The 57,671-nt window shown below is 70.7% G+C and carries 45 protein-coding genes, 3 tRNA genes and 2 pseudogenes (2 of these 50 running past the window's edge); 27 read left to right on the forward strand and 23 right to left on the reverse strand.

Annotated elements, in window-relative coordinates:
- The 3 genes in view from IE124_RS02465 to IE124_RS02475 are tightly spaced (at most 37 nt apart) and all read left to right on the forward strand, a layout consistent with a single transcriptional unit that may run on beyond the window.
- A protein-coding gene (locus IE124_RS02465; RefSeq protein ID WP_189504745.1) for a ferredoxin reductase family protein crosses the window boundary here: on the forward strand, positions 1 to 128 show its 3' portion. Its footprint begins 1,207 nt before the window's first position; only the last 128 of its 1,335 coding nucleotides appear in the window; the start codon falls outside the window, past its left edge; its stop codon occupies positions 126 to 128.
- On the forward strand, positions 121 to 384 hold the full coding sequence (locus tag IE124_RS02470; protein WP_189504277.1) for a hypothetical protein: 264 nt from the start codon (positions 121 to 123) through the stop codon (positions 382 to 384). Before IE124_RS02465 ends, IE124_RS02470 begins: the two co-directional genes overlap by 8 nt.
- Positions 385 to 421: 37 nt before the next feature.
- The gene (locus IE124_RS02475) at positions 422 to 1,207 is read left to right on the forward strand and encodes a TSUP family transporter (protein ID WP_189504279.1); all 786 of its coding nucleotides are present in this window, start codon (positions 422 to 424) and stop codon (positions 1,205 to 1,207) included.
- A 9-nt stretch (positions 1,208 to 1,216) separates the two neighbouring features.
- Here the strand turns inward: IE124_RS02475 and IE124_RS02480 are convergent, their stop codons facing one another.
- The 3 genes from IE124_RS02480 to IE124_RS02490 all read right to left on the reverse strand — a co-directional run bounded on the left by IE124_RS02480 (position 1,217) and on the right by IE124_RS02490 (position 3,809).
- On the reverse strand, positions 1,217 to 1,837 hold the full coding sequence (locus IE124_RS02480; RefSeq protein ID WP_189504281.1) for a class F sortase: 621 nt from the start codon (positions 1,835 to 1,837) through the stop codon (positions 1,217 to 1,219).
- A 110-nt stretch (positions 1,838 to 1,947) separates the two neighbouring features.
- Positions 1,948 to 2,487 carry a GVDTG sorting domain-containing protein gene (locus IE124_RS02485; protein ID WP_189504747.1) on the reverse strand — a complete coding sequence of 180 codons (540 nt, stop codon included), beginning with the start codon at positions 2,485 to 2,487 and terminating at the stop codon, positions 1,948 to 1,950.
- Positions 2,488 to 3,029: 542 nt separating this feature from the next.
- Complete coding sequence (locus tag IE124_RS02490; protein WP_189504283.1) at positions 3,030 to 3,809, reverse strand: aminotransferase class IV; 780 nt, start codon at positions 3,807 to 3,809, stop codon at positions 3,030 to 3,032.
- 93 nt (positions 3,810 to 3,902) lie between these two features.
- Here IE124_RS02490 and IE124_RS02495 point away from each other — a divergent pair, with 93 nt between their 5' ends.
- From IE124_RS02495 to IE124_RS02515, 5 genes are read left to right on the forward strand one after another with little or no spacing between them, the layout of a single operon-like run.
- A complete protein-coding gene (locus IE124_RS02495) occupies positions 3,903 to 4,526 on the forward strand; it encodes an NADPH-dependent FMN reductase (protein WP_189504285.1) in 624 nt (207 codons plus the stop codon).
- A gap of 12 nt (positions 4,527 to 4,538) precedes the next feature.
- The gene (locus IE124_RS02500; protein ID WP_189504287.1) at positions 4,539 to 6,272 is read left to right on the forward strand and encodes an ABC transporter ATP-binding protein; all 1,734 of its coding nucleotides are present in this window, start codon (positions 4,539 to 4,541) and stop codon (positions 6,270 to 6,272) included.
- Entirely contained in the window at positions 6,269 to 8,179 is a 1,911-nt protein-coding gene (locus tag IE124_RS02505; RefSeq protein WP_189504289.1) for an ABC transporter ATP-binding protein, read from the forward strand. Before IE124_RS02500 ends, IE124_RS02505 begins: the two co-directional genes overlap by 4 nt.
- A 20-nt stretch (positions 8,180 to 8,199) precedes the next feature.
- Complete coding sequence (cutA, locus tag IE124_RS02510) at positions 8,200 to 8,526, forward strand: divalent-cation tolerance protein CutA (RefSeq protein WP_150270468.1); 327 nt, start codon at positions 8,200 to 8,202, stop codon at positions 8,524 to 8,526.
- A 17-nt stretch (positions 8,527 to 8,543) separates the two neighbouring features.
- Positions 8,544 to 8,918, forward strand: a complete 375-nt coding sequence (locus tag IE124_RS02515; RefSeq protein WP_189504749.1) for a gamma-glutamylcyclotransferase family protein — start codon at positions 8,544 to 8,546, stop codon at positions 8,916 to 8,918.
- A gap of 119 nt (positions 8,919 to 9,037) precedes the next feature.
- Here the strand turns inward: IE124_RS02515 and IE124_RS02520 are convergent, their stop codons facing one another.
- From IE124_RS02520 to IE124_RS02530, 3 genes are read right to left on the reverse strand one after another with little or no spacing between them, the layout of a single operon-like run.
- Positions 9,038 to 11,122: a molybdopterin oxidoreductase family protein gene (locus IE124_RS02520; protein WP_189504291.1), complete on the reverse strand. Its 2,085-nt coding sequence runs from the start codon at positions 11,120 to 11,122 to the stop codon at positions 9,038 to 9,040.
- A 45-nt stretch (positions 11,123 to 11,167) separates the two neighbouring features.
- Positions 11,168 to 11,884 (reverse strand): SanA/YdcF family protein, encoded by a 717-nt coding sequence (locus IE124_RS02525; RefSeq protein WP_189504293.1) that lies wholly within the window; start codon positions 11,882 to 11,884, stop codon positions 11,168 to 11,170.
- A 37-nt stretch (positions 11,885 to 11,921) separates the two neighbouring features.
- Positions 11,922 to 12,644, reverse strand: coding sequence for an aquaporin (locus tag IE124_RS02530; RefSeq protein WP_189504295.1), 723 nt, complete (start codon positions 12,642 to 12,644; stop codon positions 11,922 to 11,924).
- Positions 12,645 to 12,723: 79 nt separating this feature from the next.
- Between IE124_RS02530 and IE124_RS02535 the strand changes: the two genes are divergently transcribed.
- Positions 12,724 to 13,410 (forward strand): hypothetical protein, encoded by a 687-nt coding sequence (locus tag IE124_RS02535; RefSeq protein ID WP_189504297.1) that lies wholly within the window; start codon positions 12,724 to 12,726, stop codon positions 13,408 to 13,410.
- Positions 13,411 to 13,431: 21 nt separating this feature from the next.
- Here IE124_RS02535 and IE124_RS02540 read toward each other — a convergent pair whose 3' ends face one another.
- On the reverse strand, positions 13,432 to 14,265 hold the full coding sequence (locus IE124_RS02540) for a class II glutamine amidotransferase (protein WP_189504299.1): 834 nt from the start codon (positions 14,263 to 14,265) through the stop codon (positions 13,432 to 13,434).
- 379 nt (positions 14,266 to 14,644) lie between these two features.
- On the opposite strand from IE124_RS02540, the gene IE124_RS02545 reads away from it, so the two are divergent.
- The 5 genes and pseudogenes from IE124_RS02545 to IE124_RS02565 form a co-directional block, all read left to right on the forward strand.
- A complete protein-coding gene (locus IE124_RS02545) occupies positions 14,645 to 15,544 on the forward strand; it encodes a sirohydrochlorin chelatase (protein ID WP_189504751.1) in 900 nt (299 codons plus the stop codon).
- Between the two features lie 35 nt (positions 15,545 to 15,579).
- A complete protein-coding gene (locus IE124_RS02550) occupies positions 15,580 to 16,917 on the forward strand; it encodes a deoxyguanosinetriphosphate triphosphohydrolase (protein WP_229832037.1) in 1,338 nt (445 codons plus the stop codon).
- A gap of 164 nt (positions 16,918 to 17,081) precedes the next feature.
- Positions 17,082 to 18,344: an NAD(P)/FAD-dependent oxidoreductase gene (locus IE124_RS02555; protein ID WP_189504301.1), complete on the forward strand. Its 1,263-nt coding sequence runs from the start codon at positions 17,082 to 17,084 to the stop codon at positions 18,342 to 18,344.
- 26 nt (positions 18,345 to 18,370) lie between these two features.
- Positions 18,371 to 20,263, forward strand: a complete 1,893-nt coding sequence (dnaG, locus tag IE124_RS02560) for a DNA primase (protein WP_189504303.1) — start codon at positions 18,371 to 18,373, stop codon at positions 20,261 to 20,263.
- 149 nt (positions 20,264 to 20,412) lie between these two features.
- Positions 20,413 to 21,390, forward strand: a pseudogene (locus IE124_RS02565) (RNA polymerase sigma factor); the annotation flags it as partial.
- A gap of 21 nt (positions 21,391 to 21,411) precedes the next feature.
- Here the strand turns inward: IE124_RS02565 and IE124_RS02570 are convergent.
- The 5 genes from IE124_RS02570 to IE124_RS02590 all read right to left on the reverse strand — a co-directional run bounded on the left by IE124_RS02570 (position 21,412) and on the right by IE124_RS02590 (position 28,310).
- Entirely contained in the window at positions 21,412 to 22,710 is a 1,299-nt protein-coding gene (locus IE124_RS02570) for a TerD family protein (RefSeq protein ID WP_229832042.1), read from the reverse strand.
- A 44-nt stretch (positions 22,711 to 22,754) separates the two neighbouring features.
- On the reverse strand, positions 22,755 to 24,686 hold the full coding sequence (locus IE124_RS02575) for an ABC transporter ATP-binding protein (protein ID WP_189504307.1): 1,932 nt from the start codon (positions 24,684 to 24,686) through the stop codon (positions 22,755 to 22,757).
- Positions 24,686 to 26,419 carry an ABC transporter ATP-binding protein gene (locus IE124_RS02580; RefSeq protein ID WP_189504309.1) on the reverse strand — a complete coding sequence of 578 codons (1,734 nt, stop codon included), beginning with the start codon at positions 26,417 to 26,419 and terminating at the stop codon, positions 24,686 to 24,688. Before IE124_RS02580 ends, IE124_RS02575 begins: the two co-directional genes overlap by 1 nt.
- 102 nt (positions 26,420 to 26,521) lie before the next feature.
- Positions 26,522 to 27,961 carry an FGGY family carbohydrate kinase gene (locus tag IE124_RS02585; protein ID WP_189504311.1) on the reverse strand — a complete coding sequence of 480 codons (1,440 nt, stop codon included), beginning with the start codon at positions 27,959 to 27,961 and terminating at the stop codon, positions 26,522 to 26,524.
- 37 nt (positions 27,962 to 27,998) lie between these two features.
- A complete protein-coding gene (locus IE124_RS02590) occupies positions 27,999 to 28,310 on the reverse strand; it encodes a YtxH domain-containing protein (RefSeq protein ID WP_189504313.1) in 312 nt (103 codons plus the stop codon).
- 136 nt (positions 28,311 to 28,446) lie between these two features.
- Between IE124_RS02590 and IE124_RS02595 the strand changes: the two genes are divergently transcribed.
- The 3 genes from IE124_RS02595 (at position 28,447) to IE124_RS02605 (ending at position 28,836) form a co-directional block, all read left to right on the forward strand.
- A tRNA-Asn gene (locus IE124_RS02595) sits at positions 28,447 to 28,519 on the forward strand.
- Between the two features lie 5 nt (positions 28,520 to 28,524).
- Positions 28,525 to 28,597, forward strand: a tRNA-Asn gene (locus IE124_RS02600).
- 165 nt (positions 28,598 to 28,762) lie between these two features.
- Positions 28,763 to 28,836 (forward strand) — tRNA-Ile (locus tag IE124_RS02605).
- Positions 28,837 to 29,527: 691 nt separating this feature from the next.
- On the opposite strand, the gene IE124_RS02610 is transcribed toward IE124_RS02605, so the two are convergent.
- Together IE124_RS02610 and IE124_RS02615 are read right to left on the reverse strand one after the other, a co-directional pair.
- The gene (locus IE124_RS02610) at positions 29,528 to 29,974 is read right to left on the reverse strand and encodes a hypothetical protein (RefSeq protein ID WP_189504315.1); all 447 of its coding nucleotides are present in this window, start codon (positions 29,972 to 29,974) and stop codon (positions 29,528 to 29,530) included.
- A 1-nt stretch (position 29,975) separates the two neighbouring features.
- The gene (locus tag IE124_RS02615; protein WP_189504317.1) at positions 29,976 to 30,464 is read right to left on the reverse strand and encodes a chymotrypsin family serine protease; all 489 of its coding nucleotides are present in this window, start codon (positions 30,462 to 30,464) and stop codon (positions 29,976 to 29,978) included.
- 1,077 nt (positions 30,465 to 31,541) lie between these two features.
- Between IE124_RS02615 and IE124_RS02620 the strand changes: the two genes are divergently transcribed.
- Complete coding sequence (locus IE124_RS02620) at positions 31,542 to 31,844, forward strand: thioredoxin domain-containing protein (protein WP_229832045.1); 303 nt, start codon at positions 31,542 to 31,544, stop codon at positions 31,842 to 31,844.
- Positions 31,845 to 32,104: 260 nt separating this feature from the next.
- Here IE124_RS02620 and IE124_RS02625 read toward each other — a convergent pair whose 3' ends face one another.
- From IE124_RS02625 to IE124_RS02635, 3 genes are all read right to left on the reverse strand, one after another.
- Positions 32,105 to 32,401 carry a putative quinol monooxygenase gene (locus IE124_RS02625; protein WP_189504320.1) on the reverse strand — a complete coding sequence of 99 codons (297 nt, stop codon included), beginning with the start codon at positions 32,399 to 32,401 and terminating at the stop codon, positions 32,105 to 32,107.
- A 106-nt stretch (positions 32,402 to 32,507) separates the two neighbouring features.
- Positions 32,508 to 35,063, reverse strand: a complete 2,556-nt coding sequence (locus tag IE124_RS02630; protein WP_229832049.1) for a glycoside hydrolase family 32 protein — start codon at positions 35,061 to 35,063, stop codon at positions 32,508 to 32,510.
- A gap of 237 nt (positions 35,064 to 35,300) precedes the next feature.
- Positions 35,301 to 36,284, reverse strand: coding sequence for a carbohydrate kinase family protein (locus IE124_RS02635; RefSeq protein ID WP_189504324.1), 984 nt, complete (start codon positions 36,282 to 36,284; stop codon positions 35,301 to 35,303).
- A 240-nt stretch (positions 36,285 to 36,524) separates the two neighbouring features.
- Between IE124_RS02635 and IE124_RS02640 the strand changes: the two genes are divergently transcribed.
- The 5 genes and pseudogenes from IE124_RS02640 to IE124_RS34610 all read left to right on the forward strand — a co-directional run.
- Positions 36,525 to 37,538, forward strand: a complete 1,014-nt coding sequence (locus IE124_RS02640) for a sugar ABC transporter substrate-binding protein (RefSeq protein ID WP_189504327.1) — start codon at positions 36,525 to 36,527, stop codon at positions 37,536 to 37,538.
- Positions 37,539 to 37,832: 294 nt separating this feature from the next.
- A complete protein-coding gene (locus tag IE124_RS02645; RefSeq protein WP_189504329.1) occupies positions 37,833 to 38,828 on the forward strand; it encodes an ABC transporter permease in 996 nt (331 codons plus the stop codon).
- On the forward strand, positions 38,825 to 39,658 hold the full coding sequence (locus IE124_RS02650) for an ATP-binding cassette domain-containing protein (RefSeq protein ID WP_189504331.1): 834 nt from the start codon (positions 38,825 to 38,827) through the stop codon (positions 39,656 to 39,658). The genes IE124_RS02645 and IE124_RS02650 overlap by 4 nt, the downstream gene beginning before the upstream one ends.
- Positions 39,659 to 39,768: 110 nt before the next feature.
- Complete coding sequence (locus IE124_RS02655; RefSeq protein ID WP_189504333.1) at positions 39,769 to 40,812, forward strand: LacI family DNA-binding transcriptional regulator; 1,044 nt, start codon at positions 39,769 to 39,771, stop codon at positions 40,810 to 40,812.
- Positions 40,813 to 41,155: 343 nt separating this feature from the next.
- Positions 41,156 to 41,296, forward strand: a pseudogene (locus IE124_RS34610) (Uma2 family endonuclease); the annotation flags it as partial.
- Positions 41,297 to 41,334: 38 nt separating this feature from the next.
- Here IE124_RS34610 and IE124_RS02665 read toward each other — a convergent pair.
- Positions 41,335 to 42,261, reverse strand: a complete 927-nt coding sequence (locus IE124_RS02665) for a hypothetical protein (RefSeq protein ID WP_189504797.1) — start codon at positions 42,259 to 42,261, stop codon at positions 41,335 to 41,337.
- Positions 42,262 to 42,571: 310 nt separating this feature from the next.
- Between IE124_RS02665 and IE124_RS02670 the strand changes: the two genes are divergently transcribed.
- Together IE124_RS02670 and IE124_RS02675 are read left to right on the forward strand one after the other, a co-directional pair.
- A complete protein-coding gene (locus tag IE124_RS02670; RefSeq protein WP_189504335.1) occupies positions 42,572 to 43,438 on the forward strand; it encodes a PhzF family phenazine biosynthesis protein in 867 nt (288 codons plus the stop codon).
- Between the two features lie 79 nt (positions 43,439 to 43,517).
- Positions 43,518 to 43,673: a hypothetical protein gene (locus IE124_RS02675; protein WP_189504336.1), complete on the forward strand. Its 156-nt coding sequence runs from the start codon at positions 43,518 to 43,520 to the stop codon at positions 43,671 to 43,673.
- 97 nt (positions 43,674 to 43,770) lie between these two features.
- On the opposite strand, the gene IE124_RS02680 is transcribed toward IE124_RS02675, so the two are convergent.
- On the reverse strand, positions 43,771 to 44,247 hold the full coding sequence (locus IE124_RS02680) for an MmpS family transport accessory protein (RefSeq protein WP_229832050.1): 477 nt from the start codon (positions 44,245 to 44,247) through the stop codon (positions 43,771 to 43,773).
- A 1,317-nt stretch (positions 44,248 to 45,564) separates the two neighbouring features.
- On the opposite strand from IE124_RS02680, the gene IE124_RS02685 reads away from it, so the two are divergent.
- Together IE124_RS02685 and IE124_RS02690 are read left to right on the forward strand one after the other, a co-directional pair.
- Positions 45,565 to 53,217, forward strand: a complete 7,653-nt coding sequence (locus IE124_RS02685; protein WP_229832092.1) for a golvesin C-terminal-like domain-containing protein — start codon at positions 45,565 to 45,567, stop codon at positions 53,215 to 53,217.
- A 100-nt stretch (positions 53,218 to 53,317) separates the two neighbouring features.
- Positions 53,318 to 53,791, forward strand: coding sequence for a hypothetical protein (locus IE124_RS02690; RefSeq protein ID WP_189504338.1), 474 nt, complete (start codon positions 53,318 to 53,320; stop codon positions 53,789 to 53,791).
- A 150-nt stretch (positions 53,792 to 53,941) separates the two neighbouring features.
- Here IE124_RS02690 and IE124_RS02695 read toward each other — a convergent pair whose 3' ends face one another.
- From IE124_RS02695 to IE124_RS02710, 4 genes are all read right to left on the reverse strand, one after another.
- The gene (locus IE124_RS02695; RefSeq protein ID WP_229832051.1) at positions 53,942 to 55,489 is read right to left on the reverse strand and encodes a peptidoglycan recognition protein family protein; all 1,548 of its coding nucleotides are present in this window, start codon (positions 55,487 to 55,489) and stop codon (positions 53,942 to 53,944) included.
- Between the two features lie 305 nt (positions 55,490 to 55,794).
- On the reverse strand, positions 55,795 to 56,469 hold the full coding sequence (locus IE124_RS02700) for a GAP family protein (RefSeq protein ID WP_189504342.1): 675 nt from the start codon (positions 56,467 to 56,469) through the stop codon (positions 55,795 to 55,797).
- 19 nt (positions 56,470 to 56,488) lie between these two features.
- The gene (locus IE124_RS02705) at positions 56,489 to 56,905 is read right to left on the reverse strand and encodes an SHOCT domain-containing protein (protein WP_189504344.1); all 417 of its coding nucleotides are present in this window, start codon (positions 56,903 to 56,905) and stop codon (positions 56,489 to 56,491) included.
- A gap of 118 nt (positions 56,906 to 57,023) precedes the next feature.
- Positions 57,024 to 57,671: the 3' portion of a DUF2252 domain-containing protein gene (locus IE124_RS02710; RefSeq protein WP_189504346.1), read on the reverse strand. Its footprint extends 789 nt past the window's final position; only the last 648 of its 1,437 coding nucleotides appear in the window; its start codon lies beyond the right edge, outside the window; the stop codon is at positions 57,024 to 57,026.

Genomic DNA, 57,671 nt, shown 5'->3' on the forward strand with positions numbered 1-57,671 from the left:
CGGACCTCGCCGCCCATGACGTGTACCTGTGCGGCCCGCCCGCGATGGCCCGGGCCGCGACCGACTCCCTGGGCCGGGCCGGGGTGCCCGCCTCCCGTATCCACAGCGAGGACTTCGACCATGGCTAGACACCGCGCCCGCACGGCGACCGGCGCACGAGCCCGCACGACGCTCGGCGGACGCCGAACGGCGGCCGACGGCGGACGCCGCACGACGGCCGCCGGCGAAGAGCAGGCCCGGCGCCGCCTCGCCGCCGCCCTCCTGGGCGTCGGGGCGCTCGCCGCGACCCTGCTCACCGCCGCCGTCGCCCCATCCGCCCCGCCCGCGCCCGACCGCGAACCGGGGGCCGCAAGCTCAGAGCTTGCTCAACGATCACAGGATTGATGGACGGGGCAACGATCGTCTCCCTAGGCTCTCGGCCATGCCCGAGATCACGCTGACCACCCTCGTCCTGCTCTGCCTCGCCGCGCTCGTCGCGGGGTGGATCGACGCCGTGGTGGGCGGAGGGGGACTGCTGCTGCTCCCCGCCTTCCTGCTCGGGCTGCCCCACGTCCCGGCCGCGCACATCCTCGGCACCAACAAGGCCGTCGCGATCGTGGGCACCACCGGGGCCGCCGTCACCTACGTCCGCAAGGCGCCCGTCGAGCTCCGGACGGCACTACGGATCGGGCTCGCCGCCCTCGTGGGCTCCATGGCCGGGGCCTTCTTCGCCTCCGGGATCAGCAACGACGTCCTGCGCCCGGTGGTCATGGTGGTGCTGCTCGCCGTGGCGGCCTTCGTGATGCTGCGGCCCTCCTTCGGCGCCAAGCCCGAAGGGGAGGACCGGGCGCCGCTGACCCGGGCCCGGATCGTGACCGCGATCGTGGTCGTCGGCGGCGGCATCGGCTTCTACGACGGTCTGTTCGGGCCGGGCACCGGCACCTTCCTCGTCCTCGCGCTGACCGCCGTGCTCCACCTGGACCTGGTGACCGCCTCGGCCAACGCGAAGATCGTCAACGTCTGCACCAATGCTGGCGCGCTCGCCATGTTCGCCTACCAGGGCAGCGTGTACTGGCAGCTGGCGGCCGTCATGGCCGTCTTCAACCTCGTGGGCGCCATGATCGGGGCGCGGATGGCGCTCAGCAAGGGGGCCGAGTTCGTCCGCGGGGTGCTGCTGGTCGTGGTCTTCTCGCTGGTCGCGAAGCTCGCCTTCGACCAGTGGGCGTGACGGACTCCGCTACCGCACCCCGATGAGGTGGCCGAAGGCGACCACGTTCCCCTGGTAGCCGTTCTCCTTCTTCGAGAAGCCGCCGCCGCAGGTGATGACCCGGATCTCGGAGCGGTCCGTCTCCCCGTACACCTTCTTGTCCGGGAAGTCCTTGTTCGCGTACACCTCGACCGCGTCCACCGTGAAGACGGCGGTACGGCCGTCCTGCCGGTCCACCTCGATCCGGTGGCCCTTCTTCAGGGCGCCCAGCGTGTAGAAGACGGCCGGCCCCTGGGCGTTGTCGACGTGGCCCGCGACGATCGCCGTGCCCTTGGCGCCGGGCGTGATGCCGTCCGCGTACCAGCCGGCGAGGTTCCGGTCGCCGGCGGGCGGCACGTCGAGCGAGCCGTCCGCCGCCAGGCCGAGCCCCGTCATCGGGGTGTCCACGTCGGTCTCGGGGATCCGGAGCCGTACGGGGGCGGAGGGCGGCAGCGGGTCGGCGGCGGCGTCGGTGTGCACGCTCGGCCCGGCCGCGAACGCCTGGGCTGCGGACGGTACGGGTGGGGTGACGTCCTGCGAGCCGTTCTGGACGAGCCAGAGCCCGACGCAGGCGGCCACGGCTATGCCCCAGCCCTTGCTCCTGTTGCTCACCTGGATTCCCTCACGTGTGGTTCCGGGCCCGTGCTTTCCGTGCCGGTGGCGATACGGCCCTGCCCCCGCCGGCCCGTGCGGGCGCGCGGCGGGAGCAGGGCGGGCGGGTCTCAGTGCCCCTGCGCGCCGCTCGCCCGGCGACGCAGGAGCCAGACACCGCCCACGGCAGCCGCGGCCAGCACCGCCGCGCCCGCCGCGACCTGGGTGGAGTCGGGACCGATGCTGCCGCCGACGCCGGTCTGGACATGGCCGCTCGGATTCCGGTGCTTGACGGTCAGGTCTCCCCGGGCCGTCTTGCCGTTGTCGCAGGCGACACTGATGCCGTAGGTACCGGGCTTGACGTGCTCCGGCACCCGGAACTGGCCGACCACGACCTCCTTGTGCGTGCTCGGCTCCAGCTTGAAGTCGCCCGCGTCCAGCGAGTTCGCGTCGCCGACGCCCCGGCCGTGCTTGCCGCAGGCCAGGGTGTTGACGGTGACGTGCGTGCCCGGGGTGGCGGAGGACGGGTAGATCTCCAGCGACTGGTAGCTGTGGTCGTTGTTGTTCTCACGGTCGTTCTCGTTGCCGGCGTACGCCGCGGGGGCGGCGAACGCCCCGATCGCGGCGACCGTCAGCGCGGTACCGGTGAACAGGCGGGCAAGGGTGCGCATGGGGTCCTCCGGAGGCGCGCGAGCGGTCATGCCGGTCATGACGGGGGTCCTCCAGGGAGGGACTTCCCGGGACGGACCTTCTACGACCGAGATAAGAGCGGCTCCGCGGCCCCCGCCTGCTGATGAGGCATCAGGATTGCGCCGTCCGGTGCGGTGTGTCGGCTGGATTTCCGGCGTTTACGCAGGTCAGGGCGGGTTACTTCGCGTCAGCTGACGACTCGTGCCGAACGGGTGACGCGGCGTGTCGCCCGCCTGCGGGTGCCTCCAGGCCGCCGCGTGGCGCCGCGGCCGGGCGCCCGGCGCACCCGGGGGCGTCCGTTCAGGTGATTCCTCCGAGGGCTCTCCGCACACCGCGACCACAGCCCGCCCGGACCGGCCCCCTTCGGCTTCCGCCTCCCCGGACCGCTTCCCTCTGGGTCGCTCCCGGACCGCCCCCCTCTGGGTCGCTCCCGGACCGCCCCCCTGGGTCGCTCCCGGACCGCCCCCCTGGGTCGCCTCCCCGAACCGCGCCCGGAGCCCCGCGCCCCCCGCCCGGCCTCCTGCTATAGCGCCTCCCACTCCACCGACTCGTACGCCGCGTGGACCCGCTTCATCAGCCCTTCGTCCACCGCGAAGTCGACCGCGTCGATCCCCGAAACCGGCGCGATCCCGCGGGAGTTCGTCACGAAGGCCGCACGGTACGCGCCCAGGTCCGCGAGCGTCACCCGGCGCCGCACCGAGCCGAGCGGGCCTTCGAGGAGCGCCATCGTGATGCCCGTCAGGCAGGGCGCCGACGGCCAGACGACCGAAGTGCCGTCCCAGAAGGCGATGTTGGTGACCGCGCCCTCGGCGATCTCGCCGGTCGAGGAGGTCAGCAGCGCCTCGTCGTAGCCGGCCCGCCGGGCCGCCTCGCCGTGGTAGCTCTGGCCGAAGCCGCCCAGGTGCTTGAGATGCGCGGCGGGGCGCAGGTAGTCGACGCTCCTCAGGCGCTGCGGCGCCCCGGGCCCGTCCGGGGCGGCCTCGCGGACGACGACCGCGAGGCGGACGCCGTCGTACACGTACACCCGGGCCGAGCAGTCCCGCAGTCCGGCGGCCGTGACGGCGCCGGTGAGCAGGGCGCGGACCCGGTCCCCGGGCAGCTCCTCCCCGAAGAGCTCGCGGGTGGCGAGGTCGAGCCGTTCGAGGTGGCGGTCGAGTCCCTTCACGCGCCCGTCCCGCACCTGCATGGCCGTGAAGTGACCGAAGCCGCTCATGAGGGTGGTGAGGAGCCCGGGGTCGCCCGCCGGGACTCCGTCGATCTCGACGTGGGCGGGCGGGGCGGGGGCTGCGTGCGCGCTGGTCATGCCTTCACCGTACGTGGCGGGAAAGGCCCTTCGGGAAGTGCCCGGAAATCGGCGCTTGACCTCAACCATGCTTGAGGTAGCACGATCATCGACATGGACATCACGAACTCCACCTCGCCCGCCGTTCCTTCCGCCGAGAAGGCCCCGCTGAGCCTCGCCCTGATCGTCGCGAGCGACCGCGAAGGCCGCTTCGCCCCCGTCATCACCGACTGGCTCCGCTCCCGGCTCGCCGAGCGCGAGGACTTCGCCGTGACGGTCGTCGACCTCGCCGAGATCGACCTCCCCACCTCCCTCTCCCGTGACCCCTCCCCGGCCGTCAGCGCCGAACTCGCCAAGGCCTCCCCGGTGCTGGCCGAGGCCGACGCCTTCGTCGTCCTCACCCCCGAGTACAACCACTCCTTCCCCGCCTCCCTCAAGAACCTCATCGACTGGCACTTCACCGAGTGGCAGGCCAAGCCCGTCGGCTTCGTCTCCTACGGCGGCCTCTCCGGCGGCCTGCGGGCCGTCGAGCAGCTCCGCCAGATCTTCGCCGAGCTGCACGCCGTCACCGTCCGCGACACCGTCTCCTTCCACTCCGCCTGGGGACTCTTCGACGACGAGGGACGCCACAAGGACCCCGCCGGCGCCGAGGGCGCGGTCAAGGTCCTCCTCGACCAGCTCGCCTGGTGGGCGCTCGCACTGAAGGAAGCCAAGTCCGTCCGCCCCTACGCCGCGTGAGGGACCGTCACCGTGCTGCTCCGACTCCTCGCTCCCCGCCTCAGGCCCTACCGGGCCCTCCTCGCCCTCCTCGTCCTACTCCAGCTCGTCCAGTCCCTCGCCTCACTCGCCCTGCCCGCCCTCAACGCCGGAGTCATCGACGAGGGCGTCCTCCTCGGGGACACCGACCGTGTCCTCGGCGGGGGCGCCACGATGCTCGGCGTCACCCTCCTCCAGGCCGCCGCGGCCGCCGCCGCCACCTACACCGGTGCCAGGATCGCCATGGGAGTCGCCCGCGACCTGCGCTCCGAGGTCTTCCGCCGCGTCCAGGACTTCTCCGCCCAGGAGCGGGGCCGCTTCGGCACCGCCTCCCTCATCACCCGTACGACCAACGACGTCCAGCAGGTCCAGACGTTCACCGTCCTCGTCCTGACGATGCTGGTCTCCGCGCCCCTGCTGTGCGTCGGCGGACTCGCCATGGCGCTGCGCCAGGACGTGCCGCTCGCCCTCGTCCTGCTCCTCTTCGTGCCCGTCATGACCGGTGCCGTCGGCACCGTCGTCCTGCGGATGCGACCCCTCTTCCGGGGCATGCAGGAGCGCGTCGACCGGGTCAACCGCGTGCTGCGCGAACAGATCACCGGCGTCCGCGTGGTCCGTGCCTTCGTCCGCGACCGGCACGAGCGGGAGCGGTTCGGCGCCGCCAACGACGAACTGCTCGCCGTCGGTCTCCGGGCCGGCCGGCTCCAGGCGCTCATGTTCCCGACGGTGCTCATCGTCTGGGAGGCGACGGCTGTCCTCCTCGTGTACGTCGGCGCCCACCGCATCGACAGCGGCGCCCTCCAGCCCGGCGGGCTCGTCGCCTTCCTCGGCTACCTGCTCCAGACCGCCATGTCCGTGATGATGGTCCTCTTCCTCCTCATGCACATGCCGCGCGCCGAGGTCGGCGCCGAGCGCATCCGCGAGGTCCTCGACACCCCGCTCTCCGTCACCCCGCCGGCCGATCCCGTCCGCACCCTCGAGGGCCCCGGCCGCCTCGACCTCACCGGCGTCGACTTCCGGTACCCGGGCGCCGAGGAGCCGGTCCTCAAGGACGTCGACCTCGTCGCACGCCCCGGGGAGACCACCGCGATCATCGGCTCCACCGGCAGCGGCAAGTCGACGCTCCTCGGGCTCGTGCCCCGCCTCTTCGACGCCACCGACGGCGAGGTCCGCGTCGACGGCGTGGACGTCCGCGCCCTCGACCCCGCCCTGATGGCCAGGACCATCGGCCTCGTCTCCCAGAAGCCCTACCTCTTCTCGGGGACGGTGGCGTCGAACCTGCGGTACGGAAAGCCCGACGCGACCGACGAGGAGCTCTGGCACGCCCTGGAGACCGCCCAGGCCGCCGACTTCGTCCGGGCCCTCGACGAGGGCCTGGACGCCCCGGTCACCCAGGGCGGCGGCAACTTCTCCGGCGGCCAGCGCCAGCGGCTCGCCATCGCCCGGGTCCTCGCAGCCCGCCCCCGCCTGTACCTCTTCGACGACTCCTTCTCCGCCCTCGACGCCCGCACCGACGCCCGGCTCCGCGAGGCGCTCCGCCGGGAGACGGCCGACGCGACCGTGGTGATCGTCGCCCAGCGCGTCTCCACCATCCGGCACGCCGACCGGATCGTCGTCCTCGACCGGGGCCGGACCGCCGGCACCGGCACCCACGAGTCCCTCATGCGGGACAGCGCCACCTACCGGGAGATCGTCCTCTCCCAGCTCACCGAGGAGGAAGCCGCATGAGTACGGCCACGGAGACCCGGCCCGACAACGACGGCACCGCCCCCGACCGCACCACGACCTCCTCCCACCCCACCGCCCCCGCCCGCAGCGGCCCGCCGGCCAAGGAGCGCAGCCCCGGCCCCGGCCTGGCCACCCCGGCCCTCGAACGCTCCCTGGCCTTCCGCGCCTCCGGCCTCCGGCTCCTGCGCACCCTCGCCCCCGACCGGGCCCGCCTGATCGGCGTCCTCGCCGTCGGCGCCACGGCCGTCGGCCTCGGCGTCCTCAGCCCCCTGCTCCTCGGCCGCGCCACCGACCTCGTCGTCACCGGCGCCACCGGCCCGGCCGGGGTCGACTTCGCGGCCGTCGGCCGGCTCCTCGCCCTCTCCGTCCTGGTCGTCGCCGGCTCGTCCGTCTTCACCTGGGTCCAGCTGAGGATCGCCACCACCGTCGTCCAGCGGGCCGGCCTGCGCCTGCGCGAGCAGGCCCAGCACAAGCTGGCACGGCTGCCCCTCACGTACTTCGACCGCCAGCCGCGCGGCGAGGTCCTCTCCCGCACCACGAACGACATCGACAACATCACCCAGACCCTCCAGCAGGCCTTCAGCCAGATGGTCCGCGCCCTGCTCACCCTCATCGGCGTCCTCGCGATGATGTTCTGGATCTCCCCGCTCCTCGCGCTCGTCGCCCTCGCCAGCGTGCCCGTCTCGGTCGCCGTCGCCGCCTTCGTCGGACGGCGCGCCCAGCCGCAGTTCGTGAAGCAGTGGGCGGTCACCGGGCGGCTCGGCAGCCACGTCGAGGAGATGATCACCGGCCACACCGAAGTCGTCGCCTTCGGCCGGCGCGCCGAGGCCGTGGACCGCTTCGACGAGCTCGGCGAGGAGCTGTACCGGGCGAGCTTCCGCGCCCAGTTCGTCTCCGGCTTCATCCAGCCCGCACTGACCCTCGTCGGCAACCTCAACTACGTCGTCCTCGCCGTGGTCGGCGGCCTGCGGGTGGCGAGCGGCACCCTGACCGTCGGCGACGTGCAGGCCTTCATCCAGTACTCGTACGAGTTCAACGGCCCGATCAACCAGGTCGCCGCCATGGCCAACCTCCTCCAGTCCGGGGTGGCCTCCGCCGAGCGCGTCTTCGACCTCCTCGACGCCGACGAGGAGACCCCGGACCCGGCCGAGCCGGAGCGCCCCGCGCAGGTCAAGGGGCGGGTCTCCTTCGAGAAGGTCGCCTTCCGCTACGAGCCGGACAAGCCGCTCGTCGAGGACCTGTCGCTCACGGTCGAACCGGGCAGGACGGTCGCGATCGTCGGCCCGACGGGCGCCGGCAAGACGACCCTCGTCAACCTCCTCATGCGGTTCCACGAGGTCACCGGCGGCCGGATCACCCTCGACGGCACGGACATCGCGAAGATGTCCCGCGAGGAGCTGCGGGCCGGGATCGGCATGGTCCTCCAGGACACCTGGCTCTTCGGCGGCACCATCGCCGACAACATCGCCTACGGCCTGCCCGGCGAGGTCTCCCGGGAGCGGATCGTCGAGGCCGCCAGGGCCGCGCACGCCGACCGCTTCGTCCGAACCCTCCCCGACGGGTACGACACGGTCCTCGACGAGGACGGGGGAGGCCTGAGCGCCGGCGAGAAGCAGCTGGTCACCCTCGCCAGGGCGTTCCTCTCCGAGCCGGTGATCCTCGTCCTCGACGAGGCCACCAGCTCCGTCGACACCCGCACCGAGCTCCTCGTCCAGCAGGCGATGTCGTCCCTCCGCGCGGGCCGCACCAGCTTCGTCGTCGCCCACCGGCTCTCCACGATCCGGGACGCGGACACGATCCTGGTCATGGACAGCGGGTCCATCGCCGAGCAGGGCACCCACGAGGAACTGCTCGCCGCAGGCGGCGCGTACGCCCGGCTGTACGAAGCCCAGTTCGCCGGAGCGTGAAGGCTCAGTACGGTGAGGGCGTGACCACTCTCGCCCTCACCGTCCTCACGACCACCGACAGCCCCGAGAAGGCCGAGACGCTCGCGCGCGGAGCCGTCGAGGCGCGGCTCGCCGCCTGCGCCCAGGTCTCCGGGCCCGTCACCTCCGTCTACCACTGGCAGCGGGCCATCGAGACCGCCGAGGAGTGGCAGGTGGTCTTCAAGACCACCGAGGCCCGCTACGAGGACCTGGAGGCCCACATCCTCGCCGCCCACGACTACGAGACGCCGGAGATCATCGCCACCCCCGTCGTCCGGGCCTCCTCCGCCTACCTGGCGTGGCTCGGCCGGGAGGTGGCGCACCCGTGACCGCGGCGGCCGACCTCATGACCCTGCCCTTCTTCGTGTACGGGACGCTCCGCCCCGGCGCCTACAACCACGACCGCCTCCTCCTCGGCCGGACGGCCGCCGAGGAGGCGGCCCGGCTCCCGGGCGCCCTCCTCCACGACGGCCCCGGCTACCCGTACGCGGTGCCGGGCGACGGCACGGTCGAGGGAACCCTCGTGACGGCGGCGCCCGACGCGTACGGCGAACTGCTCGGGGCGCTGGACCGGATGGAGGGCGACGCCGGGTACGAGCGGGCGGTCGTCGAGGCGGTCCGGCTCCGCGACGGCGGGACTGTCCGGGCCTGGACCTACCTCGCGGCCCCCGGGACCGAGCTCGGCCCGCTCATCCCCACCGGCGACTGGTTCAGGGCCTAGGTCCTGTCGTCAAACTCCCGCCTGCCCTGCGGGCGGACGACGGGAGTTCGACGACAGGACCTAACCGGCCCTGATCCGCCGGAGCAGGCCCTAGCCGTTCCTGAACCGCCGGACACCCCCTAGCCGTCCCGCTCCAGGCGCACCGCGCACACCTTGAACTCGGGCATCCGGGAGACCGGATCGAGCGCCGGGTTCACGAGCGTGTTCGCCCGGCCCTCACCCGCCCAGTGGAACGGCATGAAGACGGTGTCCGGCCGGATCGCCGTCGTGATCCGGGCGGGGGCGACGGCCCGGCCCCGCCGCGAGACCACCGCGAGCCGCTCGCCCTCGGCCACCCCGACGCGCTCGGCGAGCCGCGGGTGCAGCTCGACGAAGGGGCCGGGCGCCGCCGCGTTCAGCTCGGCGACCCGCCGGGTCTGCGCGCCCGACTGGTACTGGGACACGACCCGGCCCGTGGTGAGGACGACCGGGTACTCGGCGTCCGTCTCCTCCGCCGCCGCCCGGTGCACCACCGGCACGAACCGGGCCCGCCCGTCGGGCGTCGCGAAGCGGTCGAGGAAGAGCCGGGGTGTGCCGGCGTGGTCCTCGTCGGGACAGGGCCAGTAGACGCCCTGCTCCTCCTCGATGCGCCGGTAGTCGATGCCCGCGTAGTCGGCGGGGCCGCCGGCGGAGGCCCGCCGCAGCTCCTCGAAGACCTCCTCGGCATCCGTCGGGAAGCCCTTCTCCCAGCCGAGCAGCCCGGCGATCCCGTGCAGCACCTCCAGGTCGCTGCGGACACCCGCGGGCGGGGTGAGGGCGCGGCGCCGCAGCAGCACCCTGCCCTCCAGGTTGGTCATGGTGCCGGTCTCCTCGGCCCACTGGGTGACGGGCAGGACGACGTCGGCGAGCGCGGCGGTCTCGGAGAGGACGACGTCCGCGACGGCGAGGAAGTCGAGCGAGCGCAGCCGCCCCTCGACGTGTGCGGCGCGCGGCGCGGAGACGACCGGGTTGGAGCCCATCAGGAGCAGGGCCTTCACGTCGCCGCCGAGCGCGTCGAGGAGCTCGTACGCACTCCGCCCCGGCCCGGGCAGCGACTCGGGGTCGACGCCCCACACCCCGGCGACGTGCGCACGGGCGGCCGGATCGTCGAGCTTGCGGTAGCCGGGCAGCTGGTCGGCCTTCTGGCCGTGCTCGCGGCCGCCCTGGCCGTTGCCCTGGCCGGTCAGGCAGCCGTAGCCGCTCAGCGGCCGGCCCGCCCTGCCGGTGGCGAGGCAGAGGTTGATCCAGGCGCCGACGGTGTCGGTGCCCTTGGACTGCTGCTCGGGGCCGCGCGCGGTCAGCACCATGCCGCTGCCGGCGTCGCAGAACATCGCGACCGCCTCGCGGAGCTCCGGCACGGACACGCCGGTGATCCGCTCGACCTGCTCGGGCCAGTGGGACATGGCCCCGGCCCGGGCCGCCGCCCAGCCGTCGGTGCGCGTCGCCACGAACTCCTCGTCCACGCGCCCTTCGGCCACCACGAGGTGGAGCATGCCGAGGGCGAGCGCGAGGTCGGTGCCGGGGCGCGGCGCGAGGTGGAGGTCGGCCTGCTCGGCGGTGCGGGTGCGGCGAGGGTCGACGACGATCAGCTTCCCGCCGTTCTCCCGCAGCTCGGTGAGGTAGCGCAGGGCCGGCGGCATGGTCTCGGCGAGGTTGGAGCCGACGAGGATCACGCAGCCGGTCCTCGGGATGTCGTCCAGGGGGAAGGGGAGTCCCCGGTCGAGGCCGAAGGCCCGCTGGTGCGCGGCGGCGGCGGACGACATGCAGAAGCGCCCGTTGTAGTCGATCTGCGAGGTGCCGAGCACGAGCCGGGCGAACTTCCCCAGCGTGTAGGCCTTCTCGTTGGTGAGCCCGCCGCCGCCGAAGACCCCCACGGCATCGGCACCGTGGTCGGCGCGGGTCCTGTGCAGTCCGTCGGCGACGGCGGCGAGCGCCTCCTCCCAGGTCGCGGGCCGCAGATCCCCCGTGTCAGGGCATCGGACCAGGGGCTCGGTGAGCCGGACCCGGGAGGAGAGTACGGAGGGGGCGGTGCGGCCCTTGCCGCACAGGGCGCCCCGGTTGACGGGGAAGTCGGTCCGCTCGACCACCTCGGCGGGCAGCTCCGCGGCGCCGGTGGGGCGGAGCGACATGCCGCACTGTAGGGCGCAGTAGGGGCAGTGGGTCGGGACGGCGGTGGCGTCGGACATGCCGCCAGCGTGAGTCAGGAGTGTTACGCGGGGCGGCGCCCCGTATTACGGGCGCGGTGCCATGCTCTCCGTCGGCCGCTGCTCCCGGGGTGAGGCCAGCGCCTCGGTGACGCCCTTCTCCTCGGGGCCGAGGAAGTGCGGGTCGGGCCGGAGCGCGGCGTCAAGGGAGGCCTTGCCGGCGGCGAAGAGCTCCCGGGTGGTGCCGTAGTACCAGGTGGCGTCGTGGGGTTCGGCGACGCCGACGCCGTGCGCCTCGACGCCCGCCCTGCCGCACAGTGCGACGGCCCGCTTGATGTGGAAGTCCTGGGTGACGAGGACGGCCCGGTCGACGCCGAAGACCTTCTTGGCCCGGACGCAGGAGTCCCAGGTGTCGAAGCCCGCGTAGTCGCTGACGATCCGCCCGTCGGGCACCCCGCGCTCGGTGAGGTAGGTGCGCATGGCGCTGGGCTCGTCGTACGCGGTCCTGCTGTTGTCGCCGGTGACGAGCAGGACCCGGACCTTGCCCTCGCGGTACAGCTCGGCGGCCGTGTCGAGCCGGTGCGCGAGATACGGGGTGGGGCGCCCCTTCCACAGCCCGGCGCCGAACACGACGGCGACGTCCCGGGCGGGCACGTCGGCGGTCGTGTGCAGCTTCCCGGCGGCGGCGGTGTGCATCCAGGTCGCGGGGGTGAGCGCGAGGACCGCTCCCAGCATGACGGCCTGGACGGTGCGGCGGCGCGCCCGGGTGGTGCGGGGTATCAGCCGGGTGAACCGTGCCGTCATGCGGAAACCTCCGTGGGGGCGTGGCGGTGGCGGTCTGTCACCCCGTCCGACGCGCTTCGGCACCGTTCGGTTCGCCGGTCGCCCGGAGTGTTCCGTACAGCACACCGGAAAGGCCCAGGCCGATGACCATGCCGAGGAGCTGGGCGGCGGCGAAGGCGGGCACCGAGCCGGGGGCGATCCCGGTGAAGGAGTCGGAGAAGGAGCGGCCGAGGGTGGCTGCCGGATTGGCGAAGGAGCCGGAGGAGGTGAACCAGATCGCCGCCCCGATGTACCCGGCGACCGCGACCGGGGCGAGCCCGGGCCGGCCGATGTGGCGCAGCCCCTGCACGACGAGGACGAGCCCGGCGGTGGCGACGGCCTCGCCGAGGAGGAGGTGGAGCGCCCCGCGGGGTTCGGTGGCCCAGGCGCCGGGCGCCCGCCCGAACATCGCCTCGGCGAGCACGGCGCCGCTGACGGCTCCGGCGATCTGGGCGCCGATGTAGGCGAGGACCTCGCGCCCGCCGCGCTCGTGGCGGCGGGACCACCACTCCGAGAGGGTCACGACGGGATTGAAGTGGGCCCCGGAGAGCGGGCCGATGAGGGCGATGAGCAGGCCGAGGCCGAGGGCGGAGGCGGCGGCGTTGGCGAGCAGGCGGACACCGATGTCCTGGCTGAGGGAGTCGGCGCGGATGCCGGAGCCGACGATGACGGCGACGAGGGCGGCGGTGCCGATGAACTCGGCGGCCGTACGCCGGGAAAGAGAGGGCGGGGACATTCTCATAGCGGAAAATGTATTCCGCAGAACGGAACACGAAAAGAAACAGGGGGCAGAAATCGGGGGACGCACCTACGATCCGCGCATGATCATCGATGCCGTCCGCAACAACGCCGAGTGGTGCGAGGCCATGTGCCGCGCCCACGGACACCCCGGCACCTTCGGCCCCCGAGCTTGGACCAACGACCGCCGCACGCCGCTGTACTACCCGGACGCGGTGACCCTCACCGAGGACGCGGACGTGCGGGATGTCCTGGCCGGCATCGACCGCAGCACCCCCGGAGCCTCCGTCAAGGACAGCTTCGGCCGCCTCGACCTGGCCACCGAGGGGTTCCGCCTCCTCTTCGAGGCGCGGTGGATCGCCCGCCCCGCGGGCCTTCCCGTCCCCGCCGCCACCGGCGACTGGCGCCCGGTCCGCACCCCGCAGGAACTCACCGCCTGGGCCCTCGCGTGGAGCGACGGCGACGAGGAGGAGGCGGAGCTCTTCCGCCCCGCACTCCTCGCCGACGGGGCCACGACGATCGTCGCGGGGTACGCGGCCGACGGCCGGATCCTCGGCGGCGCGGTCCTCAGCGACAGCGGCGCGGTGACCGGCGTCTCCAACCTCTTCACCACCGGGGACACCGACCCCGCCCGGGCCTGGGCGGGGTGCCTGAACCTCGCCGACGCCACCCGCCCCGTCGTCGGCTACGAGGGGGGCGACGACCTCGCCCCAGCCCTCGCCGCAGGCTTCGAGGAGACCGGACCGCTCCGGGTCTGGCTGGACGCCTGAGAGCCGTCCGGGGCCGGGCCGTCACGCCGCCGCGGGGACGAAACGATGCAGCTCGTCGGCCCCGGGCTGCACCACGCCGTAGCTGTTCTCCGGCACCTCGTGCCAGGCCCCGGGCAGGTCGCCGAGGGGTTCGGACACGATGAGACGGGTCTCCCCTGACACGTCCCGCAGGAACCCGAGGTCGGGGTGGAGCCTGCGCAGGGCCTCCACCCGGCTGCTGTAGAACAGCGAACGGGAAGCGCCCGCCGTGGAGTAGCGGAAGGCCCAGACCCGCTCGCCGTCGGTGATGGCGAGCGTCATCTGGAGGGGGAACTCCACCCCGTGCTCACGGCCGACCCGTTCCACGACGCCCGCCATCGTGGCGACGGCGGAGGGCGGGTCCCGGTCGAGCCCGAAGGTGAGCGCCAGGTAGAACATCACCTCGGAGTCCGTCGTGCCCTCGATGTCGGAGTAGAGCCCCGGATCGACGAGCAGCGAGAGGTCACGGCGCATGAGCCGGAACCCGTCGATGGCGCCGTTGTGCATGAACATCCAGCGACCGTGCCGGAAGGGGTGGCAGTTCGACTGTTGCACCGCCGTCCCGGTCGACGCCCGGATGTGGGCGAAGAACAGCGGGGAGCGGACATGGTCCGCCAACTCCCGCAGATTGCGGTTGTTCCAGGCGGGGCCGACCTCCCTGAGCAGCGCGGGCGTCTCGTTGTGCGACGAGTACCAGCCGACGCCGAACCCGTCGCCGTTGGTGGTCTCCACGCCCAGCTTGGAGTGCAGGCTCTGGTCGATCAGGGAGTGGGCCGGCCGGTACAGGATCGTGTCGAGCAGCACCGGCGTCCCCCAGTACGCGAGCCATCGGCACATGCGTGATCACCTGTGTCCCTGCCGGACCCGCGGGCGTCGCCCACACCCCGTCCGGCCCTCCCATTCTCGGCGCCCGCCCCGAGGGGTGCCACATCGGCCGGCGGGGACACGGCCCGCGGGGACACGGCCCGGCACAGGACGGGCGCGACTGGCACGCGGGGCCCGCGGCGCGTGAGCGGGTGGCAAAGACACGTCACGCGCCCGAAACGGCGAGGCAACGCGCCGCCCCCAGGATCGGTGCATGACGGAGCCGGACAGCACGTTCGACAGCGCCGCCGGACTGCTCGGGAGGATCACCGAGCAGCTGGCGGAGCGGCTCGCCCAGGTGCGTCCGGACGGCCGTCGGCAGCGGAAGTACGACGAGGAGGTACGCCCGCCCATGAACGTCCCCACCCTCGCCGGACGGAGCCGCACGGGGCTCACCATTGCCACCCCGGCCGCACCCACGCCCGCACCCACGCCCGCCCCCGCACTCACGCCCGCCCCCGCACTCACTTCCGCCCCCGCACTCACGCCCGCCCACGCGCCCTCGCCCGCACCGACCCTCGTCGCCGTCGGGCACGGCAGTCGCGACCCCCGCGCCCGGGCCACCCTCGGCCGCCTCCTCGACCGGGTCCGCGAGCTCCGCCCCGGACTCGACGTGCGCCTCGCCCACATAGAACTGAACGCCCCGCTGCTCGACGAGACCCTCGCCGACCTCGCGGCCGCAGGCCGGGACGCCGTCCTCGTACCCCTGCTCTTCGCCCCCGGCCACCACGTCACCCACGACCTGCCCGCCGCCCTCGCCGCCGCACCCGCCCTCCGGGCCAGGATCGCCGAGCCGCTCGGCGCGCACCCCCTCCTCGTCGAGGCCCTCGCCGGCCGGCTTGCCGAGGCCGGCTGGACCCCCCGGGACGGCGCCTCGCGCGCCACCGGCGTCGTCCTCGCCTCCGCCGGCTCCCGCGACCCCCGCTCCGGCGCCGAGATCCGCCGGATCGCCGCCCTCCTCGGCGAGCGGCTCGGCGGGGTCCCCGTCGTCCCCGCCTACGCCTCCGCCGCCGCCCCCACCGTCCCCGAGGCCGTCCGCGCGCTCACCGCCCGGGGCCGCCACCGCGTCGCCGTCGCCTCCTGCTTCACCGCCCCCGGCCTCTTCGCGACCCGCGCCGCCGCCCACGCCCCCTGGCTCGCCGCCGCCCCGCTCGGCGCCCACCCCGCCCTCGCCCGCCTGGTCCTCCACCGCTACGAACAGGCCCGCACGGCCCGCACCACCACCCCCGTGCGGGAACTCGCCGCCATCTGAACACTTCTGTCGGTCCCTCCGGTTACCGTCGAGGCATGGAAGGCATCGCAGACACTGCAGACACCAAGGACGGCCCGGGCATCACCGACATCACCGACACCCCCGGCTACGACTCCGCCGCGACCGACCGCTGGGCCGCCGAGCCCGACAAACGCCCCGGCCGCACCGCCTTCCAGCGTGACCGCGCCCGCGTGCTGCACTCCGCCGCGCTGCGCAGGCTCGCCGGCAAGACCCAGGTCGTCACCCCCGGCACCCGGAGCCACGCCTGGGACGCCAGCCCCCGCACCCGGCTCACCCACTCCCTGGAGTGCGCCCAGGTCGGCCGCGAGCTCGGCGCCGCCCTCGGCTGCGACCCCGACCTCGTCGAGGCCGCCTGCCTCTCCCACGACATGGGCCACCCGCCCTTCGGGCACAACGGCGAGCAGGCGCTCAACGACGTCGCCAAGGACTGCGGCGGCTTCGAGGGGAACGCCCAGTCGCTCCGCCTCCTCACCCGCATCGAGCCCAAGCGCTTCGTGAAGGACGCCGACGGGGAGCTCGTCAGCGTCGGCCTCAACCTCACCCGCGCCTCGCTCGACGCCGCCACCAAGTACCCCTGGCCGCGCGGCGGTCACCCCCAGGACCCCGGCTCGCCCAAGTTCGGCGTGTACGAGGACGACCTGCCCGTCTTCGAGTGGATCCGGCAGGGCGCCCCCGCCCACCGCAAGTGCTTCGAGGCCCAGGTCATGGACTGGTCCGACGACGTGGCCTACTCGGTCCACGACTTCGAGGACGGCCTGCACGCCGGACACGTCGACCCCAACCTGCTGCTCGCCGAGCCCGAGCGCGCCGACATCTGGACCGTCGCCATCGGACGGTACGTCCCCGAGGACACCGACCCGCAGGAGCTCGCCGAGGCCCTCGACCGGCTCGTCGACCAGGAGTGGTGGCCCCACGGCTACGACGGCTCGGCCGTCGCCCAGGCCCGCCTCAAGGACGCCACCAGCCAGCTCATCGGCCGCTTCTGCCTCGCCGCCGAGACCGCCACCCGCCAGGCCTTCGGCCCGGGACCCCTCACCCGCTACGGCGCCGAGCTCGTCGTCCCCCGCGAGACGCGCAACGAATGCGCCGTCCTCAAGGCCGTCGCCGACCGGTACGTGATGCAGCGCGCCGAGCAGGAGGTCCTCCGCGCCGACCAGCGTGTCGTCGTCGCCGAGCTCGCCGAGGCCCTCGTCGCCCGCGCCCCCGACGGCCTCGAACCGCAGTTCCGGGCCGCCTTCGACGCGGCGCGCGACGACCGCGCCCGCAAGCGCGTCATCGTCGACCAGATCGCCAACCTCACCGACGCCTCCGCCCGCGCCCTCCACCACCGCCTCCGCCCCCACCACGCGTAGGGGGTGTCCCGTCGGGCAGGCCGGGCTCGCCGACAAGAGACCCCGAGGTCCTCTTCCGTCCCCCGGCTCCGTGCGGGACGCTCGCATGCACGCCCCGAGGCGGTACGGCCGGACGAACGCCGGGGGGCGTAGGTTGGAACCGGTCGCAACGAGGAGGAATCGACGTGGTCGACGCAGATCAGACCTTTGTCATCGTCGGCGGAGGACTGGCAGGGGCCAAGGCGGCGGAGACGCTGCGCTCCGAGGGGTTCAACGGCCGGGTGATCCTCATCGGCGACGAGCGCGACCACCCCTACGAGCGCCCACCACTCTCCAAGGGCTACCTCACCGGCGCCAAGGAGCGGGACTCGGTCTTCGTCCACGAGGCCGCCTGGTACGCGGCGCACGACATCGAGCTCCACCTCGGCCAGGCCGTCACCGCAGTCGACCGCGAGGCCCGCACGGTCCGCCTCGGCGACGGCACCGTCATCCGCTACGACAAGCTGCTCCTCGCCACCGGCGCCGAGCCGCGCCGCCTCGTCGTCCCCGGCACCGAACTCGCCGGCGTCCACCACCTGCGCCGGCTCGCCCACGCCGACCGGCTCCGCCAGGTCCTCGCCGCCCTCGGCCGGGACAACGGCCACCTGGTGATCGCCGGCGCCGGCTGGATCGGCCTGGAGGTCGCCGCCGCCGCCCGCGGATACGGCGCCGAGGTCACCGTCGTCGAGTACGAGCCCACCCCGCTCCACCGCGTCCTCGGCCCCGAGCTCGGCCAGCTCTTCGCCGACCTCCACAGCGACCACGGCGTCCGCTTCCACTTCGGCGTGAAGCTCACCGAGATCGTCGGCCAGGACGGCATGGTCCTCGCCGTCCGCACCGACGACGGCGAGGAGCACCCCGCGCACGCCGTCCTCGCCGCGATCGGCGCCGCACCCCGTACCGCCCTCGCCGAGAACTCCGGGCTCGCCCTCGTCGACCGGGCCGACGGCGGCGGCATCGCCGTCGACGAGTCGCTGCGCACCTCCGACCCCGACATCTACGCCGCGGGGGACGTGGCCGCCGCCCACCACCCGTCGCTCCACACCCGGCTCCGCGTCGAGCACTGGGCCAACGCCCTCAACGGCGGCCCGGCCGCCGCCCGCGCCATGCTCGGGCAGCTCGTCTCCTACGACCGGGTGCCCTACTTCTTCTCCGACCAGTACGACCTGGGCATGGAGTACTCCGGCTGGGCGCCCCCGGGCACGTACGACCAGGTCGTGGTCCGCGGCGACACCGGCAAGCGCGAGTTCATCGCCTTCTGGCTGAAGGAGGGCCGCGTCCTCGCCGGCATGAACGTGAATGTGTGGGACGTCACAGAGCCGATCCAGCAGCTCATCCGCTCCAAGGCCGCCGTGGACCCCGAAGCCCTCGCCGACCCGTCCGTACCCCTGGAGAGCCTGGTCGGGTAACCCGCGCGCCCCCGTAGACTTCATGCGTGGCAGGCAGGATCAACGATGACGACGTGAAGGCGGTACGGGACGCGGTCCCGATCGACGCCGTCGTGTCCGAGTACCTCCAGCTGCGCAACGCGGGCGGCGGAAACCTCAAAGGCCTCTGCCCCTTCCACGACGAGAAGTCGCCCTCCTTCCAGGTCAGCCCCAGCAAGGGACTGTTCCACTGCTTCGGCTGCCAGGAGGGCGGCGACACCATCGCCTTCGTGATGAAGATCGACCACCTCTCCTTCTCGGAGACGGTCGAGCGCCTCGCCGCGAAGGCGGGCATCACCCTGCGGTACGAGGAAGGCGGCTACAACCCCGGCCACCAGCGCGGGGAGCGCATCCGCCTGGTCGAGGCGCACAAGGTCGCCACCCAGTTCTACATCGACCAACTCGACTCGCCCGAGGCCGAGATCGGCCGCAAGTTCCTCGCCGAGCGCGGCTTCGACCAGGCAGCCGCCGCCCACTTCGGCGTCGGCTACTCGCCGGCCGGCTGGGACCACCTCACCCGCTTCCTGCGCGGCAAGGGCTTCTCCGACAAGGAACTGATCCTCTCCGGCCTCTCCCAGGACGGCCGCCGCGGGCCCATCGACCGCTTCCGCGGCCGCCTCATGTGGCCCATCAGGGACGTCGGCGGCGACGTCGTCGGTTTCGGCGCGCGCAAGCTCCGCGACGACGACAACGGCCCCAAGTACCTCAACACGCCCGAGACGCCGATCTACAAGAAGTCCCAGGTGCTCTACGGCATCGACCTGGCCAAGAAGGACATCGCCAAAGTCAGCCGGGCCGTCGTCGTCGAGGGCTACACCGACGTCATGGCCTGCCACCTCGCCGGCGTCACCACCGCCATCGCCACCTGCGGCACCGCCTTCGGCGGCGACCACATCAAGATCCTCCGCCGCCTCCTGATGGACAACGGCTCGGCCCGCGTCATCTTCACCTTCGACGGCGACGCCGCCGGCCAGAAGGCCGCCCTGCGCGCCTTCGAGGACGACCAGAAGTTCGCCGCCGAGACGTACATCGCCATCGCCCCCGACGGCATGGACCCCTGCGAACTGCGGCTCGCCAAGGGCGACGAGGCCGTCGCCGAACTCGTCCGGCCCCGCACCCCGCTCTTCGAGTTCGCACTCCGCCAGATCGTGAAGCGGTACGACCTGGAGACCCCGGCCGGCCGCGCCGCCGCACTGGACGAGGCGGCCCCCGTCGTCGCCCGCATCAAGAACATCGGCGCCCAGCACGAGGTCGCCGTCCAGCTCGCCGGCATGCTCGGCATCCTCGACACCCAGTTCGTCGTCAAACGCGTCGCCCAGCTCGCCCGCTGGGCCCGCGACCGCGGCGGCAAGGGCCCGGCGCAGCAGCAGCCCGCGCAGCGCGGCTACGACACCCCGGCCCCGCCGGCCGCACCCTCCGGGCCCGCGCTCAACCTGCGCAGCCCCGCACACCGCACGGAGCGCGAGCTCCTCAAGCTGGCCCTCCAGCGCCCCGAACTGGTCTCGCCGGCCTTCGACGCGTACGGCATCGACGAGTTCACCGCCCCGCCCTACGCGGCCGTCCGCCAGTGCGTCCTGGACGCCGGCGGCGCCACCGGCGCGCCCTCCGACTACCTCGACACCGTCCGCGAGGCCGCCCCCAACGACACCGTCCGCGCCCTGGTCACCGAACTCGCCGTCGAGACGATCTTCGCCAAGACGATCGACGAGGTCTACGCCGGCGCCCAGCTCGTCCAGGTCCGGCTCCGCGCCGTCGACCGCCGTATCCGCGACGTCCAGGGCACCCTGGCCCGGCTCGGCGCCCACGGCGACCCGGAACAGCTCGCGGCCGTGCAGAACGAACTGTGGGTGCTCACCCAGTACGGCCAGTCCCTGCGGAACAACGGCGCCGACGCACTCTGACCGTCGGTCACGGTCCGGACTCAAAAAGTCACCGCACGCCCCTCGTGGCGGCGATGTGTCGTACCCCACACTGGATGACGGTGCCGTTCCGCCCCTCCTGGAGGTCGCCCGCCGTGCAGACCGAGATCCAGACCACCGAACAGGACGAGCCGGCCGAACTTCCCGAGGCCCCGGAGGTCCCTCCGCAGCGCCGCCGCGCCGACCTCGGAGGCAACGGACCCTCCTCCGACCTGTTCCGCCAGTACCTCCGCGAGATCGGCCGCATCCCGCTCCTCAGCGCCGAGGAGGAGGTCGAACTGGCCCGGCGCGTCGAGGCCGGACTCTTCGCCGAGGAGAAACTCGCCACCACCCCCGACCTCGACAGCCGCCTCGCGAGCGACCTGGACCGGCTCGTCGTCCTCGGCCGCATCGCCAAGCGCAAGCTCATCGAGGCCAACCTCCGCCTCGTCGTCTCCGTCGCCAAGCGGTACGTCGGACGCGGCCTCACCATGCTCGACCTCGTCCAGGAGGGGAACCTCGGCCTCATCCGGGCCGTCGAGAAGTTCGACTACGCACGCGGCTACAAGTTCTCCACGTACGCGACCTGGTGGATCCGCCAGGCCATGTCCCGGGCCCTCGCCGACCAGGCCCGGACCATCCGCGTCCCCGTCCACGTCGTCGAACTCATCAACCGGGTCATCCGCGTCCAGCGCCGCATGCTCCAGGAGCGCGGCTACGAACCCACCGCCGAGGAGGTCGCCGCCCAGCTCGACCTGGCCCCCGAACGGGTCGGCGAGGTCCTCCGCCTCGCCCAGGAACCGGTCTCCCTGCACGCCCCGGTCGGCGAGGAGGAGGACGTCGCGCTCGGCGACCTCATCGAGGACGGCGACGCCGCCTCACCCGTCGAGTCCGCCGCCTTCCTGCTGCTCCGCCGCCACCTGGAGGACGTCCTCTCCACCCTCGGCGAACGGGAACGGAAGGTCGTCCAGCTCCGCTACGGCCTCGACGACGGCAGGCCCCGCACCCTGGAGGAGATAGGCCGCATCTTCGGCGTGACGCGCGAACGCATCCGCCAGATCGAGTCCAAGACCCTCAACAAACTGCGGGACCACGCCTACGCGGACCAGCTGCGGGGGTATCTGGACTAGGTCCGGCCTGCCGGACACCCCCTAGTCGATCTCCCGTACCGTGAGCGTCCACGCCCCGTCCGCGCTGAAGAGCAGCAGCAGCGGCCCCGGCGGGATCGGGACGGTGTGCGCCAGCGCACCGGTGGCATTCATGATCAGGTCGGGGTGGGTCAGGAGCGTCGTGCGCCCGGCGACCTCGTGGCACCACATGCCGACGTACCCGCTGCCGTCCTCCTTGCCTTCGAAGTGCACCCGGAGGTCGGCAGCGCCGCCCGTGAACAGCAGGGCCTCGGGGCCGTACCCCCGCAGCGTGCCCGTCAGGCGTCGGGCGGAGGCGACGGGGCTCACGCGCAGGGCCCAGCGGTTGCGGCTGTCGACGCGAAGCCGCAGAGAGCGGTCCCCGGGGGCCCGGATGACCGAACTCCCCGTGAAGTGCGGGAGGGTGGTGTTGAAGAGGTAGTCGTCGTCCTTGTTGAACTTGTTCAGCGGGAAGACGCCGAAATAGTTCTTGCCCTCGTGCGCGGCCTCGACCAGGACGGGACCGGGCGGGACGCGGCCGTCCACGGTGACCACCTCGCCGCCCTTGCCGGAGGCCGTGAAGGGCTCGAAGACCGGCCCGAACTCCCAGCCCTCGACGAGCTCGTACGGCCGCTCGACCGGCGGGTACGCGGTGGGGACGGGCGGGTACGCGGTGGGGACGGGCGACGGTGTGGGGGAGGGCGGGCCGACGACCTCCTCGGCCGCTCGGGCGGGCGCGCTCGGGGCCACGAGTGCCTGCCACGGTGACCGGGCCAGTGGCCGACTCGGCGTCTGGCCCGGCGCCTTGGCCACGCCGGTCAGCGGGACGGGCCCGTCGGCGGGAGCCGGGGCCGGCTGCTCCACTTCCTTCTCGACCTCGGCCTCGACCTCGACCCCGTACGCCGTGACGAGCTCCGCGAGCCCGGAGGCGTACCCCTTGCCGATCCCGGTGAACTTCCAGCCGCCCGACTCGCGGAAGAACTCGCCGTACACGACGGCCTCCGCGTCGTCCGGGCGCGCGATCAGCCACGCGACGACCACCTGCCTGTCCGGGGCCATCGCGGCCAGCGAGCCGGAGGCCGCCGGACCGGCGATCACGATGCGCTCGACCTCCGGCTCCACCTCGTGCAGCGCGAGGGAGAGCGACTGCTTCGTGAGCCGCACGGCGCCGGACGGGTGGACGGGCTGGCCCTCGAAGACCATGTCCGCGTCCCCGCGGACCCGGCCGTCCGCGCCGAGCAGCAGCGCCGATATGCCCTCGTTCCCGACCCCGACCAGAAGGGTGACCGACGGCACCCAGGAACTCTCGCGCGTGTGACCCATGCCGCACATCATGCGACACGGGTCACACACCGGTCACGGCCGGGTCAGTCGACCTCGACGACCGCCTGCGCGAACTGCGCCGCGTACAGCCGGGCATAGGCCCCGCCGGACAGCAACAGCTCCTCGTGCGTGCCCTGTTCGACGATCGATCCGCTCTCCATCACCAGGATCACGTCCGCGTCCCGGATCGTGGAGAGCCGGTGCGCGATGACGAACGACGTACGCCCGTGGGCCAGTCGGGCCATCGCCTTCTGGATCAGCACCTCGGTCCGGGTGTCGACCGAGCTGGTGGCCTCGTCGAGGACGAGTATCACCGGATCGGACAGGAACGCCCGGGCGATGGTGATCAGCTGCTTCTCGCCCGCGCTGACCCCGGCCCCGTCGTCGTCGATGACCGTGTCGTACCCCTCGGGGAGCGTACGGACGAACCGGTCGGCGTGCGCGGCCCGCGCGGCCTCCTCGATCTCCTCCCGGGTCACCTTCCGCGTCGTGCCGTAGGCGATGTTGTCCGCGATGGTGCCGCCGAAGAGCCACGTGTCCTGGAGGACCATGCCGATGCCCCTGCGCAGGTCCTCGCGGGACATCTTCGCGATGTCCGTCCCGTCCAGCGTGATCCGGCCGCCCGTGACCTCGTAGAACCGCATCAGCAGGTTCACCAGGGTCGTTTTGCCGGCGCCCGTCGGTCCGACGATCGCGACCGTCTGGCCCGGCTCCACCGTGAGCGACAGGTCCTCGATGAGCGGCTTGTCCGCCTCGTACCGGAAGGCCACCCCCTCCAGGGCGACCTTGCCCTTGAGGTCCGCCGGGTGCTCGCTCCTCGGGGCGTCCGGCTCCTGCTCCTCCGCGTCGAGGAGCTCGAAGACCCGCTCCGCCGAGGCCACTCCCGACTGCACCAGGTTCGCCATCGACGCGACCTGCGTCAGCGGCATCGAGAACTGGCGCGAGTACTGGATGAAGGCCTGCACGTCACCGATGGAGAGCGTGCCGCTCGCCACCCGCAGACCGCCGACGACGGCCACCAGGACGTAGTTGAGGTTCGAGACGAAGAACATCACCGGCTGCATCACACCGCTGTTGAACTGCGCCTTGAACCCGGCCTCGTACAGCGCCTCGTTCTGCTCCCGGAAGTCCGTCGCGGACTCCTCCTGCCGGCCGAAGACCTTCACCAGGTTGTGCCCGGTGTACATCTCCTCGACGTGCGCGTTGAGCGTGCCCGTGGACTTCCACTGCTGCACGAAGTGCGGCTGCGAGCGCTTGCCGATCTTCGCCGCGACGAAGACCGAGACCGGCACCGTCACCAGCGCCACCAGGGCGAGCAGCGGCGAGATCCAGAGCATCATCGCGAGGACGCCGACGATCGTGAGCAGCGAGTTGATCAGCTGGCCCATCGACTGCTGGAGCGTCTGCGAGATGTTGTCGATGTCGTTGGTCGCCCGGGACAGCACCTCGCCGCGCTTGGCCTTGTCGAAGTACGACAGCGGCAGCCGCGCCAGCTTCGTCTGGACGTCCTCCCGCATGCGGAAGACCGTCCGGTTGATCACCTTGATCGACGCCCGCGTGGCGACCAGCATCAGCAGGCCCGCCGCCACGTAGATCACGAGGACCCAGAGCAGGACCCCGCCGACCGCGCCGAAGTCGATGCCCTGCCCGGGGGTGAAGTCGACCCCGGACAGCATGTCGGCCATGCCGGAGTCGCCCGACGCGCGGAGCCCCGCGATCGCCTCCGCCTTCGTGGAGGCCACATCGGCCGTCTGCCGCCCGACGACGCCCGCGAAGACGAGGTCGGTCGCCTTGCCGAGGATCTTCGGTCCGACCACGGAGGCCGCCACCGACAGCATGGTGGCGAGCAGCATCACCCAGAGCGTGGCGCGCTCGGGCGCCAGCTCCTTGAGCAGCCGCTTGCTCGAACCCTTGAAGTCCATCGACCGCTGGTCAGGGCCGCCACCGGCCATCATGCGTCCGCCAGGACCGGCCATCAGGCTGCCTCCGCCTCGGTCAGCTGGGAGAGCACGATCTCCCGGTACGTCTTGTTCTCCGCCATCAGCTCCCCGTGCCGGCCCGTCCCGACGACCCGGCCCTCGTCGAGGACGACGATCCGGTCGGCGTCCCGGATGGTCGACACCCGCTGGGCGACGATCACCACGGTCGAGTCCGCCGTCTCCCTCCGGAGCGCCTCGCGCAGCAGCGCGTCGGTCTCGTAGTCCAGGGCTGAGAAGGAGTCGTCGAAGAGGTAGATCTCCGGCTTCTGGACCAGCGTCCGCGCGATCGCGAGCCGCTGCCGCTGACCGCCGGACACGTTCGTGCCGCCCTGCGCGATCGGCGCGTTCAGCCCGTTCTCCAGCTTCCGTACGAAGTCGGCGGCCTGGGCCACCTCCAGCGCGTGCCAGAGCTCCTCGTCGCTCGCGTCGGGCTTCCCGTACCGCAGGTTCGTCGCCACCGTCCCGGAGAACAGGTACGGCTTCTGCGGCACCAGGCTGACGGTCCTCGCCACCAGCGCGGGGTCGAGCTCGCGCACGTCGACGCCATCGACGAGGACCTCGCCGCCGGTCGCGTCGAAGAGCCGCGGGACGAGCCCGAGGAGCGTCGACTTGCCGCTGCCGGTGGACCCGATGATCGCGGTGGTCTCCCCGGGGCGGGCGACGAGCCCGACGTCCTTCAGCACCGACTCCTCGGCGCCCGGGTACCGGAAGTCCGCGCTCCTGACCTCCAGGTGCCCGCGCCGGTCGAGGGTCGTCACCGGCTCGGCCGGCGGCACGACGCTGGACTCGGTCCCGAGGACCTCCTCGATGCGCTCGGCGCACACCTCGGCACGCGGCACCATCATGAACATGAAGGTGGCCATCATGACGGCCATCACGATCTGCATCAGATAGGCGAGGAAGGCGGTCAGCGCGCCGATCTCCATCCCGCCGCTGTCGATGCGGTGCGCGCCGAACCAGACGACGGCCACGCTGGAGACGTTCACCACGGTCATCACGACCGGGTACATCAGCGCCATCAGCCGCCCGGTCTGCATCGACACGTCCGTCAGATCGGCGTTGGCCCCGCGGAAGCGCTCCTCCTCGTACCCGTCCTTCACGAAGGCCCGGATGACGCGGTTGCCGGTGATCTGCTCGCGCAGCACCCGGTTCACGGTGTCGAGGCGCTCCTGCATCGTCCGGAAGAGCGGCCGCATCCTCCGCACGATCAGGGTCACGGAGACACCGAGGACCGGCACGACCGCGAGCAGCACGCCCGACAGCGGCACGTCCTGGCCGAGCGCCATCACGATGCCGCCGACACACATGATGGGCGCCGAGACCATCAGGGTGAACGCCATCAGGACCAGCATCTGGACCTGCTGCACGTCATTGGTCGTACGGGTGATCAGCGAGGGCGCGCCGAAGTGCCCGAGCTCCCGGGCGGAGAAGGACTGCACCCGGTCGAAGATCGCGCCGCGAATGTCCCGGCCCAGCGCGGAAGCCGTCCGCGCGCCGTAGTAGACCGCGCCGATGTTGCACACGACCTGCACGACGGACACGCCGACCATCAGCGCGCCGAACCGCAGGATGTAGCCGGTGTCCCCGTTCACGACACCGTCGTCGATGATGTCGGCGTTCAGGGTCGGCAGGTAGAGGCTCGCGCAGGTCTGCAGGAACTGCAGCAGGACGAGCAGCGCGATGGGTTTTCGGTAGGGCCGGAGGTGGGTTCGGAGAAGTCTTATGAGCACAGGACCTACTATCGCCCGCGCTCCTGTGCGAGACGACTCGGTTGAGGGCCGCGCGCCGAGCCCTGGCGAAGACTTTACGAAGCCGGGGTTTCCCTCACCGTTCTATGCACCGAACGCCCCGGGATGGATCTGCTCCCGGGTGGCCACGTACTGCTGCCGCACGGCCTGCCCCAGGGCCAGCTCCTCCCCGGCCTCCAGGATCTGCGCCGCGGCTCCCTGCCACGCCGGGGGAGCGGACGGCGAGAGGGTGCCCCGGGCGACTCCGAGAGCCCAGGCGGCCTGCCGGGCGGCGCCGAGCGCCGCGTAGTCGGCCGGCTGGGGGACGACGACCTGCACGCCGAACAGCGAGGGCGCGAGCGCCTGCACCGCCGGCAGCGCGGCGGCCGCGCCGAGCAGGAAGACCCGCCGCACCTCGACGCCCCGCCCGCGCAGGACGTCCATGGCGTCGGTGAGCGCGCAGAGCATCCCCTCGAACGCGGCCCGGGCGAGGTGCTCGGGCTTCATCGACTCGCGCCGCAGCCCGCTGAGCGTGCCCGCGGAGTGCGGCAGGTTCGGGGTCCGCTCGCCCTCCAGATAGGGCAGCAGGACGAGCCCGGAGGCGCCGGGCGTCGACTTCAGCGCGAGTGCGGAGAGCTCGTCGAGCGACTCCAGGCCCAGCATCTCGGCGGTCCCGCGCAACGCCCGTACGGCATTGGAGGTGGAGACGACCGGCAGGTGCATGCCGGCGGCGTCCGCAAAGGAGGTGATCATGCCGTTCGGGTCGGCGAGGGCCTCGTGGTGCACGGCCATCACGGAGCCGGAGGCCCCGAGCGAGACGACCGCGTCCCCGAGCCCGAGCCCGAGCCCGAGCGCGGCGGCCATCGTCTCGCCCGTACCGGCGGAGATGAGGAGCCCCTCGGGGGTGGTGCCGGCGGCCTCGGCCGGACCGAGGACCTCGGGCAGCACGGCCTGGTGGCCGAGCGCGAGCTCCACGAGGTCCGGGCGGTACGCGCCGGTGCGGGCCGACCAGTAGCCGGTGCCGGAGGCGGCGCCGCGGTCGGTGGTGCGCCGCGCGGGGCGGCCCAGGAGCTGCCAGACCAGCCAGTCGTGCGGCTGGAGGAGCAGCGAGGTCCGCCGGGCGCTCTCCGGCTCCGTACGGGCCAGCCAGCGCAGCTTGGCGACCGGCTGCCCGGCGCCGGGCACACTGCCGACGGCCTCGGCCCACGCCTGGCGCCCGCCCAGCGACTCGACGAGATCGGCGGCCGCGACCTGCGCCCGCTTGTCGTTGCCGACGAGCGCGGGCCGCACGAGGGCACCCTGCGCGTCCAACGGCACGAGCCCGTGCTGCTGGGCGGAGACGCCGATGGCCTGGACGCCCTCCAGGAGACCGCCGGTGGCGGCCTCCCCGAGCGAGAGCAGCCAGGTCTGCGGATCGACCTCGGCGGCCTTCGGATCGCCCTGGTGGGGGGCGTACCCCTGGCGCAACACGGCGCCCGTGTCCGCGTCGCAGACGACGATGCGTGTGAATCCTGCAGAGCTGTCGAGTCCGGCGACTATCCCCATGACACGTGATTCTGCCGCACGAGGGGGCCCTGGGGCATCAGGTGTTGCTCGTGCCCCAGTCGTCGTCCTCGACGCGTCCGTTGCTCCGGCCGCGGTCGCGCAGCGCGTGGACCCGGTCGGTCACCGACGACGGCAGCCTGTCGCCCACCGTGTCGCCCACGGCGTGCATCGCCTTGCCCGCGACCTGCCGCCCGGTCTGGGCGGCGGACTCGGCGGCGTTGCGCACCGCCGGGTTCTGCGAGAAGTCCCTCGCGGACTTCTTCATCTGCTCGTAGCGCTCGCGTCCGGCCCGCGTGCCGATCACGTAACCGAGGGCGAGACCCACGACGAACGTCAGCTTGTACCGCACGGCTGCGATCCTTCCCTGGAGGCCCTGGGGATACCGATTGGCGGAGCACCCCCCTGCTTGCGCTAATGTATGTCTCGCAGCGAGCGAGCGCCCTCCCGGTCAGCCGGACTGGGGTCCGTTCGGTGCAACGCAGCAATCCCCTGTAGCTCAATTGGCAGAGCAGCCGGCTGTTAACCGGCAGGTTACTGGTTCGAGTCCAGTCGGGGGAGCGCGATCCCCTGTAGCTCAATTGGCAGAGCATTCGGCTGTTAACCGGAGGGTTACTGGTTCGAGTCCAGTCGGGGGAGCGGAACGGAAGAGGACCCTTCGGGGTCCTTTTTCGCGTCTCAGGGAACCACGCGGGCCGCCGCGAGGTCTTCATGGTCAGCAGAGCCGATCTTCCGGAGCAGGAGATCGTATGAGCGGCTATGCTGCGGCAGACGGCGCGCACACATGTACGCGCCTCACCGTTCGGGGCGGTAGCTCAGCCGGTTAGAGCAGCGGACTCATAATCCGTCGGCCGTGGGTTCGAGTCCCACCCGCCCCACCGAAGAAAAACGATCTGACCTGCGAAAACGCCCCTCATGGGGTGTTTTCGCGTGCAGTGGTCACCTCTCGTCGGTGCGGCGAAACGGGCGCCCGTGGCTCGGCTCGTAGCGCCCGCACCTCTTGACCTGCGGTTCTGGGTTGAGCGTGGGATGTAGAGCGGTTTCGATGATCCCATGGCGATCCCACTGCTCCCGTGTGTGACACGCCGCACACCGGGCCGAAAATCTGCGCCCTTGTCGACACGTCACCCGAGAAGGTCTCGGCCGGCCAGACTCTGATTCTGCCGCCGGATTCACGCCCTGGAATGGGCCGAGGCCACGTCTTGATGCGCTCCGACGGGGTCACCCCCGTGCCTGGCGCCGAGGGTGCCCGCGAACCGCCTTCCGTCTTCGCGGCCGGGCAAGCACGGAGATCAGCTCCGACGTGACCGTCCAGGGGTGCCCGGTCGCCTCGGTGAGGTGGTGCTGCAGTCAGCGAAGAGAGTGAGTGATGCGCACCAGTCCGAACCGGTCGTCATGCGCGTGGCGACCGCCTCACTGTCGATCCACGCAGCCCGCGGGCCGGACGGAACCGAGGATCGGCGGCGATCGCGCGAGCTCTATGCTCCGGCCACTGTCCTCGTGTACCAGTGTGAAGTGCCCGGCCCTCCGGTGGTGCCAGGGGGCCGGGCGCTTACGTAGAGCGGTTCACTACTGGAGCTTCATGCCCTCGGGTGAGGTGAGGCCCTTGTCCGGGTGGGCGCGGAACGTCGCCGTCCAGACAGTGGGCGGACAGGAAGTGCCGTTGGGGTGCTGCTCCGTCAGTCTGGCCCGGGTGTTGTCTTCGACGACCGTGGCACCGCTTTTCGCGGACGTCACGGTGAGCCGCACCTGCACGGTGGACGATCCGATGTCGTCGGGGAGTCGGACCGACAGCGACGCGAACGGGTCATCGGGACTGCCCGACGTCCGCTCCTCGCAGGTGCCATCCACACACAGTCGGATCCTCACCGCGTCCCGGCCGCCGAAGTCGGCGGGCTGCCACACGGCGGAGACATCCGAGTCTGCGTCGGCCTTGGTACACGGCGTGTCCTGACCGAGGAAGGAGCATCCGGTCAGGGTCATCGCCAGCAGTGGTACGAGAAGGACTCGGCGCATGTCAGTACCACGCTACGGTGCCGGGGAGGGCGTTGCTGGCCAGCCCGATGTCAGTGAAGATCAGCTCGCATTGGTCGAAGAGCCCGCCGCTGTTGTCACTTCCGCCGCCGCCACCGCCGGACACGATGCCCTTGGCGTACGCCCGTCCGCTGCCATCGACGGTGTACACCGGGCCGCCGGAGTCACCCTTGACGGTGCAGGATCCGGACGACTTCCTGGCGATGACCACGTTCCTGGCGGTGGTTCCCTCGGTGTACCGCTTGGTTGCTTGGGTCGCGGTCACCTTCCATCCACACACCTCGCCGGTCATCATGCCTCCCGTGCACACCATGTCGCCGCTCTGTGCCCAGCGCCGCCAGTAGTCATGGACAGGCCGCGACGAGTTGGACGTCTTGCCGCCCTTGTAGATCCGGGGTGTCGCGACGCTGCCGCTCTTGACGTGGTACAGCGCCAGGTCACCCGAGTAGTAATTCTGGCCGGGGAGCTTCACGGAGCCGGCATTGTTGGCCCAGTTGTCCCGGACGACGGGTCCGATGTAGTCGCTCTCGCTGGGGTTCGTGATGGCCCCGTTGGCGGTGGTGCAGTGACCCGCGGTATCGGGCCGTCGTCCCCGACAGCACCGGCTCCGGCAGCACACCCCGCCACGACAGATCGAGTGACCGGCCTCCCCCGGCGTCCAACGAAACCAGCGGAACCGGAGTCGTCTTCGCCTCACCGGCATCACCCGACGCCATCACACGTGCCGCGAGCTTCGCAGGCGTTCTGCCGCCCAGTTTCAGGCCGAGCGGATGGTCCTTCGCGACCACCGAACCGTCCACCGACTTTGTCAGGTCGACATCGATGGTCCGCCATGCACCCGTGGCCTTGTCACGAAACCGCACCGGACCAGACGAGGCATCCGCCGTCACTGTGCCGTCCGGATTCGCCCACGTGGTTGTCGACTCCGTCCGCTCCGACGACGCCTCCACCCGCTTGCCCGACGACCGGGCAGCAGTCTTCGCCGACGGCAGATCCACCGCCTCGGCCGGAGAAGGGCTGTTGTCGACCACTGAATACCGCGACGGCAGGGCTACGCCCTGTCCCGTCGCCCCCAGAGCGACCCCACTCTCGACAGCCAGCAAAGCCGCCGTCGCAAGCGCCGATCGCTTCACCGTCCGCCGGGACAGCCATCTGTAACGTGCCCAGCCTGGTGGCGATATGGGCTTATTCATGCCGAGAACTCTCCCCCCTTGAAACAGCCGCTGACGCATCCAGCAGAGGCGGTTCGATAGCCGGAGCGCGAAGCGTGACCCGGCGCCGTACCTACTCCCTGGCCTTGCTTGGGGCCGGAAACGCATGCGAGCCCCAGAAGCCTGTGGAGTGCGCAGGGAGAGGGGGGTGGCGGAATGTTCGTGACGTGGTCGGCTGCCGCCCCTCGTGCGCGACGCGCGCTCCTGCCGGGCCTGCTGGTACGCAAGTTGTAAGGGCTCGGCGTCTTCCGGGACCCCTGCGGCAGGGAGTTGCTCACGCACCTCGGCGAGGCCGGCGTGGAGCCCGGTCTCGCGATCCTGTGTGGGACTCCCAACGGGTGGGTAAGTGCTACAGCTTCGAGGGCGTCCTGCTGATCGCGGAGGTGGTGTCCGACTCATCGACGCGCAAGGACGACGACTGCACCGCCAAGTACGGCCGCTACGGCGTCCCCGTCTACCTGGTCGTGGCCCCGTGTGCGGCGGAGGTCGTCCCTACCCGGCTCACCAGAACCGGCTACATCACGGCACACAGGCACCAGCACGGCACCGGCAAGCTCCCCATCGACCTGGCCGACGGACGCACCTTCACCCGCGACCTGGACGGACTGCCCCGACCTGAACCGGAGGCCGGCGCGCGCTGACGAGCGCGCCGCTGGTGGCCTGGAATGAGCCGGCGTCCCAGCGCCAGATGCATTACGTAGCGTGACCGCCTGCCGAGTACGCCTGGCGGGGTGTGTGTAGGGCCTTAAGCAGGCCCACAGAGTGATGGCGAGCCGCAGGGGGCGGAGTCGACCCGAGGGGCGCGGGGGAGCGTTGCGACATCGGTAGTTAGGCGGCTCAAGGCGAGGCTTCCGGGCGGACGCCCTCCCGAGCAGCTGGCCTCGTGAGGCGAGCCGCCCGTTCATCGGCCGAGCGGGCTCAGGAAGGTGAGCACGGACTCCCTCTCCTCGATCAACGGCTGGAGCGCCGCGTTGAACGGCGGGCCGTAGGGCGCCGTCAAGTGGGCCTGGAAGGCGGCCTCGTCCGCGTACACCTCGAAGATCCAGTACGCCAGGGGTCTGGATTCCTTGGTGTACACCTCGAACGCCAGGTTCCCGGGCTCTTCACGGACGCGCGCGGCGTACTCCTTGACCAGCTCGGCGACGCGCTCCTTGCTTCCGGGGAGCGCGGTGAACTCGGCCAGCAGCGTCTTCCTCATGTTCTTCTGTCTCTCTCGCCGGCGACACCGGCGTGGTGGAACGGTACGGAGGCGGGCTGCCGGGTCGGCGCCACGCCCCGTACCGTCAACGGAACCGCTCCGGTGGTCAGTCGCGGTACGACCGCACCTGCCAGACCTTGGCGCTGACGAGGCGGGCGGAGCCGCCTTCGGCGAAAAGCTTGATGCCGTCACTGTCCGGGCTGGGGAAGATCTGGTCCGTGATCACGGCCTCGCCGTCGCCGCCGAACACCTCGACCGAGGACCAGTCGACCAGGATCCGGAGCTCGACCTTGCCGTCCCTGGCCGCCAACGGTGCGCGCTGCACGCCGGGGAAGTCGCCGTGGAAATCCACCGCGCCCGAACGCGTCCGGTCGACGTACAGCTCCCGCGTCTTCCTGTCGTAGCCGATGACGGTCTCCTGGCCTTCGCCCGTGCGCACCTTGAACCCGAAACGCTCGGCGTCATCGAGGGCGAACGTGGCCCGGATGTCGAGTGCCTTACCGTCGGCCCGGCCCGCTGCCAATGGCACGGAGCCCTCCGCGATCCTGATGTCGCGCACGCCGATCGACGGGCCGTGGAGCGACTCCACGGTGGACACGGGCCGCTGCGTCAGCCGGATCCGGCCGCTCGTGGTCCGCAGCGCCATCTCGCGCGGGATGCTCTGCGCGCTGCGCCAGGGGGAGGTCGGGATGTTGTTGCCGTACTGCCAGTTGTTCATCCAGCCGATCATGCGGCGCTTCCCGTCCGGGGCGTCCTCCCAGGAGACGGCGGCGTAGTAGTCCTTGCCGTGGTCGACCCAGTCGGCCCGCTGGAGGGCCGGGACGGCCGGCTGGTCGGCGGCGACGAAGTGGTCGGCCAGGATGTGGCCCCAGCCGGCCGTGTTCATGTCGACGATCTGGATGGTGGCCCGCTTGCCCTGGTGGGCGCGGAGGTCGAAGGAGGCCCAGTCCAGGCTTCCGCTGTCCGCTCCGGTCGCGCTGTGGACGATCTTGCCGTCGATGAGGAGATTGACCGTGGTCTCCGTCGAGCGGGGGCGTGCGGGGGTGTCGGACAGCATGACCTGGTCGAGCAGGATGTGCCCCCAGCCGCCGGTGTTCTCGTCGACGACCTCGATGTGCGCGGTGCGGCCGGCGAGGTCGCCGAGGTCCCAGGAGACCCAGTTGAGCGACTCCGAGTCGGTGCCGGTGGCACTGCGCACCGTCCTGCCCTCGACGACGAGCCGGACGGCGGTGGGCGCGTCGGAACCTGAGGGGTGGTTGCCGCCGCCGATGAGGAGGTTGAGGTGCTTCGTGGTGAGGGTGAACTCGGGCGAGGTGAGGGTGCCCGTGGTCGCGTCGCCGCCCAGGAAGGTGTTCACCAGGCCGTCGCCCTCGTGTCCGGACACCTGGTGTTGGCCGGGGAGGGTGCCGGGTGCGGGGCTGTCGCCGAAGGCGGTGCCCGTGGCCGTCCAGGAGCCGTAGCCGTCCTGCTCGAAGTCGGCGAGGACTTCCCCTGCGGGGGCGGGGGAGTCGCCCGTCACGGAGCCGGGGACGCGGGGGTGACGGCCGCCGCCCACCTTGAAGTTGAGATACGGGCTGGTGACCGTGAAGGGCGGTGAGGTGAGGGTGCCGGTCTCGTGGTCGCCGCTGTGGAAACTGTCGACGAGTCCCTTGCCATCGAAGCCGCTCGTGCCCGACGTTCCGGGCGCGGGGGCGGGGACGGGACCGTCGCCGAAGGCGGTGCCGGTCGTCTGCCAGGTGCCGTAGTCGGGCCCCTCGAAGTCCTGGACCACCACTCCGGGAGGCGGCGTGTAGGAGCCGTCGTTGTCGGGCGTGAACCGCTTGCCGTCGAAGTCGCCCACGAAGTACTGGGCGGCCGAACCTCCCGCGATGCCACCGGGGTTGATGTTCACGACGAGCACCCACTTGACGCGCTTGGGGTCGCCGTCGACGGGCAGCGGGAACAGGTCCGGGCACTCCCAGACGCCGCCCACCGCGTTCTGCGGGCCGAAGTCGCTCAGATGGGTCCAGCTCTTGAGGTCCTTGGAGGAGTAGAACCGGACCTTGTGCTCGGTGGACAGCGACACCGTCATCAGCCAGCTCTTGGTGGGTGCGTACCACTGGACCTTGGGGTCGCGGAACTCCTTCGACCCGATGTCGAGCACCGGGTTTCCGGAGTACTTGGTCCAGGTGCGGCCGCGGTCGGTGCTGTAAGCCAGGGACTGGGCCTGCTTGCCGCCGTCCTTGTAGTGGCTGGTGTAGACAGCCACCATCGCGGGGTTCTCCTTGGTCCCGAACCCCGTGGTGTTGTCGTGATCGACGACGGCGCTGCCGGAGAAGACCATCTCCTCGTCGTCGTGCGGGATGGCGAGGGGGAGTTCCTGCCAGTGCACCAGGTCCTTGCTGACGGCGTGGCCCCAGGACATGTTGCCCCAGGTGTTGCCGCTTGGGTTGTACTGGTAGAAGAGGTGGTACTCGCCCTTGAACCAGACGAGTCCGTTGGGGTCGTTCATCCAGTTCTTCGCGGGACTGAAGTGGAACTGGGGGCGGTACGTCTCCGTGTACGGCCGGCTGTCCTCCGCCGACGCCTGCGGGGCGACGGCGGTGACGGTGAGCGCGCAGGTCGCGGCCGCGGCGGCGACGAGGCGCAGGGGGACACGGCGGCGTGCGGGGACTCGGCTCATGGTTTCTCCTGCACTGTGGGAGGCGGCGTCGTGCCCGCGTCCGCTGCGGTGGAACGACGCCGGGGGATTCGCAGTGCCGGGCGGTGGGGGCGACCCGGGAACCGGAATGTCATCGATGACAGGTGACAGCGATGACATCCGCTGGGGAGTGATGATGGGCGGGCTCGGGGCGGCGCGTCAATGGCCTGGGCCGAGTTCGTTCGGGGCGCCGGTTCAGCCGCCCGCTCAACCGACGGTTCAGCCGGCTATGCGCCTGGCGACACGCGCGGTCGTGGGCACCGGCAGCCGCAACTGGCCGGCCCAGGGCGGGTTGGGCCCGACGACACCGCAGGTCAGTGCCGCCACTTGGGCGGCGAAGTCGCAGGCGTCGAAGACGTCGTCGATCCGCAGATCCGTCAGCCGGCCACCGAGGAGCCCCTTGGCGCCGAGACGGTGCAGGAGGCCCGCGGTGAAGGAGTCGCCCGCGCCGACGGTGTCGACCACGTCGGTCGGGGGCGCCGGTACGGCGGTCCGCTCGCCGTCCAGTGAGGCGACCGCGCCGCGCTCCCCCCGGGTGATCACGACGAGGGGGACGCCCGCCGCATGCCAGGCGTCACAGGCTCGCTCGATCGTGTAGTCGGGGAGCAGCAGTTCCAGGTCGTCCTCGCTCAGCCGGAGGATGTCGGCGAGCGCGCACCAGCGCGGCAGGCGCTCGCGGTAGACCCCCAACCCCACGAGCAGCGGCCGGACGTTGGGGTCGATGGAGATCGTGGCCGTGGCGGAGGCGCGGGCGAGGAAGTCCTCCACGACCGTGTCACCGGGCTCGCGTACCAGGGCCAGGGAGCCCGAGTGCAGGCAGGCCGTATGGGCGAGGTCCGTCGCGGCGAGTTCGTCCGCCGTCCACTGCCAGTCGGCGGTTCCCTGGGCATGGAAGGAGTACTCGGCCCGGCCCTGGGCGTCGAGTTCGGCGACGGCCAGGGTGCTGGGCTCGGCCGCGCGCACGGCAGCCGAGAGATCGACACCCGAGGCCTCCAGGTGGCCGCGGAACAGCCGGCCGAAGACGTCGTCGGACAGCCGCGCCAGGAAGCGGGCGGGCGTGCCCAGCCGGGCGAGCGCCACCGCGGTGTTCGCCGGACCGCCGCCCGGCAGGACCCGCAGGGCAAGCTCGCCCGGCGTGGGTGCGGGGACGGTGAAGGCGTCCGCGACGCATTCTCCGAGGACGGTGACCAGGGGCAGGCTCATGGCTCGGTCTCCAAGGTGGGCAGCGCGAGAGGCTGCGTTTACGGGGGCCTTGAGGAAGCTCACGGAGAGCGCGCTCTCGATGTGAGGTGGTGCCGGCGGGCGGCGTTGCCGATTTGTGACGGCGCGAAGGCATTGACGTTTCCGGGTGATGGAGTTCATCATCCTCCGCAAGCAGTGTCAACGATGACATCTGTCAACGCTGACACCACCTCCCCGCCCTCGTCCCGCAGGAGATCAGCCATGCTTCGCAGAAACCGCACCCTCCGCGCCTCCGTCGGATTCACCGCTCTCGCCGCCGTCTCGGCGCTGACCCTGACGGCCTGCGGCTCCGGTGCGCAGGGAGGATCCGGGGGCGATGGAACCAAGGTCGGGCTGATCACCAAGACCGACACGAACCCGTTCTTCGTGAAGATGAAGGAGGGCGCCGAGCGGGCCGCGAAGGACAACGGCGTCGAACTCGTCAGCGCGGCCGGGAAGTTCGACGGCGACAACGCGGGCCAGGTCACCGCGATCGAGAACATGGTCAACTCCGGCGTCAAGGGCATCCTCATCACACCCAACGACTCCAAGGCGATCGTCCCCGCCCTTCAGAAGGCACGCGCCAAGGGCGTCCTGGTCATCGCGCTCGACAGCCCGACCGAGCCGCAGGACGCCACCGACGCCCTCTTCGCCACCGACAACGTCAAGGCAGGGGAGCTCATCGGCCGGTACGCCAAGGCCGCCATGGCCGGCAAGGAGGCGAAGATCGCCACCCTGGACCTCGCGCCCGGCGTCGCGGTGGGCGTGCAGCGCCACCAGGGCTTCCTCAAGGGCTTCGGCGTCGCGGAGGGCGACCCGTCGATCGTGTGCATGCAGGACACCGGCGGCGACCAGGCCAAGGGCCAGACGGCGATGGAGAACTGCCTCCAGAAGTCCCCGGACATCAACGTCGTCTACACGATCAACGAGCCGGCGGCGCTGGGCGCCTACACCGCGCTCAAGGCGAAGGGCCTGGAGAAGAAGGTGCTCGTCGTCTCCGTCGACGGCGGCTGCACCGGCACGAAGGCCGTCAAGGAAGGCAAGATCGCGGCGACCTCGCAGCAGTACCCCCTCGAAATGGCGTCCCAGGGCGTCAAGGCGGTCTCCGACTACGCCAAGGACGGCAAGAAGGCCTCCGGCTACACCGACACCGGCGTCACGCTGATCACCGACGCGGCCAAGCCGGGTGTCGACGCTGAGGACACCGCGTACGGCCTGGAGAAGTGCTGGGGCTGAGCCCCGGCGTCAAGGCGCGCCGCGGAAGCCGAACGCCCCCTAGGCCCTGTCGTCAAACTCCCCGCCTGCCCTGCGACGCCATGCACGCACTCTCACCGCACCGGGCACAGACCCGCGTACATCCAGTACGCGGGCCCGCGCCCGGCACGCCGAGAGCACGCACCTGACGCCGCAGGGCCCGCCCTTCGGGCGGACGACGGGAGTTTGACGACAGGACCTAGGGCGGACAGCCCTCCGGCACGTATCCCCTGACGCCCCCCGCCCCGCCGACCACCGACACCGGCAAGGACCACCATGACTGCCACAACCATGCCCTACGACCAGCTGAAAGGACCGACCAAGGTCCGCCGGCTGCTCGCCACACCCACCACAGGCCCGCTCGTCGCCCTGCTGCTGGCGTGCGTCTTCTTCTCCCTGACGACCGAGCAGTTCCTCTCCGGCGGCAACTTCTCGCTGATCGTCCAGCAGGTCATGGTCGTGGGCACGCTGGCCATCGGCCAGACCCTGATCATCCTCACCGCCGGCATCGACCTCTCGTGTGGCGCCGTCATGGCGTTCGGCAGCATCGTCATTGCCAAGGCGGCTGCCGAGGGCGGCCTGCCACCCTTCGTCGCGATCGCTCTCGGCCTGGTCGTCTGCGCGGTCTTCGGCCTGGTCAACGGACTGCTGGTGCAGCTGATCCCGCTCCCGCCGTTCATCGTGACCCTCGGCATGCTGAACGTGGCGTTCGCCCTCACCCACATCTACTCGGCAGAGCAGACGATCACCGACCTCCCGGCGCCCTTGACTGCCCTCGGTGAGACGTTCCCCCTGGGCAACACCGACATCACCTACGGCTCGCTCGTGACGATCGCCCTGTTTCTGCTCTTCGCCTACGCGCTGAGCGGCACGTCCTGGGGCCGGCACGTGTACGCGCTCGGCAACAGCCCCGAGGCCGCGCGGCTCAACGGCATCCGCACCTCCCGGCTCACGATCGGCCTCTACACCCTTGCCGGAGTCGTCTACGGGATCGCCGCACTGCTCCTGATCTCCCGCACCGGCGTCGGCGACCCGCAGGCCGGCCAGACCGACAACCTGGACAGCATCACCGCCGTCGTCCTCGGCGGCACCAGCCTCTTCGGTGGCCGGGGCGCCGTCCTCGGCACCTTCATCGGCGTCCTCATCGTCGGGGTGTTCCGCAACGGCCTCCAGCTGATGGGCGTCGCCTCCATCTACCAGACCCTGATCACCGGCGTGCTGGTGATCCTGGCCGTGACTGTCGACCAGATCTCCCGGAGGAAGGCACGATGAGTACTTCCGACGTCACTCCCGTGCTCCAGGCCCGCGGCCTGGTCAAGCGGTACGGCCATGTCACCGCCATCGACGGCGCCGACTTCGACCTCCTGCCCGGCGAGGTCCTCGCCGTCATCGGCGACAACGGGGCCGGAAAGACGAGCCTGATCAAAGCCCTCACCGGTGCGATCACCCCCGACGAGGGCGAGATCCGGCTGAACGGCGAACCCATCAGGTTCACCGGGCCGCAGAGCGCCCGGCAGCACGGCATCGAGACCGTCTACCAGGACCTGGCCGTCGCCGCCTCCATGGACATCGCCTCCAACATGTTCCTCGGCCGCGAACTGCGCCGGCCGGGCTTCCTCGGCAGTGCGCTGCGCATGCTCGACAAGAAGCGCATGCGGCAGGAGGCAGCGGCGCACATGGCCGACCTCAAGATCGGATTGCGGTCGCTCACCCAGCCGGTGGAGACACTCTCCGGCGGTCAGCGCCAGGCCGTGGCGGTCGCGCGTTCCGTCGCCTGGGCCAAGAGCGTCGTCGTGATGGACGAGCCCACCGCCGCGCTGGGCGTCAAGGAGTCGGGACAGGTCCTCGACCTGATCCGCCGAGTACGGGACAAGGGCATGCCCGTGGTCCTGATCAGCCACAACATGCCGCACGTCTTCGAGATCGCCGACCGCATCCACATCCACCGGCTCGGCCGTCGCGAGGCCCTGATCAAACCGTCCGACCATTCCATGGCGGAGGTCGTCGCGATCATGACGGGAGCGCTCAGGGTGAGCGACGATGGCGGTACGGTCGTTGCTGACGCGGATGCCGCCGAGGCGGCAGGCGTGTCCGCCCACTGAGTCGCCGCAGGGGCAACGCCGCGCAGACCACAGGGTCGCCGCACAGTCAGGACAGCGGGCCCGGCCCCGGGCAGGGGCCGGGCCCGCCGAACGCACAGGAACGGTGGAACATGCCCGCGAACCGTCGCCCCACGCTGGCCGATGTAGCCAAGGAAGTGGGCGTCAGCGCCAAGACGGTGTCGCGGGTGCTCAACGAGGACGGACCGAGTTCCCCGCAGACCCGCGAGCGCGTGCTCGCAGCGGTCGCGAAACTCGGCTTCCAGCCGAACCTGATGGCCCGCAACATCCGTGTCGGGGGCCCTGACACCACTGTCGGCCTGGTCGTGCCCGACCTCGGCAACCCGTTCTTCGGAACCGTCGCCGGCGGCATCGAGGACCTCGTACGCAGCCGGGGGCTCACCCTGCTCATGGGCTCCTCGGCCGAAGACCCGGACAGGGAACGGGCGTTGATCCAGACCTTCCTCGCCCGGCGCGTCAGCATGCTGATGGTCGTCCCGGCGTTCGGAGCCGACCACAGCGATCTCAAGGCACCACGCGCGGCCGGTCTGCCCGTCGTGTTCCTCGACCGGCCGGGAGTCGGACTGTCCGCCGACTGCGTCGTCAGCTCCAATCAGGCCGGCGTCCACGAGGGCATCTCCCACCTCATCGCCCGCGGCCACCGCCGGATCGGCTTCATCGGAGACCTTCCCGCCAAGCTCTACACCCGGCGCGAGCGCCTCGCCGGCTACCGCGAGGCCCTCGCCGCGGCCGGCCTGCCCTACGACCGGACCCTGGTGACCGGCGCCCACAGCCAGGATGAGGCCGCCGCCGAGACCACCGCACTGCTCGGCCTGCCGAACCCGCCCACCGCCCTCTTCGCGGCGAACAACATCATGGCCTTCGGAGTCATCGCCCAGCTCACCCTCGCGGGGCGCAAGGACATCGCCCTGGTCACCTTCGACGACCTCCCGCTTGCCGACGTCCTCGAACCGGCCCTGACGGTCGTGGCCCAGGACCCGGCGGCCATCGGCGAGGCGGCGGCCAGGACGGCCCTCGCCCGCCTCGACGGCGACCGTACCCGCGCCCGGACCATCACGGTCCCCACCCGTTTGGTGGTCCGCGGCTCCAGCGAACTGCTTCCGCGGCCCGCCGAGCAGGTACCGGCCGGGAGCTGAGTACCACCTCCATAGCGCCGCTGTCAGGGCACTCTCCGGCAGCGAAGAGGTGCGGCGTCCATCTCGGATGCGGAGCGACCCACATGCCTCCGGGGTTGCCGGTGAGGCCCGCTGCTGACGCGTGTCGACCGTATTCTGGGAGGCGACGGGAAGGAGCCGCTGATGAGCGTCGAGGCGATCACACCGAGTTCCCCGAGGGATACACGGTCTTCTTCGGCGCCGACGGGAAGGTGATCATGGCCCCTCGGAGCTTGGAGCATTCCACCACGATCAAGTCGTTGCAGTACGACACGATCGTGTCGCTCGGGCGCCACGCGAAGACCTCTCGGACGTCTATCTCGACTTGCCTGCGGACGAGAACTCCGCCCCCGATCTCGCGATCCTGCGTGAGGAATCCCTGAGGGTGGGCAAGCGCTACAGCTTCGAGGACGTCCTGCTGATCGCGGAGGTGGTGTCCGTCTCCTCGGCGCGCAAGGACTACGACGACTGCACCGCCAAGTACGGCCGCTACGGCATCCCCGTCTACCTGGTCGTGGACCCGCCCGGGGCGTTGAGGGCGGCGTTGTTCGTCACCCGGGTGTTGCTGAGCGTGACCGATCCCCCTCGGTTTGCGATGCCGCCGCCCTGTCTGCTGTCGAACAGCCCTTCGGTGACCCGGTTGGCGAAGATTTCACCCCCGGTCACCTGTAGCGTGCCGAAGTTGTTGATGCCGCCGCCGATGGCCGCGGACGTATTGCCGCGGACGACCGTGTTGGTGAGGTCGGCGGTCGCGTCGGGCGCGATGTTGATGCCGCCACCGTCGCCTCCGGCGGAGTTGTCGAGCACTCTGCTGTCGCTGACCGTCAGCCTCCCGTCCACTTCGATCCCCCCGCCCTGGCCGGCGAGGGAAGTGTTGCCGCTGACCGTGCTGTTGCGGAAGGTCGTGACGCTCTGGAGGTAGTCGAGGTATCCGGCGCCGTCGCCCCTGCTGACGTTGTGCATGAGGTCGCTGTTCGAGACGGTGACCGTGCTGCTCTCGGATGCGACGCCACCGCCGCCTTCGGAGGCGTAGTTATGGATGATCTTGCTCCGGTCGACCGAGAGCTGTCCGCCGCCGTGCACCCAGACACCGCCCCCGAAGGCCGTCGAGGCGCGGCCGTTCCGTACGGTGAGACCGCCGAGGCGCAGGTCACCGCCGGGCCCGCTGACCTCGAAGATCCGGAACTCCGGCGTGCCGGTCTGGGTGCTGCGCCTGATGGTGCTCCCGTTACCGATGAGTGAGATCTGGCTGGTGATCACCGGCAGGCCGTTGGAGTCGTTGTGCGGCGTCGTCAGCGTGTACTGGCAGCCGAAGGAGAGGACGAGCAGGCTCGGGCCAGGGGTCGCGTTCGCCCGGGCGATGGCGTTCTTCAGTGCGGTCTGCCCGCAGGGCACGAACTCCTGGGCCGCGGCGCTCGTCGGTGCGCTCACGACCGCCGCAACCGCCATGGCCGCCGTGGCGACCCCCGCGAAGGCGGTGCGTCCGGCGTATTCGGTCCCTCTTGCATGTCTCAGCACAGACGTTCCCATCCGATCGATGTGACTACTGAACGCAACATATGCGTGACACAGAGTGGCTGCACTTCGATCGCGATCGACTGGAGGGAGACCCGGCGACCCGGCGCGTTCATTTGACTCGAATTAGTCCGCACCGTCGCATCCAGCCATCCGGGCCCTGGTGCTGAACCATCCTCAGGACGGCGTGGGGAACAATCGGCCGGGCCGCGGAGTTGCGCCGATCATGACGACACGGCCCTCCATCCTGCGTTACACCGCGTTCTCCCTCGACCCTCTGGGCGGCAACCCCGCCGGGGTCGTCCTGGACGCGGCCGGACTCGACGACGACGCGATGCTCGCGATAGCCGCGGACCTCGGCTACAGCGAGTCGGCGTTCCTGACCGCTCCGCCCGAGGGCCTCGGCGGCGTGAGCGGGCGGGCCTTCACCATCCGGTACTTCAGCCCCAAGGCGGAGGTCCCGTTCTGCGGTCACGCCACCGTGGCGACGGCCGTCGCCCTCGGCGAACACATCGGCGCCGGCGACCTGGTGTTCGCCACCCGCGCGGGGAACGTGCCGGTGAGCGTGACCGAGGAGGCCGGAGTCCTGCGGGCCACGCTCACCACCGTCGAACCGCACATCGAGGCGATCGACGACGCGGACCTCGCCGAGGCGCTCGCCGCCCTCGACTGGTCCGCAGCCGACCTCGACACCGCCTTGCCGCCGCGCATCGCCTTCGCGGGCGCCCGCCATCTCGTCCTCGCTGCGGCGACCCGGGAGCGCCTCGCGGACCTCGCGTACGACTTCGCACGACTCGAAGCGCTCATGCGCCGACTCGACCTCATCACCCTGCAACTGGTGTGGCGCGAGTCCCCGACCGTCTTCCACGTACGCAACCCCTTCCCGGTCGGCGGCGTCGTGGAAGACCCGGCGACCGGCGCGGCGGCCGGCGCCTTCGGCGCCTACGCCCGTGAACTCGGCCTGGTCCCGGACGCCTCGGTCCTCACCCTCCACCAAGGCGCCGACATGGGCCGCCCGGGCGTCCTGACAGTGGAACTACGCGAAGGCGACACACGGGTGCGGGTCAGCGGAACCGGCACGCGCATCGCCTGAGCGGCAGAGCCCGTACACCACGCCCTCGGGGACGTACACGATCACCGAGGGCTTCGGTGTCGAGTCCGGCGGGACCGCCATGCCGTACACCAAGGCCGACGACCGCCACGGGTGGGTGCAGGACCCGGAGTCGACATTCGACCACCAGTCGCACACGGCGGAGGACGCGGACTTCCCGCTCGCCGAGTCCGGCGACCGAGGCAGCGAGCACCTGGCCTACTACCCGACGCGGTAAGCCAAGGCGCTGGTCGTCGACTTCGACCGGCCCGCCGCGCCCGGCCGCTTGGCGTCGCGCGGCGGTCGCGGAGAGGGCGCGCGGCAGGGCCGCCTCGTCACGCCTCGGGGTCGCCAGGGGGCAGTGCGCCCGTGCACGTGGTGCGGCCGTACTCGCCCATGGCGGTGGCGCGCTGGACGTGCTTGCCGTGGATCGCCAGTGTGCAGGTCGCCCGGCCGCCCTTTCCGTCGAGGACCACGGCGACCGTCGGGGTCTTGCCGAGGGGTGCCCGGACGGACTTCTTCCAGGGGAGGGTGACGGCCTTCTCCACTGTGGCCGTGCCGTCCTCGCTGCGGGCGAGGTAGGAGATCTCGGCGGTCCCCGTTCCCGTGACCTCGTACGTCACCTCGGCCGTCGGCACGGCGCGCGGCTTCGGCGGCTCGTCGGTGTCGAGCGTGCCGTAGCCGACGAGTCCGGAGCAGGCGAGCAGGACGACGGCGGCGATCAGCAGCCCCCGCCGGCGCGGGGAGCCTTCCGTGCCCTCGTTTTCGTTCCCCTTCCGCGCAGCGTTTTCCGCGAGTTCATTGGACGGCATGACAGGGCCCGGCTTTCGTCGATCGGAAGGTGAACGCGTGGTTATACACCACGTCGTCGCTGCATTGCGAGCGAGCGGAAGAATCGGGCGAACCATGCGCCTTCGGCTCGTCGATTGTCCCTTTATGTCGCCGTGGTTGACGGAGCCCCGCGAAGGTGGTTAGAAAGCCCGCTGCAACGCTGTGACCTCGGGGTTCGCGCTTCCGTGTAATCACTTCGCATTGCTCAAAGCTGGGCGGAAACCTCCGCGCCGGCTCGTTCGGCGTGCCCAAATGACGTGCATGAATCGGGTGCGCCGATACCGAAGGGTATTGAGGTGAAAGTTCCGTACGGGAGATATCTCTCCTGTCTGGTCGTATCGGCGGTAGCGGGCACGCTATTGCCGCAGATCGCCTATGCGGCCCCGCAGTCGCCGGAGAGGAACGGCGACGACAAGGGCGTTTTCGACACGGTTTCGGGCTGGTTCTCGGACGACGGCGACGGCGAGGCGAAGGCCCCGGCCGGCGGGAACCTGGAGATGCCCAGCCGGGAGAAGCTGCCGAAGGGGGAGAAGCTCCCGAAGGCGAAGCGGATCAAGGAGCTGACGGGCAAGCGCACGTCGCAGGCGCGCTTCTGGCAGCTGTCGGACGGCCGGGTCGAGGCCGAGCTGACGGCCGTGCCGACGTCGTACCGCTCCGGGGCGACCTGGAAGCCGGTCGAGACCGCGGTGCGCGCGACCCAGGACAAGGGCTTTGATTTCGCCAACACCACGAACGCGGGCAAGAGCTGGTTCGGCTCCGACGCCGGACGTTTCATGCGCTTCGAGGCGGAGGGCGGCGGGGCGGTCTCGTTCGGCCTGTCCGGAGCCGGTGGGCTGAAGCCCGAGGCGAAGGGCGACCGGGTCGTCTACAAGGACGCCGTCGGCGGCGCGGACCTGTCGTACCGGATCGGCAAAGGCCAGGTGAAGGAGGACATCGTCCTGGCCGAACGCCCGGCCGGTCCGGTGTCGTTCACCTTCACCCTGGACACCGAGGGCGGCCTCACGCCGAAGACCCGCGAGGACGGCTCGATCGCCTTCTTCGGCGAGGCGCCCGGCACTCCGGTGATGGTGATCCCGGCCCCGTACATGACGGACGCCAAGAAGGATCCGCAGTCGGTCACCGGTGGTACGTACAGCACCAAGGTCACCCAGAAGCTGGCGAAGGACGCCGACGGCAAGGGGTGGAAGCTGACCGTCACGCCGGACGCCAGGTGGCTCGCGGCGAAGGAGCGCCAGTACCCGGTCGTCATCGACCCGACGATCACGATCACGCCGATCGCCTCGGTCTCCGAGGACACGATGGTCCTGTCGGACCAGCCGGCGGTGAACTTCAACAACACCTGGAAGCTGTCGGTCGGCAAGACCGACACCGGCATCGCCCGCTCGCTGATCAAGTTCCCGATGAGCGAGATCCCGGCCGGGGTGAAGGTCGACGCGGCCCGCCTCAGCCTGTACTACGACCAGTCGCACACCACCAACGCCAACGCCGTCGCCCTTGAGGCGCACCGGGCCACCGGGGCGTGGAGCGAGGCCGGCGCGACGCCCGCGACCTGGAACAACACCAGCGCGCTGGTGGGCGAGCTGTCCGGCACCACGGTGCAGCTGGACGACGGCGAGGCCGGTACGGCGGCGGTCGGCGAGTGGCCGCGATCCACCACGACCGGCGGCGCGGCGACCAACGACGACTACGCGTACAACAAGAACGCGCTCGCGGGCGAGTCGTACACCTGGCAGCCGAGGGTCCCGGAGACGGACACCTACCGGGTGGACGCCCACTACCCGGCCGCGGCGGATGCGGCCACGGCCGCCCCGTACACCGTCACCCACAACGGCGGCACCAAGAACTACACGGTCAACCAGACCGGCACCGGCGGCGTCTGGAAGACCCTGGACACGACGGAGCTGAGCTTCGCCAAGGGCAACGCCGGGAAGATCGTCCTCGGTGACACCGGCTCGGCCACGACCCGGACCCTCGCCGACTCGGTGCGGCTGGTGAACCCCTCCGAGATCACCAAGGCCGCCTGGGACTACAACAAGTGGCACGACTTCCCCGTCGCCGACACGGTCCAGAAGTGGGTCTCCGGCACGGCCACCAACCACGGCTTCGTGCTCAAGGCCAAGGACGAGTCGGGCACCGCGCCGACCGGCGGCCCGCGCTACGAGGCGGCCGACGGCAACACCTACGGCGACGAGACGTCCACCTACCCGCGCCTGACGGTGACCTACGGCGCCGTCGGCACGTCGCTGAACTCGCCGACCGTGGTCCACTCCACCGGCCCGGAGCTCTCGTGGCCGGCCTACGCCAACGGCAGCGGTGACACCGGCCTGAACATCGTGGAGTACCAGCTGCACCGCTCCACGCAGCAGGTCTTCACGCCGTCCGCCGCCACGCTGATCGCCCCGATCGCGTCCACGGCCACCGCCTACACGGACACCACCGCGGTGCCGACCCCGGACTCCAGCTCCAGCGAGATCGGGAAGTCGTACTACTACCAGCTCGCGGTCAAGACCGGGAACGGTCAGCTCCTCGGCTCGCCGACCCGGATCGTGGGCATCCCCAAGGCCGGCCGGACGATGAGGATCATCCAGGCCGGACAGGTCGACACCACGCTCTCCTCGCAGCAGCCGACCGTCAACCACGACGGCCTGGTCTCCGGCAAGGCGCAGACCTGGCTGAGCGTGGGCAACAACTCCGGTACGTACGGCAAGACCCGCGCCGCCCTGAAGTTCCCCACCACATCCATCCCCACCACCGCCACGGTGCTGGAGAACAAGATGTACATGTGGGGCGCGGAGACCACCAGCACCACCAACGGCGCGGTCTACGAACTCCACTCCCTGACCCGGGACTTCACCGAGACCCAGGCCACGTGGAACAACGCCGGCTCGACCACCCCGTGGACCACCGCGGGCGGTGACTTCTCCGCCGCCGTCTCCGACACCGTCCCCCAGATCACCGACGAGGTCGGCCGCCACTGGTGGGACGCCACCGGACTCATGCAGTCCTGGGTCAAGACCCCCGCCAACAACAAGGGCGTCCTGGTCAAGCTGAAGGACGAGACCACCACCGGCCCGCAGGAGCGCACGCTGTTCCTGTCGTCCGAGGCGTCCGACCCGCAGCTGCGGCCGTACATGCAGGTCATCTACGTCGACGCGACCACCGAGGACACCTACTACGCGCCGACCACCCCGGCCCGGATGACCCCGAACACCACCTACACGGTGGAGTTCACCGTCACCAACACCACCTCCGCGGCGTGGGCCGCCGGTGAGCGCGAGCTGTCCTACACCTGGAAGCTCCCCGACGGCACGGACGTGACGACGGGCGGCAACCAGCTCAGGACGGCGATCCCGGCCCTCCTGCCGGGCAAGTCCGCCACCGTCCAGGCGCAGGTCCAGACCCCGATCAACTCGGACTCCGGCAACAAGCGCAACGAATACGTGCTCGGCTGGGACGTCCGCAAGATCTCCGACGGCAGCTGGCTGTCCGCCGGCACCGGCGGCATCCCGTCGCTGAAGCAGAACGTGGCGGTCGAGGACCCCACCTCCAACAGCCTCGGCCTGGAGAAGTTCTACGGCTACACCGGCAAGAACACCGGTGCCGGATCCACGGTCATGAACAACCTGGCCTCCGGCAACAGCGTCTGGCAGTACAACGCCTTCAGCAACCCGGGCCGGGGGCTGAGCACCTTCGTCCGGTTCGCGTACAACAGCCAGGACACCTCGGACACGGTCGCCGGTCACGGCTGGTCGATGCAGGCCGCGGGACCGATCCGGCTCGGCGCGCCGCTGGACTTCCATCCGAATCCGAATCCGACGGAGATCCGGCTCCCGGACGGCGACGGCACCACGCACGTCTTCCGCAAGCAGGCGGACGGCACGTGGAAGGCCCCGGCGGGCGTCCACTACAAGGTCACGATGAAGGCGGGCCTGGACTGCAAGCCGACCAAGGACCCGGTCCCCGATGCCTGGACGCTCACGCGCCCGGACGGCACCCGGTTCCTGTTCGGCTGCGACGGCTACATGACCTCGACGGTGGACAGGAACGGCAACACGCAGACGTTCACCTACGAGGAGCGCAAGTCCAACAACAAGCCGACCAAGTTCCTGACCTACATCACGGACCCGGCCGGCCGACAGACGCTCACCGTCGACTACTACAAGAAGGGTGACGCGTCCTACGAGTACATCAACGACCTGGGCGCGAAGGTCACGGGATCGAACCTGACCAACACCAAGATCTACGACCACGTGAAGTCCATGACGGACATCTCCGGCCGCAAGATCGCCTTCTATTACACCGCCAAGGGCCTGCTCGGCCAGACAACCGACGGCGTCGGCTCCAGCCAGCCCAAGGACTTCAGGTTCACCTACGACGCCACGCAGGGGAACAAGAACGTCAAGCTGGTCGAGGCCACCGACCCGCGCGGCAACGCCACCCAGCTCGCGTACCACGCGCCGCAGGCCGGTGACGACCCGAAGTACCACTGGTGGACCAAGACGATCACCGACCGTCTGCAGGGCACCACGGGCTTCGCCTACGGGGTGAACGCGGCCAATGCGAAGTTCACCGACACCGAGGTCACCGACGCCGAGTCCCGCGTTACCGACCACGTGACGGACGACTTCGGCCGTCCTGTGCAGACGACGAACGCCAAGTCGCAGACCACGAAGATGTCGTGGGACGCCGACAACAACGTCACGTACCTGGAGGAGGCCAACGGCGCCAAGACCGCCTACTGCTACGACCAGAAGACGGGCTACCCCCTCTGGTCGCGTGACGCGGAGAACAACAAGGCCGGTGTGCCTGCGCCCGCGGACTGCGCACCGGGAACCTACCCGGCGAACTCCTCCCGCTACGGCTACCAGACCCGCCTCGACGGTTTCTCGGCCGACCTCTCCACCAAGACGTCTCCGGAGGGCCGCACCTGGCAGTTCGGCTATGACGCGTTCGGCAACCTGAAGACGGTCACCGACCCGAAGGGCGTCGCCACCGCGACGGCGGGCGACTACACCACGTCGTACGCCTACGACTCCTACGGCCGGCAGACCAAGGCGACGGACGCCAACGGCAACCCGACGACCAACGGTGACTTCGGGCCGACCGGATACCCGGCGACCATCACCGACGCACTGGGCAAGTCCACGACGTACGCCTACGACGGGCGCGGGCAGGTCACCGAGGTGACCGACGCGCTGGGCAAGAAGACCACGCAGACGTACGACACCTACGGGCGCCCGCTGGTCAGGACCGTTCCGAAGGACCAGGCCGCCGGCGTCCTGATCACCACGCCCGCTCCGGTGTACGACGCGAACGACAACGTCACGTCCTCCACCGCGGTCACCGGGGCCGTCTACACCGCGGTCTACGACGCGGCGGACCAGGCCGTGTCCACGTCCGACCCGAAGGACACCGCGGCTTCGGCGGCGCGGACCACGAACTACACCTACGACAAGGCCGGAAACGTCCGGACCGTCACCGAACCGAAGGGCACGCTGACGGCGGCGGATCCCTCGGACTACGTCACGACGCTGTCGTACGACGAGATCCACCAGCTCACGACGGTGCAGGACGCCGCCGGGGACAAGATCTCCTACGCCTACGACAACGTGGGCAACGAGACCCTGGTCGTCGACCCGAAGAAGAACGCCACCGCAGACACCACCGACTACACCTCGAAGACCGACTACGACCTGAACCACCGCGTCGTCTCGGTCACCGACCCGGCGGGGAACACCACCCGGCAGTCCTATGACAAGGACTCGCTCGTCGTCTCGACGACGGACGCGGAGAACAACACCACCACCTTCACCTACGACGAGCGCGGGAAGCGCAGCGAGGCAAAGGTCCCGCACAAGAACACGGCTCCGGTCACCTACCGGACCACGAAGTACGAGTACGACCAGGTCGGCAACACCACCAAGGTGATCACGCCGCGCGGCGCCGAGACCTCGGCCGCCGACGACTTCGCCTCGCGGACCGAGTACGACGCGCTGAACCGTCCGGTGAAGCAGTTCCAGCCGTACGACCCGAGCGACACCCGCTACAACGACCCGAACGTCTACATCCAGACCTCCTACGACGCCGTGGGTCGCGTGGCCACGTCCTCGCTGCCGCCGTCGGAGGGCCAGACGGTCCGCAGCGACACGGACTACAGCTACTTCGACAACGGCTGGACCAAGTCGTCCACCGACCCGTGGGACATCTCCACGACCTACGACTACAACGAGTCGGGCCAGCAGACGGCCCGCACGCTTGCTTCCGCCGGTGGCTCCTCGAACCGGACCATGACGTGGTCGTACTACCCGGACGGCAAGATCCGGTCCAAGGCCGACGACGGTGTCCCGGTCGGCAGCGCGGTCGTCCTGGTCGACAACTCGGACACCCAGAACACGTCCGCGACGGGCACCTGGAACAGCGGCGACATCGTCGGCCAGCACGGCTACGACCACCGCACCCACGCCGCCGGCACCGGGACCGACGCCTTCAGCTGGAAGCTCGGCATCCCCAAGGACGGCACGTACACCGCGTACGTGAAGTACCCGAAGGTCACGGGCGCCGCGACGTCGGCGAAGTACACGGTCAAGCACGCCACCGGCACGGTGGACGTGACCAGGGACCAGTCCGCCGCCACCGGGACCTGGGTCAGCCTGGGCTCGTACACCTTCACCCGGGGCAACACCGCCGAGCTGAAGCTGGCGCAGAACAGCGGCGGCACCGTGGTGGCCGACGCGGTCAAGCTGGTCCGGGACACCGCGGGCGAGACCGACGCGGAGAAGCACAGCTTCTCCTACGCGTATGACGTCAACGGCAACATGACGTCGATCGACGACACCTCCTCCGGTGCGAAGGTCGACGCATACACGATCGCCTACACGGGCCTCAACCAGGTCCAGAAGGTGACCGAGGCCCTGTCCGGCCAGGAGAAGAAGGCGACGTCCTACACGTACGACGCCAACGGCCTCACGGACACGGTCACCCATCCCGACCAGCACTCCGCGTACGCCTACGACCCGCGTGACCTGGTCAAGACCGTCACGGTCGGGAAGACGGCCACGGACACCTCGCCGAAGGTGACCTCCTACACGTACACCGCACGCGGCCAGAAGCTGAAGGAGACCAAGGCCAACGACAACACCGTCGACTACGGCTACTTCCTCGACGGCGCGCTCAGGTCCACGTCGGAGAAGAAGGCGAACGGCACCCTCGTCGCCTCGCACACCTACGCCTACGACGCCAACGGCAACAAGGCGCAGGACGTGGCGAGGAAGATGAACGCCGACAACCACACGGCGTACCTCGACTCCACTACCGACTACACCTACGACCCGGCCGACCGGCTGGCCCGGACGGTCAAGACGGGCAACGGCGCGGGTACGGATTCGTACGTCCACGACGCCAACGCCAACGTCATCAGCCAGACGGTCAAGGGAACGTCGACCACCTTCCACTACGACCGCAACCGGTTGCAGTCCGCTTCCACCTCGGGGCTCACCGCCGACTACACCTACGACCCCTTCGGCCGCCAGGAGTCGGTCACCAGCGGCGGACAGGTCGTCTCCCGCACCGTCTACGACGGATTCGACCACGTCGTCGAGTCCCAGAAGATGGACGACACGGGTGCCCTGAAGTCGACCACGTACGCCTTCGATCCGCTGGACCGGACCGCTTCGAAGACGGCGGGTGGAGAGACGACCGAGTTCACCTACCTCGGCCTGTCGAGCGAGGTGCTGAACGAAGAGGTCGCCGGCGAGCTGACCAAGTCCTACCAGTACAGCCCGTGGGGCGAGCGGCTCTCCCAGATCAAGCACAACGCGGACGGCACGACCGAGGACTCGTTCTACGGTTACAACAGCCACACCGACGTGGAGACGCTGACCGACGGCGCCGGCGACACCAAGGCCACGTACGGCTACAGCGCCTACGGTTCCGACGACACGTCGGAGTTCACGGGTGCGGACAAGCCCGACCCGGCCGCGCCGGGCAAGGAGGAGTACAACCCCTACCGGTACAACGCGAAGCGCTGGGACGCCCAGTCCGGCACTTACGACATGGGCTTCCGCGACTACGACCCGGGCCTGAACCGATTCACCACCCGTGACATGTACAACGGTGCCCTGGCCGACATGGGCCTCGGCAGCGACCCCTACACGGGCAACCGTTACGCCTTCACCGGCGGCAACCCCGTCAGCCGTGTCGAGCTGGACGGCCACTGCTTCGGCTGGGGCTGGTGCGAGGACGCGGTCGATGCCGGCGGGGACGCCCTGGACTCGACGCTGGACTGGGTCGACCACAACTCCGACGCACTGCTCGACGCGGGTGGCAGCCTGCTCGAAATGGCCGGTGGCATCGGCTCGATGGCCGGCGGTGCCACGCTCATCGCCGGATCCGTCGTCGGGTGCGTGGCGGGTGCGATTCCGACGATCGGTACCGTCTGCATCGCCAGTGCGGCCGGTGTGGTCGGCGGAGCTTCCCTCATCACCGCGGGTGCGTTCCTCTCCGTGCACGGTGCGATGGGGCTCGGAGACAGCATCGCGCGGATGGAGAGCACCGACGGAGGTGGCGGCTCCGGATCGTCCACGACTCCCGAGGTGGGGTCCCAGAACCCGGACGTCACGTGGAGCACGAAGGAGTACGACGGCTGGCAGCACACCCTCGACAGGCACCGGATCGGTGGCAAGGAGTACGACGCGGAGGACAAGGGTGCCTTCATCGGCAAGGAGAAGAAGGTCAAGGCCTGGATCCAGCAGGTCGTGAAGAACAACGAGGCGCAGAAGAACACCGACGGCCGTGACGGCTGGGTGTACGAGGGCCGAGTCAACGCCGGCACCGAAGGTGTCGGAATTCTCAGCGACAAGCAGAGTCGCGGTATGTCCCACAAGACGGCATACGGGATCAGGGTCATCCTCAATCCTGACGGAAGTCTGCGGACTGCCCACCCCATTCCGTAGTCACTCTGCGTGATAGCGTCCCATTCATGCCTGTGCCCGGCGGAATTCCGCCGGGCACAGGCGGCCGACCGGCCACAGAATCGAAAGGTTTCACCAAGCGATGTTTCTCCTTGAGTTCGATCACGACTCGGTCAGGGAGCCTTCCGAGAAGCAGGCCGCCGATCTGGCGGCGACGAGCGAGATGAACCTGCGCTACGGATACTTCGAGACGAGGATCTTCATCGCGGCGACGGGATTCGAAGCCGAGAGGATGAAATCCCCCCTGCTCGACTTCGTTCACTGTGCCCTCCTGGCGGCGCAGGCCGTCTCCCATGGGCAGCCCGGCCGCATCAGCTTCACCGAGAGCAGCCTGCTGATCGAATTCCTCCCTTCGGGCGAGGAGCTGACGGTCCTGCGGTCGTGGGATCCCGTCCCCGGATCATGCGCGGCAATTGATTTCCTGGAATCGGTTCTCCGATTCTCCGTCGACGCGCTGAAAAGCATCGGCGAACGTCATCCCGACTTCCGGCGAAACGCTTACCACGAGACCCTGAGCCGCATGATCGAGGAAGTGGAACCGGCTCCTGGCAGGTGAGGGCGTGCGATATCCGGCCGGGGACATGAGGGGCCGCTCGCCTCGGGTGGCGGAGCGCCCCGCGCCGGACCTCCGTCTTCCGTGCGACGCCTCGCGGCCGGGGCCCTGTGGAAGGGTCCCGGCCGCGGTGGTGCGTCAGTGGCGTGCTCGTCAGTTTCCGGTGGCGTACGGGGAACTGCCCGCGGCCGTACGGATACCGGGGAGCTCGGAGTACAGGCTCGCGCCGGGGCAGAGCGTGGCGTAGCCGTCACGGTGCCCGGAGACGGTGAACAGGGTGGCGGCCTGTCCCTTGGTCCACACACCGGTGTCGGCGGCGGCGGTGAGCGTCACCTTCGCCTCCGGGTCGACGCCGTGCAGACCGAGCTTCCAGGCGGCGAGGTCGGCGATGGCCTGCTTGGCCGCGGCGGTCGGCGTGCCGCCGTTCTCGTAGTCGCCGAGCAGCGAGATGCCCGAGGAGTAGCTGTTGAACCCGTAGGTGTGCGCCCCGAGGACGGGCCGGTCCACGCCGCCCGCGCGGCCCTCGAAGACCGTGCCGCACTTGTCGACGAAGAAGTTGTAGCCGACGTCGTTCCAGCCGTTCGTCTTCACGTGGTACGTGAGGATCGCGCGGATGATGGCCGGAGAGTCGGCGCAGGTGTAGTCGTTCGTCCCGGCGGTGTGGTGGACGAAGACGGCGTCGACCTTGTTCAGGTACGAGGGCGGGTCCTGGACGAGCGACTCGTCCGCGCCCCAGCCGGCACGGCTGACGATGGCGGGGGAGGAGCCCGTGGGTTCCTCCGTGGGCACCGTGCTGGGGGCCGGGTCCGTGGGGGACTCGCTGGTGGGAGGCTCGGTCGAGGGCCCCTCGGTGGGGCCGTCGGTGGGAGCCCCGGGAGCCCCGGTGGGAGCCTCGGTGGGCTCGTCGGTGGGAGCCTCGGTGGGCTCGTCGGTCGGAATCCCGGTGGGTGCGTCCGTCGGAATCCCGGTCGGGCCGTCGGTCGGAGCTTCGGTGGGGCCGTCGGTCGGGACCCCGGTGGGAGCCTCGGTGGGCTCGTCGGTCGGGGCCCCGGTGGGAGCCTCGGTGGGCTCGTTTGTCGGGACCCCGGTGGGTGCGTCCGTCGGAGTCTCGGTCGGCGCGTCCGTCGTCGGCGCGGGGGCGGAGGGTTCCGGGGCGGGGCCGGCGGAGGTGGTCTGCGTCGCGTCGGGCTTGCCGCTTCCCTTTCCGCCGCCCTTGCCCTTGCCCTTGACGGTCTCGCCGGGATCGATCATGTCGAGGCGGAGCGCATCGGGCACCGCGGTCTCCCCGCCGTCCGCGACGACCCGCGCCTCGACCCCGTCCGACGGGCCCACCCACAGCGGCTCCGAGGCGCCCCGTACCTCCGTCGCCCCGCCCTCGGCGGACTCCGGTGGCCGTACGTCGAAGTCGAGGTCGCGCCATGCGCTCCACTCGCCGGTGGCCGCCTCGCGCGTACGTATCTGAGCGGTGCCCTCGAAGGTGTCGCCCCCGTCCTCCCACGAAACGCCGATGAGCGAGAACGTCTGCGTCCCGGTGCGCGGGAGCGCTCGCTTCTTCGGGTCCTTGCCCTCCAGGGCCAGTACATGGGCCTTCGCCGACCGGGTCCCCTCGCCGGGCCCGGTGGTCTCGCCATCCGCCGAGGCGGCGACGGCGGTCACGGCCGTGCCTCCCAGGACGACCACTCCTGCCGCGAGCCACGTCACGCGCTTCCTACCGCTTGCCCGCCTGGCGCGGACCCCTCTCGGACTCATGTCCCATCCCTTGTGCGCAGCTGATCAGATCCGCGGCCGGTCGCCTGCGGCTGTTCGTTCGCGGGACGGGAAAACGAGGGAGGGCAGCACGAATTGAGAGCCACCGGGCTCAATCGCCCTTCGGCTCAGGAGAGTTGGGTCCCCACGTTCCCGCCCGCGGCGCAGCGTTTATACACGACGTGCCCGCTCAGGCGCACCCGAGCGGGCAAATCGGACAGCAGGTGTTCGCGGCGTGGCCGACGAGAATCCGGGCCGCGTCAGCCCGTGAGCTGGTACAGGCTCCTGCCGACCAGCCACAGGCCGAGGAGGAGGCAGATGAGGACGATCGCCTGGTCCTTGTGGCGGGACAGCCAGGAGCGCAGGCGTATCAGGTTGTGCTGGGCCTTCTCCGGGGCGAAGACCATGTACAGCTCCATGGCCAGCAGGGTGGCGGTGGCCAGGAGGCAGAAGCCGAGGAGGGCCAGGAAGGAGGCCGTGTGGGAGAGGTCGGCCTTCACCACGGTGGCGGCCGCGGCGCTGACCATTCCCCAGGGCTGCAGGAGGACCGCGAGTCCGGCCGCCGACCACGCCGAGGCCTGGTTCATGCGGGATGACAGCGACTTCTTCGAGTCCCCCGTGGGAGAGGGACCGGACCCGGTCGTGGCCGGGTGGCGGTGGCGGCGGCGGTGTTCGCCGTACACGATCAGGCCCAGGCCGATGACCAGCATGGCCACCGAGGCCACGAACGAGGGCGGGGAGCGTGGCGCGGGCGGCTGTCCGCCCGTGAAGAGCAGGACCATGGCGATCACGGCCACCAGGCAGGCGAGCCAGGCGAGGATGAAGGCCAGCCCCTTGTACAACCCGCGGGGCGCGGACACGACCAGCACGAAGGCCATCCCTGGCAGCGGGTAGAGCGTGATGGCCAGGCCGATGAAGACCAGATCGAGGATCATGTGCGCGCGCCCCCGCGCGTCAGCCGGCGAGGACCTTGGCCTTGGCCTGTGCGAACTCGGCCTCCGTGATCGCGCCGCGGTCCTTCAGCTCCGCGAGCCGCGCCAGCTCGTCCGCGTGGCCGCCGCCCGTTCCGGCGGTCTCCCGTACGTAGGACTGGAACTGCTCCTCGTTCCGGCGGACCCGGGCCAGCTCGCGTTCGCCCATGCCCTTGCCCCGGGCGATCAGGTAGACGAACACGCCCAGGAAGGGCAGCAGGATGACGAACGCGGTCCATCCCGCCTTGCCCCAGCCGCCCAGCTCGTCGTCGCGGAAGATGTCGCCGATGACGCGGAACAGCAGCATGAACCAGAGGATCCACAGGAAGATCATCAACATGGTCCAGAACATGTTGAGCAGCGGGTAGTCCACTGCCAGGTTCACCATCGAGTCCTTCATGGCCGATCTCCTGCCGGTCGTGACGGACCGCGGCTGCCCGTTCGGAAGCCTCGGTCCGGCGAGACGAACTACCTTCAGGGTGCGCTGTGGCGGAGTGCACCGCACTCCGGACGGTCGGTCAGGGTGCCGACAGCTCCTCCGCGGGCAGCCGGCCCGCGGCCACGGCGTCGAGCAGGGCCTGGTGGTCGCGCTCGTTCTGGTCGGCATAGGCCTCCGCGAACACGGCGAGCGCCCGGTCGAAGGAGTCACCGCGGCCCAGGTAGGAGGCGATCGCGATCCGGTCGCCGGACCGCGCGTGCGCGCGCGCCAGCGTGACCCCGCAGAGGTCGCCGAAGGCCTCCATGTCCTTGGGACGCATCCGCTCCGGCATGGCGATGCCCTTCCAGTCGCGCAGCTGGCGCACGTAGAAGTCGCGGCGCCTGCCGTCGATCCCGTCCACGCGCTCCCAGCCGAGGAAGATGTCGCTGGTGGCCTGCATCAGCCGCTGTCCGGAGACGACGCGTTCGCCCTGGTTGCGGTACGCGCTCGCGCCGACGTACGGGGCGAGCACCGAGGTGTCCGCCTCCTTGGCCTGGAGGAAGAGCGGGTCCTCGTCGTCCCGGCCGAGCAGCAGGAAGATCCAGCAGCGGGTGCCGACGCTGCCGACGCCGACCACCTTGCGGGCGACGTCCGCCAGCCGGTAGCCCGACAGGAGGGCGCGCCGGTCGGACTGCAGGGTGGCGCCGTACCGCTTCATCAGGTCGCGGAACTGTTCCTCGAGGGCGTT

Source organism: Streptomyces narbonensis (assembly GCF_014649015.1).
Classification (GTDB): Bacteria; Actinomycetota; Actinomycetes; order Streptomycetales; family Streptomycetaceae; genus Streptomyces; species Streptomyces narbonensis.

Excerpts from the sequence above, each read along its gene's own strand:
- IE124_RS02470 (WP_189504277.1), top strand. The coding sequence starts at position 121 with ATGGCTAGACACCGCGCCCGCACGGCGACCGGCGCACGAGCCCGCACG.
- IE124_RS02475 (WP_189504279.1), top strand. The coding sequence starts at position 422 with ATGCCCGAGATCACGCTGACCACCCTCGTCCTGCTCTGCCTCGCCGCG.
- IE124_RS02485 (WP_189504747.1), bottom strand. The coding sequence starts at position 2,487 with ATGCGCACCCTTGCCCGCCTGTTCACCGGTACCGCGCTGACGGTCGCC.
- IE124_RS02490 (WP_189504283.1), bottom strand. The coding sequence starts at position 3,809 with ATGACCAGCGCGCACGCAGCCCCCGCCCCGCCCGCCCACGTCGAGATC.
- IE124_RS02495 (WP_189504285.1), top strand. The coding sequence starts at position 3,903 with ATGGACATCACGAACTCCACCTCGCCCGCCGTTCCTTCCGCCGAGAAG.
- IE124_RS02505 (WP_189504289.1), top strand. The coding sequence starts at position 6,269 with ATGAGTACGGCCACGGAGACCCGGCCCGACAACGACGGCACCGCCCCC.
- IE124_RS02515 (WP_189504749.1), top strand. The coding sequence starts at position 8,544 with ATGACCCTGCCCTTCTTCGTGTACGGGACGCTCCGCCCCGGCGCCTAC.
- IE124_RS02520 (WP_189504291.1), bottom strand. The coding sequence starts at position 11,122 with ATGTCCGACGCCACCGCCGTCCCGACCCACTGCCCCTACTGCGCCCTA.
- IE124_RS02525 (WP_189504293.1), bottom strand. The coding sequence starts at position 11,884 with ATGACGGCACGGTTCACCCGGCTGATACCCCGCACCACCCGGGCGCGC.
- IE124_RS02530 (WP_189504295.1), bottom strand. The coding sequence starts at position 12,644 with ATGAGAATGTCCCCGCCCTCTCTTTCCCGGCGTACGGCCGCCGAGTTC.
- IE124_RS02535 (WP_189504297.1), top strand. The coding sequence starts at position 12,724 with ATGATCATCGATGCCGTCCGCAACAACGCCGAGTGGTGCGAGGCCATG.
- IE124_RS02540 (WP_189504299.1), bottom strand. The coding sequence starts at position 14,265 with ATGTGCCGATGGCTCGCGTACTGGGGGACGCCGGTGCTGCTCGACACG.
- IE124_RS02545 (WP_189504751.1), top strand. The coding sequence starts at position 14,645 with ATGAACGTCCCCACCCTCGCCGGACGGAGCCGCACGGGGCTCACCATT.
- IE124_RS02550 (WP_229832037.1), top strand. The coding sequence starts at position 15,580 with ATGGAAGGCATCGCAGACACTGCAGACACCAAGGACGGCCCGGGCATC.
- IE124_RS02570 (WP_229832042.1), bottom strand. The coding sequence starts at position 22,710 with ATGGGTCACACGCGCGAGAGTTCCTGGGTGCCGTCGGTCACCCTTCTG.
- IE124_RS02575 (WP_189504307.1), bottom strand. The coding sequence starts at position 24,686 with ATGGCCGGTCCTGGCGGACGCATGATGGCCGGTGGCGGCCCTGACCAG.
- IE124_RS02585 (WP_189504311.1), bottom strand. The coding sequence starts at position 27,961 with ATGGGGATAGTCGCCGGACTCGACAGCTCTGCAGGATTCACACGCATC.
- IE124_RS02610 (WP_189504315.1), bottom strand. The coding sequence starts at position 29,974 with ATGCGCCGAGTCCTTCTCGTACCACTGCTGGCGATGACCCTGACCGGA.
- IE124_RS02625 (WP_189504320.1), bottom strand. The coding sequence starts at position 32,401 with ATGAGGAAGACGCTGCTGGCCGAGTTCACCGCGCTCCCCGGAAGCAAG.
- IE124_RS02630 (WP_229832049.1), bottom strand. The coding sequence starts at position 35,063 with ATGAGCCGAGTCCCCGCACGCCGCCGTGTCCCCCTGCGCCTCGTCGCC.
- IE124_RS02635 (WP_189504324.1), bottom strand. The coding sequence starts at position 36,284 with ATGAGCCTGCCCCTGGTCACCGTCCTCGGAGAATGCGTCGCGGACGCC.
- IE124_RS02640 (WP_189504327.1), top strand. The coding sequence starts at position 36,525 with ATGCTTCGCAGAAACCGCACCCTCCGCGCCTCCGTCGGATTCACCGCT.
- IE124_RS02645 (WP_189504329.1), top strand. The coding sequence starts at position 37,833 with ATGACTGCCACAACCATGCCCTACGACCAGCTGAAAGGACCGACCAAG.
- IE124_RS02650 (WP_189504331.1), top strand. The coding sequence starts at position 38,825 with ATGAGTACTTCCGACGTCACTCCCGTGCTCCAGGCCCGCGGCCTGGTC.
- IE124_RS02655 (WP_189504333.1), top strand. The coding sequence starts at position 39,769 with ATGCCCGCGAACCGTCGCCCCACGCTGGCCGATGTAGCCAAGGAAGTG.
- IE124_RS02670 (WP_189504335.1), top strand. The coding sequence starts at position 42,572 with ATGACGACACGGCCCTCCATCCTGCGTTACACCGCGTTCTCCCTCGAC.
- IE124_RS02675 (WP_189504336.1), top strand. The coding sequence starts at position 43,518 with ATGCCGTACACCAAGGCCGACGACCGCCACGGGTGGGTGCAGGACCCG.
- IE124_RS02680 (WP_229832050.1), bottom strand. The coding sequence starts at position 44,247 with ATGCCGTCCAATGAACTCGCGGAAAACGCTGCGCGGAAGGGGAACGAA.
- IE124_RS02685 (WP_229832092.1), top strand. The coding sequence starts at position 45,565 with ATGGTCCTGTCGGACCAGCCGGCGGTGAACTTCAACAACACCTGGAAG.
- IE124_RS02690 (WP_189504338.1), top strand. The coding sequence starts at position 53,318 with ATGTTTCTCCTTGAGTTCGATCACGACTCGGTCAGGGAGCCTTCCGAG.
- IE124_RS02700 (WP_189504342.1), bottom strand. The coding sequence starts at position 56,469 with ATGATCCTCGATCTGGTCTTCATCGGCCTGGCCATCACGCTCTACCCG.
- IE124_RS02705 (WP_189504344.1), bottom strand. The coding sequence starts at position 56,905 with ATGAAGGACTCGATGGTGAACCTGGCAGTGGACTACCCGCTGCTCAAC.